This window comes from Sulfitobacter pontiacus (assembly GCF_040790665.1).
Taxonomy (GTDB): Bacteria; Pseudomonadota; Alphaproteobacteria; order Rhodobacterales; family Rhodobacteraceae; genus Sulfitobacter; species Sulfitobacter pontiacus.
Window position 1 is genome coordinate 1,249,670 of the sequence record NZ_CP160849.1, and the last position, 56,280, is coordinate 1,305,949.

Below are 56,280 nucleotides of genomic sequence, written 5' to 3' on the forward strand. Positions count from 1 at the left end.
GGAGGGGGAGTTTGCCCTTCTGTGTAATCTCGAGATAGTCGATGATCGCGCCCATGGCCGAGAAATCGGCGCGTTCAAAGCTGCCGAAGGCGTCGAGCGACCCGATGCCGAACAGATCGCAGACCCGTTTTTCAGCGCTGCTGCTGTCAAAGGCAGAGCGTGCGATAGGGGTCAGCGCGATGTCGAAATCAGAGACTAATTCACGTAAATCAGCCTCTTTCGCTTCTGACACGATCAGCTCTGACGGGGACAGACGGGCCAGTTCGGGGCCAAGGCGCGACAGGGTCAGGGGCATCACGTGAAACGCACCGGTCGAAATATCGACCCAGGCCAGCGCATGACCATCGCGGACCTCTGCAAATGCGGCCAGATAGTTGTGGCGCCGCGCTTCGAGCAGGGATTCCTCGGTCAATGTGCCGGGAGTTACAAGCCGCACGACATCGCGTTTGACCACGGATTTATAGCCGCGTTTCTTCGCCTCCGCCGGGCTTTCCATCTGTTCGCAGACCGCCACGCGGAAGCCTTTGCGGATCAGCGTCAGCAAATACCCTTCGGCGGCATGCACCGGAACGCCGCACATGGGGATGTCTTCGCCCCCGTGTTTGCCCCGTTTGGTCAGCGCGATATCCAGTGCTTCAGCCGCGGCGACGGCATCGTCAAAGAACATCTCGTAAAAATCGCCCATGCGGTAGAACAGCAGCGCTTCGGCGTACTGGGATTTAAGCTCTAGATATTGCGCCATCATTGGCGTGATTTTTTCTTCGGTCACCCTGCGCCCCCGGTTCGAGTTAACGTTGTGTACAAAACCGTGCCTCCGGACGAAAGGGCGGACCGGCGTTGCACGCGCGGCGTCGCCGCGACGTCGTGCAAACGGTGAGCGCCATCATGATTGTGTGAGGGGCCGATCGGCGATATCAAGCGGGAAACCATGAGGAAAGCCGTTCTAGTGACCAAAAACCGCATCACGTCCGAAGAGGCGCTCGCCTTTCACCTTGAACCCACGCCGGGCAAGTTCGAAATCACCGCAACCGTCCCGATGACGACCCAGCGGGATCTGAGCCTCGCCTATTCCCCCGGTGTTGCCGTTCCCTGTGAAGCGATCGCCGAAAATCCCGAGCTGGCATATGACTATACCAACAAGGGCAATATGGTTGCGGTGATTTCTAACGGCACTGCTGTTTTGGGCTTGGGCAACCTTGGTGCGCTGGCGTCGAAACCGGTGATGGAGGGCAAGTCGGTGCTGTTCAAACGGTTCGCCGACGTGAATTCGATCGACGTCGAGCTGGACACCGAAGACCCCGAGGCATTCATCAACGCGGTCAAGCTGATGGGGCCGACGTTCGGCGGGATCAACCTTGAGGATATCAAGGCGCCGGAATGTTTCATCATCGAACAGCGTCTGAAAGAAGAGATGGATATTCCCGTCTTTCACGACGACCAGCACGGCACCGCGGTGATCTGTGCTGCCGGTTTGCTGAACGCCTTGCGCATTTCGGGCAAGAAGATCGAAGATGTGCAGATTGTGTTGAACGGTGCGGGGGCGGCGGGGATCGCCTGTCTTGAACTGCTCAAGGCGATGGGGGCCAAGCACAACAACTGTATCATGTGCGATACAAAAGGTGTGATCTATCAGGGCCGTACCGAGGGCATGAACCAGTGGAAGTCGGCCCATGCCGCGCAGACCGAGCTGCGCACGCTGGAAGAGGCGATGAAGAACGCGGATGTGTTCCTGGGTGTGTCGGTCAAAGGGGCGGTGACGCCCGCGATGGTCGCCAGCATGGCGGATAATCCGGTGATCTTCGCGATGGCGAACCCCGATCCTGAAATCACGCCGGAGGAAGCGCACGAGGTACGCCCCGATGCGATTGTCGCCACGGGCCGCAGCGATTACCCCAATCAGGTAAACAACGTTTTGGGCTTTCCTTACCTGTTCCGCGGGGCGCTGGATATCCACGCCCGCGCCATCAACGACGAGATGAAAATCGCCTGCGCCCACGCTTTGGCCGATCTGGCACGCGAGGATGTGCCGGACGAAGTGGCGCTGGCCTATGGCAAGAACCTGAGCTTTGGTCGGGATTATATCATCCCGACGCCGTTCGATCCGCGTCTGATCCATCGTATTCCGCCTGCTGTTGCACGTGCAGGTATGGACACCGGTGCCGCGCGGCGCCCGATCATCGATATGGACGCCTACGAGCTGAGCCTGAAGTCGCGGATGGACCCGACGGCGAATATCCTGCGCGGGATCAACGCCCGTGCGCGGGCCAATCAGGCGCGGATGATCTTTGCCGAAGGGGATGACCCCAAGGTTCTGCGGGCTGCGGTGATGTATCAACGCTCCGGTCTGGGCAAGGCGCTGGTGGTCGGACGCGCTGACGACGTAAAGGCCAAGCTGACGGCGGCGGGGATGGAGGATGCCTACCGCGAGCTTGAGGTCGTGAATGCGGCCAATACCCAGCACCTGGAGACGTATAAGTCCTTCCTTTACAATCGCTTGCAGCGCAAAGGGTCGGACAGCAAGGATATCCACCGTCTGGCCGCCCGTGACCGCCACGTTTTTGCCGCGCTGATGTTGGCGCATGGGCATGGCGATGGTCTGGTGACCGGTGCAACCCGCAAATCCGCCCATGTTCTTGAACGGCTGAACCACGTATTCGATGCCAATGCGAAACACGGCGCCGTCGGGATCACTGCGCTGCTGCACAAGGGGCGGATTGTGTTCATCGGCGATACGCTGGTGCATGAATGGCCGAACGAAGAAGACCTTGCGAATATTGCTGAAAAAGGGGCCAAGGTCGCCCGCCACATGGGGCTTGAGCCGCGTGTTGCCTTCGTCAGCTTCTCGACCTTTGGCTATCCGGTTTCCGAGCGAGCAGAAAAGATGCAACGTGCCCCCGATGTGCTGGACGCACGCGGGGTCGATTTCGAATACGAAGGCGAAATGACCGTTGATGTGGCGCTGAATGCGGAAAGCCAGAAGAACTATCCGTTCTCGCGGCTGACAGGGCCTGCGAATATCCTCGTCGTGCCAGCGCGGCATTCGGCCAGTATCTCGGTCAAATTGATGCAGGAAATGGCGGGCGCCACGGTAATCGGCCCGATCCTGACGGGGTTGGATAAGTCGATCCAGATCTGTTCGACCACATCCACCGCGAATGACATCCTGAACATGGCTATTCTGGCGGCCTGCAAGGTTGGCGAATGATCTGGAACCTCGGCTCTATCAACGCGGATAATTTCTACTATCTGCGGCATCTGCCGGCGCCGGGGGAAACGATTGCCGCGCATGATTTCCGGCAAGGTTTGGGCGGGAAGGGGGCCAATATGTCGGTCGCCGCCGCCCGCGCCGGAACGCGCGTTATGCATATCGGCGCCGTGGGGCCGGACGGTAAATGGACCGTGGATCGCTTGCTGGAATACGGCGTCGAAACGCAGCATATCAGCATGATCGACACGGCCACCGGTCACGCGAATATCTGCGTGGCCGAGGATGGCGAAAACTCTATCGTGTTGTTTTCAGGGGCCAATCACCAGATCACCACCCAGATGATCGGGGCCGCCCTGGCAGAGGCATCGCCCGGTGATTTTCTGCTGATACAGAACGAAACCCTGGGCCAACGCTTTGCCGCGCAGACCGCGCATACTTTGGGCCTGCGCGTCGCTTATGCCGCCGCGCCCTTTGATGCTGAAATCGTGGCGCAGGTTCTGCCCGACATCGATCTGCTGGTGTTGAACGAGGTCGAGGCAGAGGCGCTTGAAAAAACCACAGGAGCCCGCATCGACGCGCTGCCGATCGACGATATTATCGTGACCTTGGGCGCTGAGGGGTGCAAATGGGTCTCTAACAAGGCGAAAACGGTGCAAAGCTTTCCGGCCTATCCGGTCAAAGCCATTGATACCACGGGGGCGGGGGACACGTTTACCGGCTATCTGATCGCTGCCTTGGACCGCAAACTGTCGATGCCGGATGCGATTGCGCTGGCGATGCAAGCTGGCGCCTTGATGGTCATGCGGCAAGGGACAGCGGATGTGATCCCGGACCTCAAAGACATCCAGGATCACGGTTTTGACGAAGATTAACGCTCGCGATTAACGCGGGGTTAACGTTATTTCGCAAAAGGCGCAGCGCTGCCCCAAAGTTGTTTCACGCGCTGGTCGCGCCCACAGCCGTTGCGATAGCGCTTGTAGGCGACGGATTTCTTCACGCCCAAGCCGACGCTGGTAAAGGCCAGACGTTCATCGCTTTTGTAGTAATCCTGATGGTAGGCATCGGCGGGGTAGAACGCGGCTTTGCCCAAGATCGGGGTTACGACGTTCTTGCCCAAAGCGGCCTGCGCATCGGCCTTGGCCTTTTCTGCAGCGGCCTTCTGCCCGTTACCGTCGGCAAAAATCGCGGTGCGGTAGCTATCGCCGCGGTCGCAGAATTGCCCGCCCGCGTCCGTTGGATCAACCGACCGGAAGAACATCGACAGCAACTGGTCCGCAGACACAACTGCTGGATCATACTGGATCTGCGCCGCTTCATAGTGCCCGGTGCCGCCGGCGACGACCTGTTTATAGGTAGGGTTTTTGACGCTTCCGCCCGCAAAACCCGATACGACCTCTTTCACGCCTTTCACGCTTTCAAAATCCGCTTCAACGCACCAAAAGCAGCCGCCCGCGACCAAAAGCGTCTCTGTTCCGGCGGCTTTTGCGGTTGTCGCCTGTGCTGCAAGGCCCAGACCAATGGCAGCGCTTAACGCGATCATGCGCATATTTGTGGCAAATCCCATGGAATACTCTCCTTTGTTTTGCCTGACGGTGACCGCAATGCCTGCGCGACGCAACTCAGGTGCCCGTGATGTCACGGCCAAGTGATGTCGGTTTCACCCTTGGCCCCGCGGCGCGAAGTTCTTAGCGTCAGCCCCAAAGAAGGAGCAATTTGATGCAAACCCACGTCACCACGCACCAAGCCGAAGAAGATGCCCGCAATGAAGACATTTTGATCTATTTAAACGGTCAGATTGTCCCCAAGGCACAGGCCGTGGTCAGCGTCTATGACAGCGGTTTCATGCTTGGCGACGGCATCTGGGAAGGGCTGCGGCTGTATGATGGTACGTGGGCTTTTCTGGAAGATCATTTTGACCGCCTGTTCGAGGCGTCCAAAGCCATTGACCTTGACATCGGGATGACGCGCGACGCCCTGATTTCAGCCTTGTTAGAGACGCAAAAAGCCAATGGTATGACCACTGATGCCCACGCGCGTCTGATGATCACACGGGGGCCGAAAACGCGGCCCTTCCAGCACCCGTCGCTGTCGCAATCGGGCCCCACCATCACGATCATTATGGAACACTCGCGCCCGAATATGCCGCGCCCGATCCGGCTGGCCACAGTACCGCATCTGCGCGGGCTGCCGATGACGCAGGACCCAAAGCTAAATAGTCATTCCAAATTGAACTGTATTCTTGCGTGTATTGCCGCGGAAAAAGCGGGTGCCGACGAAGGGCTGATGCTCGATATTAACGGTTTCGTGAATACAACAAACGCCTGTAACTTTTTCATCGTCCGCAAAGGGGAGGTTTGGACCAGCACCGGCGATTACTGCATGAATGGAATCACCCGTCAGAAGGTGATCGACTTGTGTCGCGCCAATGATATCCCGTGTTTCGAAAGGAATTATTCATTGGTCGACACCTATGGTGCTGAAGAGGCCTTCTTGACCGGCACATTCGGTGCGCAAACGCCTGTCGCGACGATCGACGGCCGCCAGATTGGCACGGGCGACATGGGGCCGGTGACCGAAAAGCTGCGCGGTTTGTACAAAGACCTGATCGCAAAGGAATGTTCCTGATGCGTATCGCAATGTGGTCCGGCCCGCGCAATTTGAGCACGGCGATGATGTATAGTTTCGGAAACCGCGCCGATTTCACCGCGATGGATGAACCGTTCTATGCGCCGTATCTTAAAGCCACCGGCGCCGATCATCCGATGAAAGATGAAATTGTCGCGGGCCATGAATGCGACCCCTTGAACGTCGCGGCGCACTGCGCAGAGCCGGGCACGCCGCATCGCTACATGAAACACATGCCCCATCATATGATTGACGGGTTTCCGATGGATTGGGCAGAGGGCTGCGTGCATGTCCACCTGATACGCCACCCCGCCCGCGTGATTGCCAGCTATACCGCGAAACGGGAAGCGCCGAATTTTAATGATATCGGCTATGGCCAACAGACCGCGCTGTACGATCAAATCGGTGGGCTGGTCATCGATTCCGCTGATATTCGCGCGGACCCCGAAGGCATGTTGCGTAAACTCTGTGATGCCATCAACCTGCCCTTCGATCCGGCAATGCTATCCTGGGCGGCGGGCCCACGTGCCGAAGATGGCATCTGGGCATCACATTGGTATGGTGCCGTGCACAAAAGCACCGGTTTCGCAGGGGCGGAGGGGCCGTTGCCCAGGCTTGAACCTGCCGCAGAAGCGCTGTGTGCCAAAGCCCTTCCACATTATCAAAAGCTTTATGATCAACGGCTTAGGTGATTTCGGGTAAAAATATCCGATTTATCGAAACTAAATCATCTCATGTTGCGTGAATTATCAGGAAGAACCACGCAACATGGAGATTTAACATGAAGATGTTTACAGCAACCGCTCTGGCTCTCACGCTTGCCACGGGTACAGCCTTCGCCGCCGCACACAGCAACGCGATGGTCGAAGCGATGGATCAAGATGTATCCAACGGTGTGGTCAGCGCTGATAAGGTGATGGCAACTGAAAACGGCTGGATGGTCGTTCACCGCACAGATGCCGAGATGAAACCCGGCCCCGTTGTCGGCTACGCGCCTCTGCGTGCCGGTGAAAACGTCGACGTTGCCGCCATTCTGCAAGAAGAAGTGAAATCCGGCGATATGTTGATGCTCATGGTCCACTCCGAAGAGGGCGGCATGAAAACCGGCGGCTTTGAATACACATTGGGCGCCAAAGAAGACGGCCCGATCAAGCCAGACGGTAAATTGGTGATGACGGTTATTACTGCAGAGTAAACCGTTCTAACCCAAAAGAAGGCCCGGACAGAATATCCCCCTGTCCGGGCCTTTTCTGTTTACCCTTTGAGGCGCTTATCGCGTGCGGCCAAGAGCTTGAGACGCAACGCGTTCAGCTGAATAAAGCCCGCCGCGTCTTTTTGATCATAGGCACCAGCGTCATCTTCAAATGTCACGTGAGCTTCGGAATACAGCGAATGATCCGACCAGCGGCCGACGGTACGCACGTGGCCTTTGTACAATTTCAGTCGAACTGTACCGGTTACATGGGTTTGCGAAGCATCAATCGCCGCTTGCAGCATGGTGCGCTCGGGGCTGTACCAGAAACCGTTATAGATCAGCTCCGCATAGCGCGGCATCAGCTCGTCTTTCAGGTGCATCGCCCCACGGTCGAGGGTGATCGATTCGATCCCGCGGTGTGCTTCAAGCAGCAAGGTGCCGCCCGGCGTTTCGTAAATACCGCGGGATTTCATCCCGACAAAACGACCCTCGACAAGGTCAAGGCGCCCGCAGCCATGTTTGCCGCCAAGTTCGTTCAATTTAGCCAGAAGTGTCGCGGGCGACATGGCCTCGCCGTTGATGCTTACCGCATCGCCACGTTCAAACCCGATCTCTACATACTCGGGCGTATCTGGTGCTTGCTCTGGCGAGACGGTGCGCTGGTACACATAGTCGGGCGCGTCCACGGCCGGATCCTCTAGCACTTTGCCTTCCGAAGAGGTGTGCAGCAGGTTCGCGTCCACGCTAAACGGCGCTTCACCACGTTTGTCCTTCGCCACAGGGATCTGATGTTTTTCGGCAAATTCGATCAATTTAGTCCGGCTGGACAGGTCCCATTCCCGCCACGGCGCGATCACCTTGATGTCGGGGTTCAACGCATAGGCCGCCAATTCGAAGCGAACCTGATCGTTGCCCTTGCCTGTCGCGCCGTGCGCAACGGCGTCGGCACCGGTTTCGGCGGCGATTTCAACAAGGCGCTTGGAAATCAGAGGGCGCGCGATGGAGGTGCCCAACAGGTATAGGCCTTCATAGACCGCATTGGCGCGGAACATGGGGAAGACGAAATCGCGCACGAATTCTTCACGCACGTCTTCCACGTAAATCTCGGATGCGCCCATCATTTCAGCTTTGGCGCGGGCGGGCTCAAGCTCTTCGCCTTGGCCGAGGTCAGCGGTAAAGGTAACCACCTCGCAGCCATATTCGGTTTGCAGCCATTTCAGGATGATCGAGGTATCAAGCCCACCAGAATAGGCGAGCACAACTTTTTTGGGCGCGGACATGATGTTTCCTTTTCGGTTTGCACCGCGAAGTACCTGTTTTTCAAGGCGTGAGCAAGATTGAAGGCTGCGTTGACCGCGTCACCTGGGAATCGTATCGACAAGTATTCAACGGGAAGGTCGATGAGATGACAGATATGTTTAAATCTGCAGCACGCAGCGCAGCGCAACAGATGCGAGAGGTGTTTCCCGCCACCCCCTTGATGCGCAACGAACATCTGTCAGAAAAATATGACGCTGACATATGGTTGAAACGCGAAGACCTAAGCCCCGTTAGATCATATAAGTTGCGCGGAGCGTTCAACGCGATGCGCAAAGTGATCCCCGAGAAGTCTGTTTTCGTTTGTGCAAGTGCGGGCAACCACGCCCAAGGTGTTGCATTTATGTGCAGTCATTTCGGTGTGAAAGGTGTGATTTTCATGCCCGTCACGACGCCTCAACAGAAAATTCAGAAAACCAAGATGTTCGGTGGGCTTCAGGTCGAGGTTCGCTTGATCGGCGATTACTTTGACAAAACGCTCGCCGCGGCGCAGCAGTATTGCGTGGAAGAGGGCGCGCATTTTCTGTCTCCTTTCGATGATGAAGATGTCATTGAGGGGCAAGCCTCCGTTGCGGTTGAAATAGAGGAGCAGTTAGGGCGCGTGCCCGACCATATTCTGCTTCCCGTTGGTGGCGGCGGTCTTTCGTCCGGCGTTTACAGCTATTTTCAAAATGCGTGCCGGTATAGCTTTGTTGAACCTGAAGGGGCCCCTAGTTTGGCCAAAGCTTTGGCCGCGGGTGCACCGGTGGATGTGTCTCCTATCAATAGTTTCGTCGATGGGGCCGCGGTCGCAAAAATTGGCCAACGTAACTTTTCACGGTTGGAGCGTGTCGCAGAGAGTGATGTGATCCATCTGGCCGAGGACCGCATCTGCGTCACGATCATCGAAATGCTGAATGTTGAAGGCATCGTATTAGAACCTGCTGGTGCCCTTTCTATTGAGGCGCTGGGCGAAGTAGCTGACCAGATCAAGGGCAAGACCATTGTATGCGTAGCATCCGGCGGAAACTTCGATTTTGAGCGTCTGCCAGAGGTGAAAGAGCGGGCGCAGCGGTACTCCGGCGTCAAAAAATATTTTATTCTGAGGATGCCGCAGCGCCCTGGTGCGCTGAAAGAATTCTTGAGCATTCTCGGCCCGGACGATGACATCTGTCGGTTTGAATACCTGAAGAAGTCTGCGCGAAACTTCGGCTCTGTCCTGATCGGAATTGAAACACGCAGCCCTGACAGTTTTGGGCCGTTCTTGGCGCAACTTAAAGACGCAGGATTTACCTATACGGACATCACGAATGACGAAACCTTGGCTCAATTTGTTCTATAGGCGCACTGCAGGTCTCCGTGTTCGATAGGAAATGTTCTTTCGATTTTTCATAGCTGGTAAGGATCTCCTTCCAAATAGATGTGATTTGATGGCTGCCGGCAAAATTGCCTTCGGCCTGCGCGCATTGTTCTGATAATTCGACAAACCCCACGCTTAATGCGCTGCCCTTCACAAAGTGAAGTATATCGCGAAACTGATCGGTCGTTACGCCCATCGTTAGCTGAGCATTGGCTTCTTCCACCTCCTTAAAAAACACGCACATAATTGTGCTGAAGTCGTCGCGCCCAACAGCGGTTTGCAAGGTCGCGACCTGTTCCCAGTCAATCACTGATTCGCCCTCTTTCTCCGGCCAATGTGGGGCAAAATTCTTAACAAAGCGTGCAGGGCGATCATCACTTAAAAACTTTTGGGCTTCACCGAATCTTAATCTGTCGTTGGCTAGGCTCGGGGTGAAGTTGTCGAAAGCTTGTGTATGTTGCAGAACAAGATTGAAAAAATTGCCCGACCAAAGACGCCGCAGCGGTTTCGCGCGATCAAAACAGCTATGGTTGTCGACGATAGCGCGCTGCAACGGCGAATCTTGATGGCGACACTGTCGCGATGGGGATTCGACGTACAGGGAGCGGCCTCTGCTGAAGAGGCATTGGCGGTCTGCGAACAAAATCTACCGGATCTGATCATCAGCGATTGGATTATGCCGGGTATGTCGGGGCTGCAATTTTGCGAGGCGTTTCGCAAACTTTCGAAGGGCAGCTACGGGTACTTCATTTTACTGACGGCAAAATCTGATAAATCCGAGGTGGTTAAAGGGTTGGACAGCGGTGCGGACGATTTTGTCAGCAAGCCAGTCAACGTTGACGAGCTACGCGCGCGAATTATGGCCGGCGAACGCATTTTGACGATGCAGCGTGAATTATCGTCGAAAAACTGTGTCATTACTGAAGCTCTGGACGCGTTGCAAAACGTACATGACGCATTGGATCGGGACCTAGACGAGGCGCGAAAGTTTCAGAAATCCCTTTTGCAGGAACCGTTTTGCGCCTTCGATGCGGGTGCCGTGTCTTTGATGCTCAGGTCTAGCGGGCATGTAGGGGGCGATCTGGTGGGATATTTCACAGCGGGAAATAGCATCGGGATCTACGGGCTAGATGTGTCCGGTCACGGGGTGAGCTCGGCTCTGATGGCCGCCCGATTGGCCGGTATATTTTCCGCCGTTGCACCTGAGCAAAACCTGGCATTGGCACGCCAATCTGACGGGACGTATAAAATGCGCCCGCCCGACCAAGTAATCGCCGAGCTGAACAGCCTAGTGCTCTCTGACATGGAATCGGAGCAGTATTTCACACTTTTCTTGGCGGAAATTGAACTTGATACCGGCAGGATCAGGGCAACCCAGGCCGGCCACCCGCACCCTTTCATTCAGAGACGCAACAGCAGGTTGGAAAACTTTGGGAGAGGCGGGCTCCCCGTAGGGCTGATTGCCGATGCGCAATATGAAACAGTCGCGAGCCAGCTTTACCCTGGCGACCGCCTGATCGTGCTTTCCGACGGGGTGACGGAATGTCCTGACCCGATTGGGCAAATGCTGGACGATAATGGTTTAAATCAGGTTCTACATGATCTGCACCCCATCAGGGGGCCGCTTTTCTTTGACGCGCTCACGTCGCGCCTAGAAGATCATGCGGGGACGGCTGACTTTCCTGATGATGTTTCCGGCATCTGCTTCGAATTTCAGGACCTTGCCGCCAGAAACCGTTCAAGAAAGTGCCGATCCCCATCGTTGCCTAGCACCGAAACGGCCTCTTCCCCCGACAGAACAACTGTTGCGTGGTCAGGCTCTATCGGGGGGGCAATATGACGGACGGGATGGGCGACATAGACATGGCAAATTTTCTCGGCCCAGATGTCATACTCCGGCATATAGGCGTATCGCCGGAATGCCCCCAACCGCCGAGGGCGCGCAATGGTCCAGCCAATCTCTTCCATCACCTCGCGGTGGAGCGTTTGGAGAGGCGATTCACCGGGGTCAATGCCACCGCCTGGCAACTGAATATCAACATGTGGCCTAAGCTGGGCGGTCATCAAAAAGCGGCCCTTGAGGGGCAAAATCGCATAGGCTCCGGGACGCGACGTGTATGTTTTTCCCGGAATGGGCGGTTCCCCAACGCGTCGCATCATATGACTCCCCCTTTTCGCACGGCTTGTTGCCCTTATATAGACGCGGTATGCCAACCGTCTGCCGGTAAGGAAAGTCAAATGACCCAAGGAAACAAAATCGCGTGGGACGACACCGTTCTACCCTTTCAACTCGATGCCTCTGATATTCGGGGGCGCGTCGCGCGTCTGGATGGCGTGCTGGAAGGGATTTTGCGTCAGCATGACTATCCCGAAAAGGTAGAAGCGTTGGTCGCCGAAATGGCCTTGCTCACGGCGCTGATCGGGCAAACCATTAAGCTGCGCTGGAAATTGCAGCTGCAGGTCCAATCCAAAGGTCCCGTGCGCATGATTGCGACAGACTACTACGGGCCTACGGATGATGGTGAACCCGCTCGCATCCGCGCCTACGCCAGCTATGATGCCGACCGGATCACCGATGGGCCGGCCTTTGATCAGGTGGGCGAGGGGTATTTCGCCATTATGATCGATCAGGGCAACGGGATGACCCCCTATCAGGGGATTACGCCGCTTACCGGTAAATCGCTGTCCGAATGTGCAGAGGCGTATTTCGCGCAGTCCGAACAGCTGCCCACACGGTTTGAGCTGAGCTTTGGCAAATCCACCTCCCCGGGGGAGGATGAACATTGGCGCGCGGGCGGTGTTATGCTGCAACATATGCCAAAAGCCTCGCCCTTTGCCGCGCAAGGGGAAGGCAGCGGCGAGGTGCTGCAAGCCACTGATCTGGTCGACGGTGAAGAGGGGGATAACTGGCGCCGCGTCAACGTCTTGCTGGATACGGTAGACGAGCTTGAACTGATTGGGCCGAGCTTGCCGCCGACAGATCTTTTGAAACGTCTGTTTCACGAGGAGATGCCGCGCGTATTCGACGCGCAGGCGGTCCGCTTTGGCTGCACTTGCTCCGAAGATCGTGTGCGGCAAAGCCTGTCGATCTATTCGGCGGGGGATATCGAAACGATGACGACAGACGACGGCCGCGTCACGGCCGACTGCCAGTTCTGTGGCGCGCATTATGATCTGGACCCGAAAACAGTCGGGTTCGAGGCAGAAGACAACAGTGGCAGCTGATCAGCTCGCCCATTTTCGGAAGGCGCTGGCGCAAACTGGTGTCACGTCTTCCGATTTTGACCTTAACAAAGGGTCTACGCCACCGGCGAATCGGACATTGCGGCCAGCTGGCGTTTTGGCCCCGATCGTTGAACGGGGCGGGCGGTTGGAACTTATCCTGACCAAACGGTCGTCCGCGCTAAAGCACCATCCGGGGCAAATCGCCTTCCCTGGGGGCAAGCAGGATGGCGGTGATGCGGATGTTGTTGCCGCAGCTCTACGCGAGGCGCGGGAAGAAATCGGCCTGCCCTCGGATCTGGTCGACGTCTTGGGTACGCTGCCCGCACATGAGACAGTTACCAACTTTCTGGTGACGCCCGTCATTGCCTTCGTGAAAAAAGACTTCGAAATTATCCCCGAGCCCGGCGAGGTTGAGGAAGTCTTTACCGTTCCGCTTGATCATGTGCTCAACGCTGAAAATTACGTGGTCCAGTCGCGCCGGTGGCAGGGGCAGCGACGGTATTATTACACGGTTCCTTATGGTCCCTATTACATTTGGGGGGCAACCGCGCGTATGTTGCGGGCATGGACAGAACGTATGATGTGACCCTTCCTGCCAGTACGCGCTGGCTTTCCGACCCCGATGCCCAAGCCGTATGCGATGCGGTGACGGACGGCGGGCATGCGATCTATTTTGTCGGGGGCTGTGTGCGGAACGCGCTTTTGGGCGTGGCGGATAGCGATGTCGACATGTCGACCAATGCATTGCCCGAGCGTGTCATGGCTCTTGCCGCGCGCGCTGGGCTGAAAGCCGTACCGACGGGCGTGGAACATGGAACTGTCACTGTGGTCAGCGGTGGTAAGGGGTTCGAGGTGACGACCTTCCGCCGGGATGTGGAAACGGACGGGCGACGCGCGGTTGTCGCTTTTTCGGACAGTATCCTCGACGATGCGTTGCGCCGTGATTTTACGATGAACGCGCTTTACGCGGATGCGCAGGGGCGGGTGATCGACCCGCTTGAAGGTCTTGTTGATTTGCGCGCGCGGCGGGTGAGGTTTATCGAGGATGCCGCCCAACGTATCCGCGAAGATTACCTGCGCATCTTGCGCTATTTCCGGTTTTGCGCGTGGTATGCGGACCCGGTCGAGGGCTTCGATCCGGAGGCTTTGGCCGCGATTGCAGCGCATACCGACGGGTTGGAAAGCCTGTCGGCGGAGCGGATCGGAGCAGAGCTTACGAAGCTGTTAACCGCGCCGGACCCTGCGCCAGCGGTCGCGGCGATGCGCCAAACCGGCGTTTTGGGGACCATTCTGCCGGGGAGCGATGACCGCTGGCTCGGGATGGTCGTGCATTTCGAACAGCTGTTGCAGATGTCTGTGGACTGGCGCACGCGGCTGGCCGCGCTTGGCGGTGAGGATATCGACCAGCGCCTGAGGTTGAGCAAGGCAGACGCGAAACACCTGCATCGGCTGAAAGAGGCGGCATATGGCGCAGAGACAGTGGCCGCGATTGCCCATATCGACGGCGGCGATATGGCGCGCGCGGTTGTTGTGCTGCGCGCCTGCCTGTCTGAAACGCCACCCGATGCGGCTGTGCTTGATCGTATCGCGCAGGCAGAAGCTGCCGTATTTCCCGTGCAAGCCGCTGATTTGATGCCGGAATACACCGGCCCTGCTTTGGGCAGGCGGCTGGCCGCGCTTAGGGCGCTCTGGATCGCTTCGGGGTTTGCGGCGACGCGGGACAGTTTGTTGGACACGCCAGAAAGCTGACGCAACCTGTGGTCTTTTCGGCGCGGCTCTTTCTATAGTGGCGGCGAACACGCGCCCTACAGGTGAATTATGTTTCGATTTTTCGAAAATCTTGTCGATCCCTATGCGGACTACGCCGAGCAAGACACGCCGCCCACGCGGCTGTGGCCCTTTTTCCGCAACTACAGCGCGCCGTTCAAAACGGTGTTCTGGGTCACGGGTGTGCTTTCCGTTGTGGTCGCGGCGGTTGAGATCGGGCTGATCTACTATATGGGCCGTCTTGTCGATCTGATGGACGGCAGCCCGGCCGAGGTATGGCGCAACTATGGGGCGGAGTTTATCGTCGTCGCGCTGCTTATCCTGATCGCGCGTCCCGCTGTGCAGGCGGTTCATGTGTTACTGCTGAACAACGCTGTGTTGCCAAATTACGGCACACTTTTCCGGTGGCGCGGACACCGTCAGGTGCTGCGGCAATCGGTCGGCTGGTTCGAGGATGACTTTGCCGGGCGCATCGCCAACCGCATCATGCAAACGCCCCCCGCTGCGGGAGAGGTCGTGTTTCAGGTTTTTGACGCGATTTCCTATGCGCTGGCCTATCTCATCGGCGCAGCGATTTTGTTAACCACGTCGGACTGGCAGCTGCTGATCCCCTTGGTCGCGTGGTTCGCGCTTTATGCTGTGCTGACCCAATGGACGATCAAGCGTGTGGCGGTTGCGTCGCAGGCGGCGTCGGATGCGCGGTCAGAGGTGACAGGCCGCGTGGTCGACAGTTACAGCAACATTCATTCGGTCAAGATGTTTGCCCACCATGACCGCGAGATTGAATATGCCAAGGGCGCTATCGAGAATGCGCGCGTCACTTTTCAAAAGGAAATGCGGATATTCACCATCATGGATATCTGTCTGGTCAGCTTGAACGGTTTGTTAATCGTCGGTGTCGTAGGCTGGGCGTTCTATCTGTGGTCAACCGGCAACGCGACGGTGGGCGTGGTGACGGCTGCGACGGCGCTGACGCTGCGGTTGAACTCCATGACCGCCTGGATCATGTGGGCGCTTTCGACGTTCTTCCAGCAGCTTGGCGTCGTGGCCGAGGGGCTTGAAACGATTGCGCAGCCAATCACCTTGGTTGACGACAGCGATGCCAAGCCGCTGGCCCTGACCGACGGGCGGGTGGAGATGCGCGGGCTGACCCATCATTATGGCCGTGGTTCGGGCGGGTTGGATCAGGTGGATATCACCGTGCAGCCGGGGGAAAAGATCGGCCTGATCGGGCGGTCGGGCGCGGGCAAATCGACCTTGGTCAAGCTGCTGCTGCGGTTTTACGACCCCGAAGGCGGACGCATTCTGATTGACGGGCAGGATATCACCACCGTCCGGCAGGACAGCTTGCGGCAGGCGATCGGGATGGTGCAGCAGGACAATGCCTTGCTGCATCGGTCGATCCGCGAAAATATCCTTTACGGTCGTCCCACCGCGACGGAGGCAGAGGTGATTGCCGCAGCGAAACAGGCCCAAGCACATGATTTTATTCAGGAGTTGAACGATCAGGGCGGGCGGTCCGGCTATGACGCGCAGGTTGGCGAGCGGGGCGTGAAACTGTCGGGAGGGCAGCGGCAACGCATCGCGCTGGCGCGGGTCATCCTCAAGAACGCGCCGATCCTTTTGCTGGACGAAGCGACGAGCGCGCTTGACAGCGAGGTAGAAGCCGCGATCCAGCAGACCCTGTACGGCATGATGGAGGGCAAGACCGTCATCGCCATCGCGCATCGCCTATCCACCATCGCTGAAATGGACCGTATTCTGGTCATGGACGGGGGCCGTATCGTCGAAGAGGGCACGCATGAGGTGCTTTTGGGACAAGGCGGGCTATATGCAGATTTCTGGAACCGGCAATCCGGCGGGTTCCTTCGCACAGAAGAGCCGACATCGTAATGCCTTTGACATGGATCGACCCGTTTTCCCCCGCCACGACAGAGCCGCCGCGCCGTCTGGCGGCCTTTTTTCGTTGGGCGTTGAAGGGCAGCGGCCCTGCACTTGGGGTTGCCGGGGTGCTGTCGATTTTCGCCGGCGTGATAGAGGTGATGGCCGCCTTGGTTCTTGGGTGGGTCGTGGATGCGGCGCTTGCCGCCGAGGCGGGGGCCGTATTCTCGGATCATACGGGGCTGCTCTTGGCGGGACTGGCGTTCTTTTTGCTGCTGCGTCCGGCGCTGTTCGGCGTCAGTTCGTATATGCAGTCGATCGTGGTCGCGCCGAATGTGTTCAACCTCGTGCTGTCGCGCTTGCATCGCTACACGCTGGGGCAGGCGGTCACGTTTTTCGACAATGATTTCGCGGGCCGGATCTCGCAGAAGGAAATGCAGACCAGCCGCGCGCTGACCGATGTCGTGACCGAGGTGCTGCATACGGTGCTCTTCGCCGCCGCGTCCTTTGTCGGCGCGGTGATGCTGCTTGGCACGGTAGACTGGCGCATCGCTGCGGGGCTGGTGCTTTGGATGGTCGGCTATGTCTTCCTGATCCGCCACTTCATGCCGCGGGTCCGCAAACATTCCAAAGCGCGGGCAGGGGCGCGCGCGATGGTGACGGGACAGGTGGTCGATACGATCACCAACATCAAGACCGTCAAGCTCTTCGCCCATGCCGATCACGAGGACCGCGCCGCCTTGGGGGCGATGCGCAAGTTTCTGGACACGAGCCTCGATTTCGGGCGGGTGAGCGTCTCTTTCCGGTTCTGGCTGATGACGATTGCGGGATTTTTGCCGGTGCTGCTGGTGGGGGGTGCGCTTTGGTATTGGTCGCTAGGTCTGGTGACGGCGGGCGATATTGCGGCGACGGGGGCGGTGTCGCTTCGGCTGGCGCAGATGACGGGCTGGGTCAGTTTCACGCTGATGGCGCTTTATGCGAATGTGGGCGAGGTCGAAGACGGGATGCGCACGCTGGCCGCGCCGCAGCAGCTGCGCGATGCAGACAACGCGGCAGAGCTGGAGGTGCGCGAAGGGGCGATCCGCTTTGACGGGCTGCGCTTTACCTATGGCCGCGATACGGGCGGTATCGAAGAGCTCAGCCTATCGATCAAACCGGGAGAAAAGCTGGGCATCGTCGGCGCGTCCGGTGCGGGTAAATCGACGTTGGTTTCGCTTTTGCTGCGGCTCTATACGGCGGAACAGGGTCACATTTCGATTGATGGGCAGGATGTCTCGGGTGTGACCAAGCAAAGCTTGCGGCGTCAGATCGGGATGGTCACTCAGGAGACGGCGATGTTCAACCGGTCGGCGTTCGACAACATCCGCTATGGCAAGCCCGACGCGACAGAGGCAGAGGTCATCGCCGCCGCACGCAAGGCCGAGGCGCATGAGTTCATCGAGAAGATGCAGGACCACACGGGCCGCAGCGGCTATGACGCGCATCTGGGGGAACGGGGGGTGAAGCTTTCGGGCGGGCAACGTCAGCGCATTGCGCTGGCCCGCGCGATCCTCAAGGACGCGCCGATCCTGATATTGGACGAAGCGACAAGCGCGCTGGATAGCGAGGTCGAAGCCGCGATCCAAAGCGCGCTGACCCGCGTGATGGAGGGCAAGACCGTGATGGCCATCGCCCACCGTCTGTCGACCCTGACCGAGATGGACCGCATTGCCGTGATGGACGCGGGCCGGATCGTAGAGATCGGCACCCATGAGGCGCTGCTTGCCAAAGACGGGCTTTATGCCCGCTACTGGCGGCGGCAGTCGGGCGGGTTTTTGGATATGAAGGCCGCAGAATAAGGCTTTTGCTGCGCCCGGCTTCGCGGTAAGCCCTGCGCATGACAGAATATACAATCCAGCGACTTGGCCACCTGGGCGACGGCATTGCGCCCGGCCCTTTATTTGCCCCGATGACCCTGCCGGGCGAGGTGGTGACAGGCACGCCTGACGGTCAGACCCTGACCGACATCCGTATCGTCACCCCGTCGGAGAACCGGGTGTCGGCGCCGTGTCGCCACTTCAAGGCCTGTGGCGGCTGCCAGTTGCAGCATGCGTCGGATGATTACGTCGCGGATTTCAAGCTGGGCGTGGTCAAGGCGTCGCTGGATGCCCACGGGATAGAGACTGTATTCAAGCCGCTGCAAACCTCGCCTGCGCAATCGCGCCGTCGGGCCACCTTTGCGGCGAAACGCACCAAAAAGGGCGCGATGGCCGGCTTCCACGGGCGCGGTTCTGATGTGGTGATCGAAATTCCCGGGTGTCAGTTGCTGGACCCTGCGGTGATGGGCGCGCTGCCGATTGCCGAAAAGCTTGCCGTGATCGGCACCAGCCGCAAGGCCGCACTGGCTGTGACGGTGACCGCGTCGCGCGGGGGGATCGATATCTCCGTCCAGAACGGGAAAGAGCTGGACGGCCCCTTGCGGCAAGAACTGGCGCATCTGTGCGACAGTCTGGGGCTGGCGCGGCTGACCTGGGACGGCGAGGTGATCGCGATGCGGACGCCGCCCGTGCAGCGTTTCGGTGCGGCCAAGGTGACACCTCCGCCCGGTGCCTTCCTGCAAGCCACCCCGCACGGAGAGGCGGCGCTGGTCACCGCCGTGCGCGAGGCTGTCGGTGAGGCGCGCCATGTGATTGACCTGTTTGCCGGCTGCGGCACGTTCAGCCTGCCCCTGGCCGATCAGGCAGAGGTACACGCCGTCGAAGGTGACGCCGCCATGACCGCCGCGCTGGATCACGGGTGGCGCATGTCGACGGGGCTTAAACCCGTCACGACAGAGGCGCGTGACCTGTTCCGCCGACCCTTGCTGCCGGACGAGCTGGCCAAGACCGACGCGGTGGTCATCGACCCGCCGCGCGCGGGGGCCGAGGCCCAGATCGCAGAGATCGTCAAAGCGATGCCGCCGGTGCTGGCCTATGTGTCGTGTAACCCCGTCACCTTCGCGCGGGACGCCGCCGTGCTGATTGCCGCCGGTTATACGTTGAATTGGGTGCAAGTCGTTGATCAATTCCGCTGGTCCTCCCATGTGGAGCTGGCAGCGCAGTTCACTGCGCCGGAAGTACAACGCAAACGTAAGTAACGCAGATCTATGGTGGGCACGGTAAACATGCGGGAACGTCTGGGAAGATGGGTCGAAGGGCGGGCCGTCAGCAATTTCATCATCGGTGTGATCGTGTTCAACGCCGCCTTGTTGGGGATGGAGACAGCCCCCGCCCTGATGGAGAAATACGGCACGCTGATCCTGTTTCTTGATCGCGTCTGCCTGTTCATTTTCATCGCCGAGATCACGCTCAAGATCATTGCGCGAGGGGTCGGGTTCTTCCGCAACGGGTGGAACGTCTTTGACTTTACGGTCGTTGCCATCGCGCTGGTGCCTGCGGTGCAGGGGCTGTCTGTCTTGCGGGCGCTGCGTATCCTGCGGGTTTTGCGTGTGCTGTCCGTCGCCCCGCGTCTGCGCCGCGTTGTCGAAGGGTTTATCACCGCGTTGCCCGGTATGGGGTCGGTGTTCCTGCTGATGACGATCATCTTTTACATCGGGTCCGTCATTGCGACCAAATTGTTCAGCGACCAGTTCCCCGAATGGTTCGGGTCATTGCCCGCCAGCGCCTATAGCCTGTTCCAGATCATGACGCTGGAAAGCTGGTCGATGGGGATCGTCCGCCCGGTGATGGAGGTCTATCCCTATGCGTGGGTCTTCTTCGTGCCGTTTATTCTGGTCACGACCTTTGCTGTGGTGAACTTGCTGGTGGGTCTGATCGTGAACTCGATGCAGGACGCGCATAACGAGGAAGAGACCGTGCGCACCGATGCCTACCGGCTTGAGGTGATGGAAAAGCTGGAAGCGATCGAAAAGAAGCTGGCAGAGCATAGCCGACAGTAACGGCTTTTTGACCGCATCTATATTTGCTACATGATAGGGCATCCACATAAGGCCGAAAAGGTCGCGGGAACGAGGCATAGTGAACATGAAACGCAGAAACCTGATTCTGGGTGGCACCGCGCTGGTCGCGCTTGGGGCCTGCAGCAGCAGTAAATTCAAACGGTACAACGGGCCGCAGGTCACCTATGTGATCGTCAACAAGGGCGACCGCCGGATGTATCTGATGCACCACGACAAGGTGCTGGAATCATACGATATCAAACTGGGGTTCGCGCCTGTGGGCCACAAGGTGTACGAAGGTGACGGGCGCACGCCCGAAGGGATCTATATGATCGACCGGCGCAATCCGAACAGCCGCTTCCACCTGTCGATCGGCATCAACTACCCCAATGAAATGGACCGCGCCCGCGCGGAAGCTTTGGGCAAAAGCCCCGGTGGCGATATCTTTATCCACGGTCAAAAGACCGCCAAGGACAAGAATCGCACCGATTGGACGTGGGGGTGTATCTCTGTCTCGAACGACGAGATGGAGGAGATCTATGCGATGGTCGGGGATAACACCCCCATCGCACTGAACCCCTGATATCTAGTTAAAAGCGGGGGTGACCTTGGCGGTCACTTCCCCATCACCATGGTCCACCAGATCTTGCCGTTGTTTTCCTGATGCCAGGAAAAGCCCATGTTCAAAGCGTCCTTCGACATGATGATGCGGCGGGTGTCCGGTTTCTCCATCCACGCGGCAAGTGTTTCGAGCTCGGTCTCGTAGGTTTCCGAGATGACTTCGCCGACCAGCGCGCCGGTATATCCTACGCGTTGGATACGATCGACAGGGGACGACCCGTCAGACCCGAAGTGCCAGGGGCGGTTCTGCACCGCCATATCCCGCGAATGGGTCGCGGCGGCGGCGTTCAGTTGTGCGTCCAGTTGAACGGGTGCCAGACCGGAGGCACCGCGCAGCGCGTTCACGGAATCAAGCATGCGGAATTGCAGCTTGCCGGTATCGTTGCGCCCGATCTTATAGACGGTAGGGCCGGGGCGACCGTCGGACGCAAGCGGGGTTGGTGCAGGGGTACAGGCCGCCAGCGCCACGGTCAGGGAAATAAGGATTGAAAACAGACGGATCATGGCGCAGCTCCACGCAGTTGGGTTTGTCGTGCCATACAGCTTGATGCGTTGCAGATCAAACGCACATGAGCGTGAGCGCGCCTGTTAACGCTTGTTTGATTTGAAACTGCGACTTTCGAGCCATATACGACAGTATTATACTAGGTTGTAACTACCTTCAGGAGACATCTGATGTCTGATAAGAAATTTACCCTTTCGTCGCGCCGTGCTTTCCTTGCTGGCAGCGCCGCGATGCTGGCAACGCCCGCGCTGGCGCAAAGCAGCGTCAACAGCGAAGCGACCACGGAGACGGAGCGTGATCTGACCGAGACCGTGCGTCGCAACACCTCCAGCTTCCGCACGCTGGATTGGCAGCCTTACTTCAGCGACACCAAGAACGGGGCGATTCTTGTCGATATCGACAGCCGCGCGGTGCATTACTGGTCCGAGGATCAGTCGATCTACAAACTATACCCCTCAAGCGTACCGCTGACCGAGGAACTGACCCGCCGTGGGCGTACCAGCGTGATCCAGAAGGTCGTCGGGCCCACATGGCGTCCGACCCCGTCGATGCTGGAACGCAACCCAGAGTGGCCAGCGGTGATCGGGCCGGGCCCTGACAACCCCTTGGGCACCCACGCGCTGTACCTGAGCTGGACGTACTACCGTATCCATGGCACGCATGACACACGCAAGATCGGGCGTCGTTCGTCGAATGGCTGCATTGGCCTGTACAATGAACATATTGCTGAACTTTTTGGCATGGCGAACGTCGGCACCCAAGTGTTGCTTATTTGACAACTTTTTAGCGATTGTGGTGCTCAAAAGCTGAATCCGGGTTTGCAATTACCCGCTGATGCTGTTTAGAAAGTTTTACGAGGTAAGTCTTGGGCGCGTGCTATCACACTGTGAAGTACGCCTTTTCTGGAGGTTATGTTATGAAGAAACTCGTTCTCGCCGCTGCTCTGACAGCTGCTGCATCGAATGCATTTGCTGGTTCGCTGGCAGAGCCAATCATCGAAGCACCCGTCATCGTTGAAGAGTCCACCTCTTCTTCCTCGGGCATCCTGATTCCTCTGCTGCTGCTGGCCGTTGTTGCTGCTGCAGTTGCTTCCGACTAATTCGGTCGAAGTTTCAGTTAGAAAAAGGCGGTGTTCTACACCGCCTTTTTTTATGTCTGCCGTTTAGCGTCAGATGACAAGCAGACAAAAGAAAAGCGCCTGTAACGACAGGCGCTTTCTTTGTTTTCAGGTCCGACCCGTGCGGGGGATTAGTCGATCCAGCCTTGCAGGTTTTCCTCAATCACATTGGACAGCGCCTTGATGTGCAAGTCGTCGTCATTGAGGCAGGGGATATAGTGAAACTCCTCCCCGCCCGCGTGTTCAAAGCTTTCCTTGATCTCTTCGTTGATCTCTTCCAGCGTTTCGATGCAATCGGCTGAAAAGGCAGGGGCGCAGACCGCGATCTTTTTGTTACCGGCTTCGGCCTGCCGCGCGACCTCTTCCACGGTATAGGGCTGCAACCATTCTTCGGGGCCGAATTTCGACTGGAAGGTCGTCATGATCTGGGTGTCGTCCCACCCCAGCCGTTCCTTCAGCAGGCGCGTCGTTTTCTGGCATTGGCAGTGGTAGGGATCGCCCTCCATCAAATAGCGCAGCGGGACACCGTGATAGGAACACAGCAGCTTGTCGGGCTTTGTCTCCATCTTGGCGTATGCCTTCTCGATCGAGGTGGCGAGCGCTTCGATATAATCGGGGCGGTCGAAATAGGGTTCAACCGTGCGGGCGGCGGGCTGCCATTTCTCTTTGGCGAGCGCCGCGAAAAACGCGTCATTCGCGGTGGCAGAGGTGGCACCGGCGTATTGCGGATACAGCGGGAAGAACAGGATCTTCTGGCAGCCCGCAGCGGTCATCGCCGCCACCTTGGATTGGGTCGACGGGTTGCCGTAGCGCATGCAGTAATCGACCATGACTGCGTCACCATACCGCGCCTGCATCGCGTCTTTTATCTTCGCGGTTTGCTGTTTGGTGATGGTCATCAGCGGGCTTTCCCCGGCCTCGTGGTTCCAGATCGACTTATACGCGGCACCGCTGGTGAAGGGGCGTTTCGACAGGATCACCAGCTGAAGCAGCGGTTGCCATTTCCACGGGCTGTAGTCGATCACGCGGCGATCCGACAGAAATTCCGATAGATAACGGCGCATTGACCAGTAATCATAGTTGTCCGGCGTGCCGAGGTTCGCCAGCAGGATACCCACCTTGGGGGCGGGCACGGTGGGGTGGTCAGGTTGTGCATGGGCTGGGCGCTGCTGCGTCATCTGGCATTCCTTTTCTGCGTTTAGCGCTGAGATAAACGGTTATGGTCGCGCGTCAATCGCGCAGCGGCGTTTCCGCCGTGGCCAGCGCATCGGCCAAGCGCTGCTGCGCAGAGCCGGGTCGCAGGGGTTTGGGCTGGCTGTCCGCCGGTGCCCAGCCCGCCAGAAAGACCAGTTCAAAGCTTGCTTTGATGCGCCCCTCTGGCGCGGCGTAGTGGTCGCGGTAAAGCTGCCCCGCCGCGTCAAAGATCGCGCGGCCACTGGGGCGGCGCAGGCGGCTGGTCAGGGCGTTGGCCTCTCCCATGGCGCGCAGGTCGCGCATCAGGTGCCAGATATCGCTGTATTCGGTCGTCAGCGTCACGGAATCCGCCACCGGCAGCGCAAGCCCCGCCCGTTGCAGCAGCCCGCCGATATCGCGCAACTCGGCCATAGGGGCGATCCGCGGCGACAGCCCGCCGGTGATCGACGCCTCGGCCTGACCCAGACAGGCGCGCAGCTCGTGCAGGGTCTGCCCGCCGAAACCAACGCTTAAAAACAGCCCGTCGGGTTGCAGGGCACGGCGTGACTGGATGATCTGACCGACGGGATCATTCGCCCAATGCATCCCCATCGCATGGACCACCAGATCATGCGCGCCCTGGGTCAGCGCAAGCGTATCGGTGTCCTCCACCAGCGTCGCGGAGGGGTGCAGCGCGCCCCAGACCTGCGGGAAGCCGGTGACAATCGCTGCGGACGTAAAGGTTCTGTTAACCAGCGACAGCCGATCATCGACCTCTTCAAGCGCGGCGCGGTGCAGGAACAGGGCGTCATCGGTGGCGCGGCGGCGGTTGCGGGTCAGCGCCGCGCGATCGGTCAGGGTGTGTGAAGCGTTCATGAAAGGATAATAAGATCATGCGAGACCAGTTACAAACCGCTGTTGCGCTGATTTATCCGCCGTCCTGTCTGGCGTGCGGGGCGTGGGTGGCTGCACATGGGGGGCTGTGCGGCCCGTGCTGGCGCGACACGGGGTTCATTGAAGGTGTGGTCTGCGAGACCTGCGGTATTCCCTTGCTGGGCGATGTGTCCGAGATAGACGTGCGCTGCGACGCGTGCCTTGCCGCGCCGCCGCCGTGGGACCACGGGCGCGCAGCCCTTTTGTACCGAGATACCGGCCGCCGACTGGTGCTGGCGCTGAAACACGGCGACCGTCAGGACATCGCCAAACCCGCAGGGCACTGGATGGCGCGGGTGATCGCGCCCTTCGTCACGCCTGAAACTTTGGTGGTGCCTGTGCCGCTGCATTACGCGCGGCTGTGGAAGCGGCGGTTCAACCAATCGGCCTTGCTGGCCCGTGCGCTTGCACGCGAACACAAGCTTGGGTGGTGCCCCGACGCGCTGCGCCGGACCCGACGCACCGCCGCGCTAGAGGGGAAGGGACGTCGCGAACGCTTCGCCCATCTGGATGGCGCGATCACCGCCCATCCCTGCCGCGCCGACCTGCTGCGTGACCGTCCGGTGCTGCTGGTGGATGACGTGATGACATCGGGCGCGACATTACATGCGTCGGCGCGGGCCTGTCTGGACGCACGCGCAGGGCCAATCTGCGTTGTGACACTGGCAAGAGTGGCAAAAGATACTTAAGTCTTGATCCAACCCATTTGTTGAAAGGACATCAACATGCAACCTGTTGAGATCTATACCTCCCCGCTGTGCGGCTTTTGCCATGCCGCCAAACGTCTGCTGAATGAAAAAGGCGTGAGCTTTGCCGAGGTCGACGTGCTTGCCCAGCCAGAGCGTAAGTCCGAGATGATCGAACGTGCCAATGGCGGGCGCACTGTGCCGCAGATCTTTATCGGCGACACCCATGTCGGCGGCTGTGATGACCTTTACGCGCTTGAGCGTGCGGGCAAGCTGGACGCTTTGTTGGCCTCCTGATGCAGGCGGCGCTGATCCAGCTGAACGTCAGCGATACACCGGCCCGCAATCTGGCGGGCACGGTAGAGATGGTGCGCGATGCCGCGGCGCAGGGGGCGGCGTTTGTCCTCACGCCAGAGGTCACCAACTGCGTCTCGACCAGCCGCGACCACCAGCGCAGCGTGTTGCAGCACGAAGACGATGACATCACCCTCGCCGCCTTGCGGGATGTGGCGCGAGAGGCGGGCATCTGGCTGCTGATCGGGTCGCTTGGGCTGAAAACGCGGGATGCGGACGGGCGCTTTGCCAACCGGTCGTTCCTGATTGATCCGCAGGGGCAGATCAAAGCCCGCTACGACAAGATCCATATGTTCGACGTGGATATCGACGCGGGCGAAAGCTACCGCGAATCGGCGGGCTACCGCCCCGGCGATCAGGCGGTTGTGGCGCAGACGCCTTTCGCCAAAATCGGGATGAGCATCTGCTATGACATGCGTTTTCCCAAGCTCTATCAGGCGCTGGCGGATGCGGGGGCGACGATCCTGACCATGCCCGCCGCGTTTTCGCCCGTGACCGGAGCCGCGCATTGGCACATGCTGCTGCGGGCCCGTGCGATCGAGACAGGGTGTTTCGTGTTAGCCCCCGCGCAGACCGGCACCCATGCCAGCGACAGCCACAAGACCCGCGACACCTACGGCCATTCGCTGGTTGTTGCCCCGTGGGGCGAGGTGCTGCTGGATGCGGGCACCGCGCCGGGCATTTATCCGTTCACGCTGGACATGGCGCGTGTACAAGAGGCACGTACCCGCGTACCCAGTCTTGCCAACCGGCGGGATTTCAAGGCACCTTAGTAACGGCTTATGACGGAAAATCGAAACTCACTTGCGATCACGTTGATCAGCGAATTGCTGTCGGCTGATCAACGGATGCGCAACCGGCTGACCCGGGCGCTGCCCAAAGGCATGGAGATTTCGCATTTTTCGGTGCTGAACAATCTGGCCTGGCATGACGGCGAAAAGACCCCCGCGCAGCTGGCCGAGACGTTCAATGTCACCCGTGGCGCGATGACGAACACGCTGAATAAACTGGTCTGGGCGGGCTATGTTCATATCCGCCCCGATTGGGACGATGCGCGGCGCAAGATGGTGGCGATCAGCCCCGCAGGCCGCAATGCGCGGGATCATGCGATCCGGCAAATCTCGCCGTTGATCAATGATGTGGCCGATGATCTGGGCGAGGCGCAGGTGCGTGCCACGCTCGATACCCTGCGCGCCCTGCGGCGCCAGCTGGAAGGCTGACGCCGGTTTGGGTCACTCTGGCTTCAGGCTGGCGGTGACATAGTTCACGCTCAGGTCACGATCGGACAGACGCCACGACCATGTGATCGGGTTAAACACGAAGCCTTTGCGATCCACCGCCGTCAGGCCCGCCTTGTGCAGCAGGTCAAAGAGTTCATCCGGCGTGATGAATTTCGACCATTCATGGGTGCCCTTGGGCAGCCAGCGCATCACGTGCTCTGCCCCGACAATCGCCATCATAAAAGACTTGGGGTTGCGGTTCAGCGTCGAACAGATGTGCAGCCCGCCGGGTTTCAGCAGGGTGCGGCAGGCGATCAGATAATCGATGGGAGAGGCGACATGTTCGACCACCTCCATGTTCAGCACCACGTCGAATTGTTCCCCCGCTTCGGCGAGCGCCTCGGCTGTGGTGTGACGATAGTCGATGTCGAGCCCCGATTGCTGCGCATGGACCTGCGCGACGGGGATGTTGCCTGCTGCGGCATCGGCACCGACCACGGTCGCACCCAACCGCGCCATCGGTTCCGACAGCAGCCCGCCGCCGCAGCCGATGTCCAGAATCCGCAGCCCGCGAAACGGTTCGGGCGATTTCAGGTCACGGTCGAACTCTCCGGCGATTTGGGAGGTGATGTAATCGAGCCGGCAGGGGTTGAGCATATGCAGCGGCTTGAACTTGCCGTTCTCGTCCCACCATTCGGCGGCCATGGCCTGAAACTTTTCGATCTCGGCGGGGTCAACAGTGCTTTGAGGCGCTTGCATTCTGATCTCTCTGTGCTCTTTTGGGTCCAATGACTATATAGGGCTGTAATGGACAAAATCCCGGACCAAAAGCGCGCAGTGCAATATCTTCACCCGCCGATCGACCCGTTCGATCAGCGGATGATGGATGTGGGCGATGGTCATTCGATCTATGTCGAACAATGCGGCAACCCCGATGGCATTCCCGTCGTGGTCCTGCATGGCGGCCCCGGCGGCGGGTGCAGCCCGTCGATGCGGCGCTATTTCGATCCGGCAAAATATCACGTGATCCTGTTTGACCAGCGCGGGTGCGGGCGGTCCAAGCCATTTGCCTCGGTCATCAATAACACCACATGGGATCTGGTCGCGGATATCGAACGCATCCGCAAAGCGCTTGGCATCGAGAAATGGATCGCTTTTGGTGGCAGCTGGGGCGCGACGCTGGCGTTGATCTATGCCGAAACCCACCCCGAGAGGGTGCGCAACATCATCCTGCGCGGCGTTTTCATGATGACGCAGGCGGAGCTTGACTGGTTCTATGGCGGCGGCGCGGGCAAGTTTTGGCCCGATCTTTGGGCGCGGTTTACCGGCCTGATCCCCGAAGCCGAGCACGGCGATCTGATCGCGGCCTACCACCGCCGGCTGTTCTGTGGCGACCGCATGACCGAGGTGAAATACGGCAAGGCCTGGGCCGCGTGGGAAAACGCGCTGGCCTCGATCCATGCGTCGGGCGGGTCGTATGAGGGCCCGGGGGAATATTCGCGCACCTTCGCCCGGCTTGAGAATCACTATTTCACCAATGCCGGATTTCTTGAGTTTGATGGCCAGATCCTTGCGCATGTGGACCGCATTGCCCATATCCCCGGCGTGATTGTGCAAGGCCGCTACGATATGATTTGCCCCCCTTCAAGCGCGTATGAACTGGCGCAGGCTTGGCCCAACGCCGAGCTGAAGATGGTGCGCAATGCCGGTCACGCGCTGTCTGAACCCGGCATCAGCGCCGAACTGGTGCGCACGATGGACAGGATTGCCGCGCAATGACCCGCTCTTTGATGGATCGCCGTGCTTTATTTGCTTCGGGTGCTGCGGCGGCCTTGCTGGCGGCGACAGGTGTGTCGGCGGCATCCATGCCCAAAGCGGGCGGGCGGTTGCGGATGGCGCTGTCGGGGGCGGCGCGCAGCGATAATTGGGGGCAGGGCGATGGCCTGTTCATGCAGGTGGCGCGGCAGGGGCTGATCTTTGATACGCTGACAGAAATCGCCGCTGACGGCACCCTGCGCGGAGAGCTGGCAACAGCCTGGCAGGGCAGCGCCGACGGACGCGTCTGGCTGGTCGATCTGCGCAAGGATGTGCTGTTTCACGATCAACGTCCCATGACCGCGCGCGATGTTGTCGCGTCCCTCGCGCTGGACGGTGTGGTAGAGGCGACGGGCCCCCATCAGCTGCGCATCACGATGGATGCGCCCGCGATGGACTTGCCCTTTACGCTGGCGGACCCGCGTCATGTGATCCGCGCCGCCCACGCGATGGACGACGGCATCGGCACCGGCCTGTACCGTCTGCGACGATTTACGCCGGGTCAGCAGGTTTTGGCCGAACGTGTGGCAGATCACTACAAAGGGCGCAGCGCCGGCTGGTTCGATACGGTTGAACTGGTGTCCATTCCCGCGCAGCAGGTTCGTGCGCAGGCGATGGCTGAATATCTGGTCGAAGCGGCAGACCTGAATGATGGCGAAGCCCTTCAATCCTATGATGATATTGCCTTGCTGCCCCATGCACGCGGGGTGACCCATGCGGTGTCACGCAGCATCGCCATGCCCCTGCGCACCGGCCAGCATCGCCCGCTGGACAACCTGCGCGCCGCCGAACGCTGGTGGCTGGCCTAAGCCGGGCAGGCACACGGGGCTTGCAGTTTCACATATACGGGCGTATATGACGTCTCAACAGCGGCGCATCGGGGTCCACACCTGAGGCTCCACCGATCTTGAACACGGGCCGCGCGCCCGTTTTTTTGTGCCTGCTCGAAACTGCAGGATGATAGTGAGATTATGAACAACGACCTGATTGCAAAAGCAGCCATTGATCGCCGCATGGCCGAGATCATCACACCGGTGATCGAGGATATGGGGTTTGAACTGGTGCGCGTTCGCCTGATGTCGGGCAAGTCGACGACGTTGCAGGTGATGGCAGACCGTCCCGATGGCGGTATCGAGGTGGACGAGCTGGCCCTGATCAGCCAATCCATCAGCGCTGTCATGGATGTCGAGGATCCGATCCTTGATGAATACACCCTTGAAGTGTCGAGCCCCGGCATCGACCGCCCGCTGACGCGGCTCAAGGATTTCGAGATGTTTGAGGGCTATGAGGCCAAGATCGAAACCGGCGAACTGATCGACGGCCGCCGCCGCTTTAAGGGCGAGCTGGCAGGCGTCGAGGATGACGAGGTGCTGATCAACGTCGAGGAAGGCACCATCGGGCTCAAGTTCGATTGGCTGACCGACGCCAAACTGGTTCTGACCGACGATCTGATCAAAGAAATGCTGCGCCAGCGCAAAGCGTCCGGTGCGATTGACGAAACCAAATTCGATGACATCGAGACCGAAGGGTCCACCGAGGGAGACGACTAAATGGCCATTACATCTGCCAACCAGCTGGAACTGCTGCAAACCGCCGAGGCTGTGGCCCGCGAAAAGATGATCGACCCCAATCTCGTGGTTGAAGCGATGGAAGAATCGCTCGCTCGGGCGGCGAAGTCGCGCTACGGCGCTGAGATGGACATTCGCGTTTCCATCGACCGCAAGACCGGTCGCGCGACCTTTACCCGTGTGCGTACGGTTGTGGCCGATGACGAGCTTGAGAACTATCAGGCGGAGTTCACGGTAGAGCAGGCCAAGCAGTATATGGCCAACCCCGAAGTCGGTCAGGAATTCAGCGAAGAAGTCCCACCGGTTGAAATGGGCCGTATCGCCGCACAATCCGCCAAGCAGGTGATCTTGCAGAAGGTCCGCGAAGCCGAGCGTGACCGCCAGTACGAAGAATTCAAGGACCGCGCCGGCACGATCATCAACGGTCTGGTCAAGCGCGAGGAATATGGCAACGTTATCGTCGATGTGGGCGCTGGCGAAGCGATCCTGCGTCGCAACGAGAAAATCGGCCGCGAAAGCTATCGCCCGAACGACCGTATCCGCGTGTACATCAAGGATGTGCGCCGCGAACAGCGTGGCCCGCAGATCTTCCTGAGTCGCACAGCGCCCGAGTTCATGGCCGAGCTGTTCAAGATGGAAGTGCCTGAAATCTATGACGGCATCATCGAGATCAAAGCCGTTGCCCGTGACCCCGGTTCGCGCGCGAAAATCGCTGTCATCTCTTATGATGGCTCCATCGACCCTGTGGGGGCCTGCGTTGGTATGCGCGGCAGCCGCGTTCAGGCCGTTGTGAACGAGCTTCAGGGCGAAAAGATCGATATTATCCCGTGGAACGAAGACCAGCCGACGTTCCTTGTGAACGCGCTTCAACCTGCTGAAGTCTCCAAGGTTGTTCTGGACGAGGAAGCCGGCAAGATCGAAGTCGTCGTTCCCGAAGAACAACTGTCGTTGGCGATTGGCCGTCGTGGTCAGAACGTGCGTCTGGCATCGCAGCTGACCGGTCTGGACATCGACATCATGACCGAAGAGCAAGAGAGCCAGCGCCGTCAGGCCGAGTTCGAACTGCGCACCAAGCTGTTCATGGACAATCTGGATCTGGACGAATTCTTTGCCCAGCTTCTGGTCTCCGAAGGGTTCACCAACCTCGAAGAAGTCGCCTATGTCGAAGTGGACGAGCTGCTGGTCATCGACGGTGTTGACGAAGACACCGCAAGCGAACTGCAAGCCCGCGCCCGTGACGTGATCGAAGCGCAGAACAAAGCGGCGCTTGATGCGGCGCGCGCCTTGGGTGTGGACGACACGCTTATTGAATTCGACGGTCTGACACCCCAAATGATTGAGGCACTGGCCAAAGACGACGTTAAAACGCTCGAAGATTTCGCGACTTGCGCGGATTGGGAGCTGGCCGGCGGCTGGACTACCGTGAATGGCGAACGCACCAAGGATGAAGGGACACTTGAACCTTTCGATCTGTCGCTGGAAGATGCGCAAAAGCTGATCATGACCGCGCGCGTCCTGCTGGGCTGGGTCGATCCTGCCGAGCTTGAAGCGGATGATGTCGACGAAGAGTTCGATGCCGACATCGAGACGGACGAGGAGGCCGAGGCCTGATCGCGGGGCCTTGGGGAACGATATGACACGTGGTGGCGTTTCTAAAGACCGGCAAGACGGTCCCGAACGAAAGTGTATCGCCACTGGCGAGGCGCAGCCCAAAAACGGGCTGATCCGCTTTGTCATTGGTCCCGACATGCATGTTTTCCCGGATATTATGGGGAAACTGCCCGGTCGGGGGATGTATGTGTCAGCGGATCGGGCCGCGTTGGAAAAAGCGGCCAAGAAGGGTCTGTTCGCCCGCTCGGCCAAGCAACCTGTCAAGGTTGCTGATGATTTGGTGGATGAAGTTGAAAAGCAACTTGTACGCCGTGTGGTTGACCTGATTTCGTTGCAACGCAAGGCGGGCAAGGCCGTTGCGGGCTACGAAAAAGTCAAAGGTTGGCTGCAAATGGAAGAAGCCGAAGTGTTGATCCAGGCAGTAGATGGATCGGGCCGCGGCAAATCGAAACTAAGCACGCCGCATTACGGCCATTACATTGGCTGGCTGACGGCAGACGAATTGGGTTTGGCTTTCGGACGCCAAACTGTGATACATGGGGCGCTCGCCTCTGGTGGTCTTACCTCTCGTGTTGTAGAGGAGGCTCAGCGGTTAAAAGGCGTGCGCATAAACGAGGGTGGCAACGGTCACCCGAAAGGATAGACGAGCTTCATGAGCGATAGTGACGGCAAAAAGACATTGGGCCTGCGGGGAGCGTCTTCGCGTCCCGGCAACGTAAAGCAAAGCTTTAGCCACGGGCGGACGAAAAACGTCGTGGTCGAGACCAAGCGCAAGCGCGTTGTGGTGCCCAAACCTGCTGGCGCAAAAGCCGGCGGCGGTAGTAATCCATCGCTCGGGGATCCCTCCAAGCGTCCGGCAGGGATCACCGATTCCGAAATGGAACGCCGGCTGAAGGCGGTTCAGGCTGCCCGCGCCCGCGAGGCGGAAGAAGCCGAAGCACGCGCAGCCGAGGAAAAGGCCCGCGCGGAAGACCGCGAGCGTCGTCGTGCCGAGATCGAGGCGAAAGAAGCCGAAGAGCGTGAGCGCGAGGAAAGCCTGAAGGCGAAAGCCGAAGAGGACGAGCGCCGCAAGAAAGAAGCGGAAGCCGCAGCAGCCGCTGCCGCAGCCCCCGCAGCGGCCCCTGCCGCGCCGCGTTCGCCGAACATCAAATCCGGCGCACCGACCCCTGCGGCCCGCAAGAAAGAAGGCGACCGCGAAGAAACCAACAAGCGCAACAAGGGTGGCGACGATAGCCGTCGTTCCGGCAAACTGACGCTGAACCAGGCTTTGTCCGGTGGCGAAGGTGGCCGTCAACGGTCCATGGCGCAGATGAAACGCAAGCAGGAACGCCAGCGCCAGAAGGCAATGGGCGGTTCGGTCGAGCGTGAAAAGGTCGTGCGCAACGTCAACCTGCCTCCGGCGATCGTGGTTTCCGAACTGGCGAACCGGATGGCTGAACGCGTTGGCGCTGTCGTCAAAGCATTGATGACAAACGGCATGATGGTCACGCAGAACGAAACCATCGACGCTGACACAGCCGAGCTGATCATCGAGGAATTCGGCCACAAAGTGGTGCGCGTTTCCGACGCTGACGTTGAAGACGTGATCAAGGAAGCCGAAGACGATCCGAAAGATCTGGTCTCGCGTCCCCCGGTCATCACGATCATGGGCCACGTTGACCACGGTAAGACATCGCTGCTTGACGCGATCCGCAAAGCCAAGGTTCAGTCCGGCGAAGCGGGCGGTATCACGCAGCACATCGGTGCCTATCAGGTCACAACCGACAACGGTCAGGTTCTGAGCTTCCTCGATACACCGGGCCACGCGGCCTTTACCTCGATGCGGTCGCGCGGTGCGCAGGTCACCGACATCGTTGTTCTGGTGGTCGCGGCGGATGATGCTGTGATGCCTCAGACGATCGAAGCGATTAACCACGCGAAAGCGGCCAAGGTGCCAATGATCGTGGCGATCAACAAGATCGACAAATACGAAGCCAACCCTGACAAAGTCCGTACAGACCTGCTGCAGCACGAGGTCATCGTTGAAAAGATGTCCGGTGAAACACAGGACGTCGAAGTATCGGCCACCACGGGTCAAGGTCTGGACGAACTGCTGGAAGCCATCGCGCTGCAAGCGGAACTGCTGGAACTGAAAGCGAACCCGAACCGCGCCGCGGTCGGTGCCGTGATCGAAGCGCAGCTTGACGTGGGCCGCGGCCCCGTTGCGACTGTTCTTGTTCAGAACGGTACGCTGCGTCAGGGCGACATCTTTGTTGTGGGCGAGCAGTACGGTAAGGTCCGTGCGCTGATCAACGATCAGGGCGAGCGCGTGAAAGAAGCAGGCCCATCCGTGCCGGTAGAGGTGCTTGGCCTGAACGGGACACCGGGTGCGGGCGACGTTCTGAACGTTACCGACACCGAAGCGCAGGCGCGCGAGATTGCGGAATACCGCGAAAAAGCCGCCAAAGACAAACGCGCTGCGGCTGGTGCTGCGACGACGCTGGAACAGCTGATGGCGAACGCCAAGGTGAACGAAACCATTAGCGAGCTGCCTTTGTTGATCAAAGCAGACGTTCAGGGTTCTGCCGAAGCGATCGTTCAAGCGATGGAGAAAATCGGCAACGACGAAGTCCGCGTGCGCGTCCTTCACTCGGGCGTAGGTGCGATCACCGACACCGACGTTGGTCTTGCCGAAGCCTCCAACGCGCCGATCATCGGTTTCAACGTCCGTGCAAACGCCTCGGCCCGTGCCTCGGCCAACCAGAAGGGTGTCGAGATCCGGTATTACTCGGTCATCTATGACATGGTTGATGATGTGAAAGCTGCGGCAAGTGGCCTGCTGAGCAACGAGATCCGCGAACACTTCATCGGCTATGCGTCGATCAAAGAGGTGTTCAAAGTGACCGGCGTTGGCAAGGTTGCCGGCTGTCTGGTGACCGAAGGCAAAGCAAGCCGCGCCGCTGGTGTGCGCCTGCTGCGCGACGATGTCGTGATCCACGAAGGCACGCTGAAAACGCTCAAGCGCTTCAAGGACGAAGTTGCCGAAGTACCGTCAGGCCAGGAATGTGGTATGGCGTTCGAGAACTACGAAGACATCCGTCCGGGCGACGTTATCGAAATCTTCACACGTGAAGAAGTCGTGCGCACGCTGGACTAAGTTACACTTCGTCCGATATCTGATGATCAGAAGCCCGGTTAAATGTCCGGGCTTCTGTCGTTTCAAAGACCCGTTTATCTTCGTTAAAGCTCAGCCGGTCGACACAGACCTGATCGTCCGAGATCTTCACAAGGTTGAAATCATTCGGCTCTCCGCGCACGCGCGACGACAGGCTGGTCCCCGCATGCAACTGGATCGCTGTGGTGCCGCCGGATTCGACGGTAAAATTCTCTGCGTGCCACGTGTGAAGGTGCCCCGACAGGATCAGGTTCGCCCCGCAAGACAGCAGCTTTTCCAGCGCGATTTCCGCACCGGGTATGGGCTTTTTCTTGGTATGATTGGGATGCTCTAGCGGGTGATGTACCACTAACACGCGGGCTTTGCGCGCGGCGGTGTCGTCCATCGCCTTGCAGGCATGCGCGATACGCCCTGCCGTGAGCTTCCCCGTCTGCCACGAAAAGCGATCGACCGAGTTGATGCCGATGACGACCATATCGTTATCTTCATACCGCGGCGTCAGATCGGCGTTGATCCATTTGCGATACCTGCGCCATGGCATGAAAAACCGCTGAAACGGGCGGTCAAGCAGGACATCGTGGTTCCCCGGCACACCCAAGACAGGCGCGTTGATCCGCTGGATAAAATTATGCGCTTCCTCGAACTGGCTCCGCCGCGCGCGCTGCGTGAAATCGCCGGATATGGCGACGATATCGGGGTTCAGTTCGTTCACACAAGAGAGCAGCGGTTCCAGCAGGTCGGGGCGATCCTTGCCAAAGTGTAAATCTGAGAGATGCACCAATGTGCTCATCTGACGGCCTCGTTGAATTCGGCAGGAACGATCAGCTGCAGGGCCTCGCGCTGCATGTGCAGTTTGAACGGGCCTTTCATGCGGCTTAGCTCTCCGTCGCGGGCGACAGGGCGTGATTTATGCGGCATCTCAAGCGTGATCTCGTTCCCGCAGTGCATTTGATAGTCGGTTTCACGTTTCGCGACCCCAAGGGCCAGCGCGGCGGCGTGTTTGAACAGCCCCCAGCGGTTGGTATCGGGGGCAACCAGCAGCACCATGCCGCCCTTGGCGATACAGTCTTCGCCGCTCAGCCCCATTTGGTTCAGCTGAAAGGCGTTGCTGATCGCAAAGACCAGCGGTGTCCTATGTTTAAAGGATTTGCCATCAATCGTCACCGTCAGCCTGAGCGGCGCGCGGAGTGTTGCCAGCGCTTTGACCACCGACCAATAGGCCGCGACACGGCTGCGGCCCCAGCGGTCATAGATGCCTTCGCGGGTTTTCAGAATGGCGGCATAGGCCCCGATGCTGGCGTTGTTCAGAAACGCGTTGCCATTGATCTTGGCGATGTCCGTGGGGCGCAGAACGCCCTTGGCGATGACATCCACGGCTTCGTCAACCGTTTCGGGCAGGTTCAGCGAACGGGCGAAATAGTTAAAGGTGCCTGCGGGGATAATCCCCATCTGGTTGGGCACATGCGCCAGCCCCGAGGCGACGCCGCTGATCGTTCCGTCGCCGCCTGACGCGACGATGGTGGCCTCGGGGTTCGCCTCGGCAGTGGATTGCGCCACCTCCCCCAAATCCGCGCCATTGGGCGAGAATTCAACGAAGCTGACGGGAATGTCGTGGTGTTGAAACCTGTCTGAAATCCGGGACTTACGCTCTGTCCCGTCTTGGCGGCCGGAGCCTTTGTTCAGAATAACGATAACACGTTGAGGCTTCATGATTGATCCATCCTTGATGACCTAAGCAAACGCTTGGGGCAGGGGGATGGTTCAGATGTTTTGTGTGTGCCTGATCAGTTCCGGCGCTGGATTGGCTTGCCGGTATAGATCGCGTCATCAACCTTAACCGATACGCGGCCGTCGGGCATGTCGCGGACGAAAATACCCTGGACGGATACGGTGGAACCGATGGTGATTGTGCGAAGCATTGCTTCCTCCCAGAAGAACCTGAAGTTGCATCTTTATAAGCGACAATTTGCCTAAGTCTAGCAACAAAAAAGTCAAGGAAGCAGTATTCACGCGCGTAAAGAAACAGCTGCGAGGTCGCGCTGGCCCTAAAGCCAGTCGCGCAGGATCGGAATCAGGGGAATGTCCGCTGGGGGCATTGGATAATCTTTCAGCGCATTGGCACGGACCCATTTCAGGGTCTGCCCCTCGCGCGCTTGCGGTGTGCCATTCCATTTGCGGCAGGCAAACAGCGGCATCAGCAGGTGGAAATCATCGTAGGCATGGCTGGCAAAGGTCAGCGGGGCAAGGCAGGACGCCCATGTGTCGATGCCCAGTTCTTCTTGCAGCTCGCGGATCAGGGCGGCTTCGGGGGTTTCGCCGGCTTCGACCTTGCCGCCCGGAAACTCCCACAAACCGGCCATGGATTTGCCGGGCGGGCGCTGTGCCAAAAGCACGCGCCCGTCCACGTCGATCAGGGCTACCGCCGAGACAAGGATAACCTTCACGAACGATAGTCCGCGTTGATCTCGATATAGCCGTGGGTCAGGTCGCAGGTCCAAACCGTTGCTTTGCCGTCGCCAAGGCCCAGATCAACGCCGATGGTGATGTTCTGGCCCTTCATATGCGCCGCCGCTGCCTCTTCCGAGTAGTCGGGGCTGCGCCAGCCGTCTTTGGCTACCTCGATATCGCCAAAGCGGATCGACAGGCGATCCCGATCAGCAGCGGCCCCGGATTTACCGACGGCCATCACCACGCGGCCCCAGTTCGGGTCCTCGCCCGCGATGGCGGTCTTGATCAGGGGGGAATTCGCGATTGCCATGCCGTGGGTCTTGGCATCATCATCCGTAGCGGCACCGGTCACGGCGATCTCGACGAATTTGGTCGCCCCTTCGCCGTCTTGCACAACCTGATGCGCGAGGTTCAGCATGACGCCGTGCAGCGCTTCCGAGAACGCATCGCTTTCGCTGGCATCCACGCCCGACGCGCCAGTTGCGGCCAGGATCAAACTGTCGGAGGTCGATGTGTCGCTATCCACCGTGATGCAGTTAAAGGTGCTATCGGTATGGGTCGACAGCATCTTTTGCAGCGCCGGTTGGCTCACAACCGCATCGGTGAAGATATAGACCAGCATCGTCGCCATATCTGGCGCGATCATGCCCGATCCCTTCGCAATCCCCGCGATAGAGACTGTTTTACCGTCAATCTCGACCTCGGCACGGGCCCCTTTGGGGAAGGTGTCGGTGGTCATGATCGCCTTGGCCGCATCGGAAATGCCCTTGTCGGACAACGCGCCCTTAAGGTCCGCCAGAACAGCCGTGATCCGGTCGTGGGGCAGCGGTTCGCCGATCACACCGGTCGATGAGGTGAAAACACGCGATTGGGGAATGTTGCAGACATCAGCAACCGCAGCGGTAATTGCTTCGACCGCGGTGACGCCGCCCTTGCCGGTGAAGGCATTGGCGTTGCCCGAGTTGACCAGGATCGCGGCACCGGTGTCTGATGTCGCGCCGATCTTGGCCTGACAATCCAGAACCGGCGCGGCGCGGGTGGCAGAGCGTGTAAACGCCCCCGCCACCGTCGAGCCCGGGGCCAATTCGGCCAGCATCACATCGGTGCGGCCTTGATACCGTACCCCCGCCGCGATGGTGGCGAAACGCACACCATCGATGACAGGAAGATCAGGGAAGTGATCGGGTGCCAGCGGGGATACAGCGGTGATTTTGCCCATTTGTTACTCCAGCAGGCCGAGGTTGGTCAGAACCGAAGGGTCGATCGAGTCAGCCGCCGAGCGGTCAACATCTGCGGCTTCGGTGGTCTTTTCGATCAGGGTCTGTGCCTTGACCTGACGGACCTGGGTTTCCAGCTCGTCCTTCACGTCTTCGAGCTTGGGTGCTTCTTTCTGGCGCTTGTCGTCCAGTTTGATCACGTGCCAGCCGAACTGGGTTTCAACGGGTTCCGACACAGCGCCGACTTCAAGCTCGGCAACGGCGGTTTCAAACGCGGGCACCATCATGCCGGGCCCGAACCACCCCAAAGTGCCGCCCGCAGGACCGGAAGGACCGGTGGACTTTTCTTTCGCCAGCTCGGCAAAATCCGCGCCTTCATCCAGCTCTTTCTTGACGGCTTGGGCTTCTTCTTCTGTTTCTACCAGAATATGCGACGCGCTGAATTCCTCGGTCGGTTCCGCATCGGCGTAGGCTTCGTCATAGGCGGCTTGCAGCTCTTCCTCGGTGACGTCCTGGGCCATTGCTCTCTCGATCACTTCGCCCGCGATCAGCTGGCGACGTTCGTTTTCAAGCGCCATCTCGATCCGCTTTGGCACTTCGCCGTCAAAGTCTTGCGACAAGGCGGTTTGCTGCACAAGCTGATCCAGAATGCCTTTGAACAGGACTTCGGGGGGAAGCTGTTGATATTGCTCGGGCAGAGTGGCGCGGGCAATGATCATGCTGCCAATCGTGATGTCGGTGCCATTGACCGTGGCAACCACGGTTTCAGCGGTGACGTCTGTCTGCGCATCCGTGTTTTCGGCAGTGTCGTCCTGTGCAACAGCGGGCAGGGCGAGTGAAGCTGCCACCACGAATGGTGCCAGAAAAGTGAGAGGTTTTTGCATGTATCTGTCCTTGGTTTGGCAGCCACAAGGGGCTGCTACATTGACACGGTTTAGTGCGGCCCTTACATCGCCCTATGGGCGCGGCCTTGGCGCACGTTCAGTCTTGTATCTAGGGGCTGTCCGGCGGCTCGGCAAGCAGATGGACGCCTTTGAACATAACTTCGGCAGGAGATTGCATGCTGGGCATCGGAACACTCGCCAAAAAAGTCTTTGGGACCCCAAACGACCGTAAAATCAAGGCGACCCGCCCGCTGGTTGAAAAGATCAACGCGCTGGAAGAAGAATTCTTGGCTTTGACCGACGACGGTCTGAAGCAAAAAACGGAAGAGCTGCGCAAGCGGGCGATTGATGGCGAAAGCCTTGATGATCTGCTGCCGGTAGCTTTTGCGAACTGCCGTGAAGGCGCACGCCGGACCTTGGGTCTGCGCGCCTTTGACACGCAGTTGATGTCGGCGATTTTCCTGCATCAGGGCAACATATCCGAGCAGAAAACCGGCGAGGGTAAAACCCTGACCGCGACGCTGGCCGCTTACCTCAATGCGCTGACCGGCAAGGGCGTGCATGTGGTCACGGTGAACGAATACCTCGTGAAACGGGACGCCGACTGGATGGGCAAGGTCTTTGCCTCGCTGGGGCTGACCACGGGTGCTGCGGTGTCCGGCATGACCGAGGAAGACAAGCGCGCCGCCTATGATTGCGACGTGACCTACGCCACGAACAACGAGCTGGGCTTTGATTATCTGCGCGATAACATGAAGTCTGAGCTGAGCCAGATTTTCCAGAAACAGCACAACTTTGCCATCGTGGATGAAGTCGATAGCATTCTGATCGACGAGGCGCGGACGCCGCTGATTATTTCTGGCCCGTCGCAAGACCGCTCCGAGATGTATAAAATCGTCGACGATGTGATCCCGCTGCTGCAGGAAAGCCACTACGAGCTGGACGAGAAAACCCGTAACGTGACCTTTACCGACGAAGGGAACGAGTTCCTCGAGCAAGAGCTGCACAGCCGCGGCCTGCTGGAAGAAGGGTTAACGATGTATGACCCCGAAAGCACCACCATCGTGCACCATGTGAACCAAGGTTTGCGGGCGCATAAGCTGTTCCAGCGCGACAAGGATTACATTGTGCGCGACGGCGAGGTGATGCTGATCGACGAATTCACCGGGCGTATGATGTCCGGTCGTCGTCTGTCCGACGGGTTGCATCAGGCGATCGAAGCGAAGGAAGGCTGCCAGATCCAGCCCGAGAACGTGACACTGGCCTCGGTCACCTTCCAAAACTACTTCCGGCTTTATGACAAGCTGGCGGGCATGACGGGTACTGCCGAAACCGAAGCCGAAGAATTTGCCGAGATTTACGGGCTGGGTGTTGTCGTTGTCCCGACCAACGTGCCGGTTGCGCGTGTGGACGAAGACGATCAGGTCTATCGTTCGGCGCTGGAAAAATATCAGGCGATGATCGAAAAGGTCAGAGAAGCCAATGCGATAGGCCAGCCGGTTCTGGTGGGTACCACCTCTATCGAGAAATCCGAAATGCTGAGCCAGATGCTGACCGAAGCGGGCATCAAGCATAACGTTCTGAACGCGCGCCAGCACGAGCAGGAAGCGCAGATCGTGGCGGATGCGGGCAAGTTCGGCGCGGTGACCATCGCGACAAACATGGCCGGTCGCGGCACCGACATTCAGCTGGGCGGCAACGTCGAGCTGAAGGTGATTGAAGCGCTGGACGCTGATCCTGATGCCGATCCCGTTGCGATCCGTGAAAAGATTGAAGCGGAACACGCTGACGAGAAGAAAAAAGTGCTCGACGCAGGGGGGCTGTATGTTCTGGCGTCCGAGCGTCACGAAAGCCGCCGGATCGATAACCAGCTGCGCGGCCGTTCGGGCCGTCAGGGTGACCCCGGCCGATCGTCCTTCTACCTGTCTCTCGAAGACGATCTGATGCGTATTTTCGGCTCTGAACGGCTTGAGAAAGTGTTGACGACGCTGGGTCTGAAAGAGGGCGAAGCGATTGTACACCCTTGGGTCAACAAGTCGCTGGAGCGCGCGCAGGCCAAGGTCGAAGGGCGCAACTTTGACATTCGTAAACAGCTGTTGAAGTTCGACGATGTGATGAACGACCAGCGGAAAGTCATCTTTGGCCAGCGCCGCGACATCATGGAAGCTGCCGATCTGCAAGAGATCACCGCCGACATGCGCGAGCAGGTGATCGACGATCTGATCGACCAGTTCATGCCGCCAAAAACCTATGCAGATCAGTGGGATACTCAAGGTTTCCAAGCCTCGGTTGCGGATCAGCTGAACCTTGATGTGCCCGTTGCAGCATGGTGTGAGGAAGAAGGCGTCGACGATGAGGTCATCCGCGAACGTCTTGTCGAAGCCAGCGAAAACATGATGGCCCAGAAGGCTGAACAATTCGGCTCCGAGAACATGCGCAACATCGAAAAGCAGGTGTTGTTGCAGGCGATTGACGGCAAGTGGCGTGATCACCTTCTGACGCTGGAACATCTGCGGTCGGTCGTCGGTTTCCGCGGCTATGCGCAGCGTGATCCGTTGAACGAATACAAGAACGAATCCTTCCAACTGTTTGAAAGCATGCTGGACAGCCTGCGGACCGAAGTGACCCAGAAGCTGGGTCAGATCCGTCCGATGACAGAGGAAGAGCAGCAGCAAATTCTGTCGCAAATGCAGGAACGTCAGGCCGCGGCACAGGTTAACGCCGCGCAGGCGGCGGCAGAGAACAGCGAAGCGCCAGCTTCGACCGCCGCAGCCGCGTCCGGCTCTACCGCTGTGGCGGGGTTCGACGAGAATGATCCAAGCACGTGGGGCACCCCTGCGCGCAATGATGAATGCCCCTGCGGGTCGGGCAAAAAGTTCAAGCATTGCCACGGCAAGCTTGCGTGAATGATCTTCCCCAAGGCTGGTTGCCGGCCTTGGGGGTGCTCCGCACGGTGGGGTAAGATTTAGGTAGGGTCGGTAGACCAAGCTGCGCTTTTCAGCAAACGGAGAGCGACATGCCAATTACCGACAATTTCAATGACTATACCGCAGGATTGACCGGCCCTATTTGCGGGGCCTTTGATATTGTGCCCGACGATACCGCCAACCTGCCGCAGATCACCCGTGGCTTTATGGTCGGTGGGGCCGGTGATGTCGCGGTGACGCTGAAAAGCGGGGATGCAATCACGCTGCCCGGTTTGATGGCGGGGGTCGTCTATCCGTTTCGCATCTCAAAAGTGCGCGACAGTGGCACCACCGCAACGGGGATCAAAGGCCTAGTCTAGCGCCTGTCACCGCGTTAACTGTTGTTGCGCCCTGTCAGTATCCGGTGGGGCGCAGCAGGACGGGCAGAGTGCGCGCGATGATCTTGAGATCGCCCATGAAGCTTGGCTGGCGGGCATAGCGTTCATCAAGCGAGGCGCGTTCGGCAAACAGCAAGATGCCGCGCCCCGACACCTGCCAAAGCCCTGTGACCCCCGGGCGCACCCGTTGGTAAGCGTGGCGGGCATCGCCGTAGCTGTGCAGCTCCGCTCGGGTGACGGGGCGCGGCCCGACCAAAGACATATCGCCGCGCAGTACGTTCCAGATTTGAGGCAGTTCATCAAGGCCGGTGCGGCGCAGGAAATGGCCGCCGGGGATCACGCGCGGATCTTTGGTCAGCTTTTGGTACAACGCCCATTCCAGCGCGCGATCAGGTCGCGCCAATAGAATCGCCGGCAGCGCGGCCTGTGCATCAGGGACCATCGTTCTGATTTTCCAACAGCGGAAAACCTTGCCGGCGCGCCCAATCCTCGGGTGGGCATAAAGACCGCCCTGACCCGTGGATGCCACCAGACAGTATAAAACGATAATCACGGGCAGGATCAGCGGCAGCAGCGCGAGGCTGAGGGCAAGATCGAACACCCGTTTCCCGCCGCCTTCGTATAGCGGCGCCCGACGTGCATGGACATCACTGCCCTGCCGTATCCCGATATCGATAAACGCCATCGTCACCTCTTACCCATAGCAACCAAACACCGGCGCATGTGCCGGTGCGTCAGCTAAAGCAGAGGTATCCTAAGGTGTGGTTAAAATCGGGATGCCGTCAGATCAGAGGTAGTTAAATTCGACCTCGCCATTGTGGATCGTCGCGGCAGTGAGCTTGTCCGTCGCGTAGGCCCCGGTGTCGATCGACACCACGCCGCCCTTGATCATCGGCGTGTCGACGATTGTGTGCCCGTGTACGACCCAGATGCCGTCACGGCGGCGTTTGCGCCCGAAATCCTCATGCCCCCAAAGCAACGTCCGGCTTTCCTGATCCTTGATAGGGATCAGTGGGTTAGCAGCGGCGTGCACAAAGGCGACATTGCCCGACACCCACGAGGTTGGAAGGTTGATCACCCAGTCGAGCAAGGCCTCGCCCATAGCGTCTTGCAGGGCGTCGCGGGCGCGTTCAAGATCGTCACCAGAGGAGGTTTGCGACACGCCCGAGACGCCAAAGCTCGACAAAGTCTGGAGCCCGCCGTACCGGAGCCAGCGCGGACCATTCTCTTTCGGATTGTCGATAAACTTTAGCATCATCTGTTCGTGGTTGCCCATAAGCGTGATGATATCGGGCTGTTCGTGCAGCGCCCGCAGAACCTGCGCGCTTTGTTCGCCGCGGTCGACAAGGTCGCCGACGCAGATCACCTGTGTGCCGTCCGGAGGTTCGGGCAGTCTTTCAAGCAGATCAAAACGCCCGTGAATATCTCCGATCGCAATCACGGGCACATCCGGTGTGATCGGATCGAAATGAGGTTCGGGCTCGGGGTCAGGTTGACGGCGTTTAAACCAACGGTTCAGCATAGGTCTTGGCGTATCCTCTGTGTTGCAAAACTGGCGCAACGAAATGGTAAATCCGTTGATTGGACGGCACACAAAGTGTAGTCCTTCCTAAACTTCTCTACGGTCCCGGTATTCGCAACAATTAATTAATAGGTAGGTTAGCAGATGCAAGGGCGCTCGAGGAAACTAGCTTGTTCGATGCTAGCCGGGGCGTTTTGCGTCACTAGTCTTGCCGAAGGTTCAGCGCAATCTTTATCGACCTACGGCACACCCGGATTGGTTGAAATGCCGACGGCCCGCGTGTTGAAGGACGGCGATCTGGCCTTCACGGCAAGCACGTTTGGCCCCAACTACCGGTATTCAGCGACGTTCCAGGTTCTGCCGCGTCTCTATGGGACATTCCGGTATTCGCAGATTAAGAATATCAGTACCAATGCGTTCCTTGATGGCGATACCTTCGACCGCAGCTTTGATGTGCATTACCAGATTTGGGATGAAACCGACCTACGCCCTGCTTTCGCCGTGGGTTTGCGTGACTTTTTAGGCACCGGTATCCTGAGCAGTGAATATTTTGTGGCCACCAAAAGCTTCGGGTCGAAGCTGGAGGTCACCGGCGGTCTGGGCTGGGGGCGGCTTGCGGGGCGGAACTCATTCTCGAATCCGTTCAGTATTTTGTCAGACCGGTTTGACACACGGACGCGCGACGCCAACAGGGGCGGCCAGCTAGAGACAGGAAACTGGTTCCGCGGGCCGACGTCGGTCTTCGCGGGCGTGCAGTGGAATGTGTCGGACCAGATGACGCTATTCGCCGAATACTCCCCCGATGAATACACGCGGGAATCGGTGAACACGGGCATCGACGTGTCTTCGCCCCTCAACGTGGGGTTGGAGTATCGTTTCAACAACGGTGTGCACCTCAAGGGGTTTGTCGTCGGGGGGCATGAGGTCGGCGCGCAGTTGAGCTATGTCATCAACCCCAAGAAACCGTCCGTACCCGGCGGGTTGGAGCAGGCCCCGCGCACCATCGGCGCGCGCAACCGGTTGGCGATTGCGGAGTGGAACAACTCTGCTGCCGGGGGCGGGCGTGATGCGGTCGAGGCCGTGTTGCAGCGTGTGCTGGCGGAAGACGGGCTGGAGCTGCAAGGCTTCACCATGTCGGGCAACCGCGCGACCGTCCGCGTGGAAAACACCCGTTTCGACAATGAGGCCCAAGCGGCAGGGCGCACGGCGCGGGCCATGGCGGTGACGCTACCCCCCGCAATCGAAGAGTTCACGGTCGTGTTTCTGGAGCGCGGCGTGCCGCTGAACCAGATCGTGACGCAAAGATCCGATCTGGAAGAGCTGCAGTTTGATTACGATGGTGCCTGGCGCAGTCTGGCGCGGGCGCGTCTTGAAGACGGGCACGATCAGGGCCGCGAAGGCGAGTTGGCGGATATCTACCCGGTCTTTGACACGTCGATCGGCCCATATCTCGCCACATCCTTTTTCGACCCTAACAGCCCGATTAGGGCCGATTTCGGCGTCCAGCTCAAGATGGATTACCGGCCGCGCCCGGGGCTGACCTTTGCGGGTCGTTTCCGCTATCCGCTGGTGGGCAATATCGACAAATCGTTCCGCGTGTCGGATTCCGTGATCGAGCCGGTCCGCTCTAATGCTGTGCGCTACGCGAAGGAATCTGAGCTTGAGGTGAACAGCCTCACGGCCGAATATTTGTTCCGGCCAGGGAAAGACCTGTTTGGTCGTGTTTCTGCAGGGTATCTGGAAGGGATGTTTGGCGGGGTGTCGACCGAGGTGCTTTGGTATCCGATGGATAGCCGGCTCGCACTTGGGGCAGAGTTGAACTATGTCAAACAACGTGATTTCGACATGCTGTTCGGGTTTCAGGACTATGACGTCGTGACCGGCCATGCCTCGGCCTATTACGATCTGGGCAATGGGTTCTTCGGGCAGTTAGACGTGGGTCGCTACCTTGCGGGTGACTATGGCGCGACGTTCTCTTTGGATCGTGAGTTTAACAACGGGTTCAAGGTTGGCGGGTATTTCACGCTCACGGATGTGTCCTTTGATGATTTTGGTGAAGGGTCTTTCGACAAGGGCCTGCGGTTCGAAGTGCCGCTTTCGTGGCTGACCGGACGCCCGTCGCGGACGAAAGTCCAGCAAACAATCAAGCCGATTACACGCGACGGCGGGGCGCGTCTTGCTGTCGCCAACCGTTTGCACGGGGTCGTGCGCGACTATCGCGGCAAAGAGCTGCGGGACAGCTGGGGGAGATACCTGCGATGATCTTACGTGCGTTGACCCTTGGTCTGTGTCTGGCGGGCCTCACAGCCTGTAGCGCCAGCCAGAACCTTCTGGCGCGTGGTGTTGCCGTTGCTGTGGACGACGATTCAGTCGTGCCCAAAACCGCGCAAGGGTTTCCGCCGCGTTTTGCCGCGCTGGTGCAGGATACCGCCACCCCCGCCTTGCTGCTGACCGTCGAGAACCGTGCACAAACCGGCCGCATGCTGCGCGAGGCGCGTGTGAACGGTGTCGATACATGGCTGAGTTCGGATTTAACGGCGCTGATGCTGGAAGACGGGATGCTGCAAGGGACACGCGGCCTTGGGTCTGAACTCTTCGCCGCTGATGTGTCGGAGCCCAAGGCGCTGATCCTGTCCGGGCGGCGCGGTTATTCAGACCGGTTGCACAGCAATCTGACGGGACTGGATGAGATTTCTACCCGCGCGTATCGCTGTCTGGTGGAGCCGCAGGGCAGCGCGACGCTCGCGCTTGAGATCGGCACCGTGCCGACGCGGGTTGTAACCGAGGATTGTAAAAGTCTGGACCAGTCGTTTCGGAATACGTATTGGGTCAGTGTAAAGAGCGGTGCCATTGTACAGGCGCGGCAATGGGCGGGCGACGAGGTCGGGTATTTGATGACCAAGGCCGCCGCCCGTTAAGGTTAACAGGGGCCGAACCTGTCTGGGGGCGAGGTGTCACATGATGAATGGGAGTATTAAAGTGCGATACCTATTGGTAGCTGTTTTGGGCCTGACCCTTGCAAGCTGTGGTACGGTTTACCGAACACCTGAAGTTGTAGAGGGCGTCGCTGGCGGCACCAATGTACGGGTGATGAACCTCACTGCTGAATCCGTCATTCAGGCGAATAGATCCGCCTATGCGCCGCGGAGCCTGCCCGATGTGTTTTCCCGCACCGCAGGCTCTGGCTCGGGGCTGCGTGGAACCGGGGCGCTGCCATCGCCCACGCTCGACGTTCAGACCCGCCCTAACGCGCTTGAGCTGCGCCTGCCGCCCCCGGTTGATCCCGGTCCCTACGAGATTGGTATCGGTGATGTGGTGCTGCTGGCCACACCGCGTGCCGGCGGATCGGTTGAACAGTTGACCGGGCTGCTGGCCGCACAAAACGCGCGCCAAGGCTATACGGTGCAGGATGACGGATCGATCAACATTCCCGATGTGGGCCGTGTGCGTATTGCCGGTTTGACCATTGAAGACGCCGAAGCGGCCTTGTTCCAGCGTCTGGTCGAGAACCAGATTGACCCGACTTTCAGCCTCGAGATTTCCGAGTTCAACTCGCGCCGTGTGTCCATCGGGGGCGCCGTGTCGCAGCCGACCGTTGTGCCGGTAACGCTGACGCCGCTCTATCTGGAAGAAGCCTTGGCTGCGGCTGGCGGGATCACGGTCGAGGATCAGGACTATGCCTCGATCCGTTTGTACCGTGATGGTACGCTGTATCAGATCCCGCTGTCGCAGCTTTATTCCCGCGCGAGCCTGACCAAGACCCGCCTGCTGCCCGGCGATGCGATCTTTGTGGATACGGAATATGAACTGGCGCGTGCGCAGGAATATTTCGCGCAGCAGATCACTCTGGTTCAGGCGCGTCAGGCGGCACGTGCCTCGGCATTGCAAGAGCTGCAGCTTGAGGTGTCCCTTCGTCGTGCGAGCTTGGATGAGGCCCGTGACAACTATAAAGCACGCCGTGATCTAGGTGCCGATGATCGCGACTATGTCTATCTGGCGGGGGAAGTCGGGACGCAGTCGCGCTTTGCCTTGCCGTACGAGCGTAAGGCAAGTCTGGCAGATGCCTTGTATGATGCGGGTGGTGTGGCGTCCTCGACCGGCGATGTGTCGCAGGTCTATGTGTTGCGCGCATCCTCTGACCCGCGCGAACTGGGGGCTATTACCGCGTGGCATCTGGATGCCCGCAACGCCGCGAATTTCGCGTTGGCCCCGCGGTTCGAACTGCGCCCTGATGACATCATCTTTATCGCGCAGCAGCCCGTCACTAAATGGAGCCGCGCTGTTTCGCAGATCCTGCCGCAGATCCTGAGTGTGGGGAACGCGGTCAGCAATTGATCTGACCGCCATTGATGATCAAAGGCCGGGCAGAACTGTCCGGCCTTTTACGTTTCAAAGGGTCTGTCTAACGGCCAGAGGTTTCGCAAATTGAACCTATCGGTGCCCTATTTCAGCCACATCGCCTCATTACCCCTGAACGGGTCAATTATTCAGGCGGTGTGATATGTATCTTTCTGTTGTGATCCCTTGCATGAACGAAGAAGCCTCGATCCCGGGGCTGGTATCGCGGCTGACGCAGGCGATCGCGCCGTGGAAAGATCGGGCCGAGATTATTCTGGTGGATGATGGATCTACCGATGCCACGTGGAAAGCGATCGAGGCCGCGCAAGCCGGCTGTGCGCAACTGGTGGGTATCAAGCTTTCGGCCAATCGCGGGCATCAAATCGCGCTGACCGCCGGGCTTGAGGCGGCACAGGGCGAACGTATTTTTATGCTGGATGCCGATTTGCAAGATCCGCCGGAATTGCTGGTCGATATGATGTTCATGATGGATCGCGGGTTTGACGTGGTTTACGGGCGTCGTAGCGAGCGCCAGGGCGAGACCATGTTCAAGAAGGCCACGGCGCATCTGTTCTACCGCTTCCTCAATGCCATGTCCGATGTCCCGATCCCGCAGGACACGGGCGACTTCCGTTTGGTCAACCGCCGCTCGCTGGATGCGGTGCTGGCGATGCCGGAAAAGGCCCGTTTTATTCGGGGGATGTTCGCTTGGGCAGGCTTTAAACAGGTGGGTATTGAATATATCCGCGCACCACGCGCCTTGGGCGAAACCAAATACCCCTTCCGCGCCATGATGCGCTTTGCCATCGACGCGATGACCGCCTTTTCGACGAAGCCGTTGAAACTTGCGACGCGCCTGTCTTTTGTCAGCTTGTTCATGGCGGCGTTGATGGCCGTTTATGTGATCTATTCGCTGGTCGTGTATCAGACGGCACCGGGTTGGGCGTCGGTGGTGCTCGCGGTTAGCTTCTTCTCGGGGGCGCAGCTTTTGACGCTGGGTATTCTGGGGGAGTATATCGGTCGACTTTATGTCGAGGCCAAGGATCGCCCGCTTTATTTCGTGAGCGATGATACGCGCGATATGGTCCCCGATGTGAAACGGTTGCGTGCCTGATGCGTTTTTTTGACTATAAGTGCGCCCGCTTTGGGGTTGTCGGCATTATGACGGCATTATCCTACGTGGCGATGTATCCGGCGTTTCTGGCGGCGGGGGTGCCACAACCGGCGGCTAATGCGCTGGCGTTTTTTCTGGCGATCGTGCTGCAATACATCGGTCATGCCCTGTTCACCTTTGAACGGCGGCTGATCAATCGCAGCCAGATCACTAAATTCGCCATTATGGTCGGCTGCGGCTTTGGCATGTCGATGCTTGTCACGGGCCCTCTGGCCGTGGCCTTGGGGATGCCGGCCTGGGCGGCGGCGCTGGCCGTTGCGCTGTATCTGCCGGTGCAGAACTATATTTTGATGACCCTATGGGTGTTCGCCTTGCCGCACCCCAAGACGGAGTACATGTCATGAGCCATATCTACAGTGATACATTTTTCGACTACATCAACCAAAGTGCGCGCGCATCGGCAAAACCGTTTGTGTCATTGCTGTTTCCTTTGCTGAAGCCCACGACGGTGATCGATCTGGGCAGTGGGCGCGGTGTTTGGATGGATGAATGGCGCAAAGGTGGCGCGGAGGACGTGCTGGCCGTAGACGGGGATTATGTAGACCGGGCGCAACTGGCAGTCGCGCCAGAGCAGTTCATGGCCGCCGATCTGACACAGCCGGTAAAGACGGGCCGCCGCTTTGATCTGGCGCAGAGCCTTGAGGTCGGGGAGCATCTGCCCACCGAAGCCTCGGAGGTTCTGGTCGATAGTCTCACGCGGGCATCTGATCGTGTGTTGTTTTCCGCTGCGGTCACCGGACAGGGGGGCGAGTTTCACGTGAATGAACAGCCCTTGTCCTTCTGGCAGGATATTTTCGCGGCCAAGGGTTATGTCGCCTATGATTGCGTGCGCCCTGCATTGAAGGACAACAAGGATATCGCGCCCTGGTATCGTTACAACGCGATCCTTTATGTGAATGAGGCCGGGCGCGCGGGTTTGCCGAAAGAGATCCTCGCGACCCAAGTGCCTGCGGGGCAAAAGCTGCGCAACGCGGGTAGCCTTGGCTGGCGGTTGCGTTTGGCTGTGGTCAAGACCCTGCCACGCGGCGTTGTCACAGCCATTGCGCAAGCGCGGGCGATGGTGCTTGCCTTGCGGGCGCGCCGTGCCAAGACCCTGGGTCGCGCGGCTGTATGACGGCGGCGGTTGGGCGGCAGTTGGCGATGCGGGCCGAATCTGAACGGCTGCAGCTGGCACCGGTGTTTCTGATCACACTGGTGGCGGCGTTCTTGCTGACGGGGCAAAATCTGCTGGATCCGATGATCCGCCATGATGACTACCCCGCCTTTTTCGCGGATGCGCCCGCCTTTTGGAACAAGACCCTGCACGAGGGGCGGTGGTTGAACTACATCTGGCACCTGCGCGAGGTGGTAACGCCTGCCTGGCTGAACTTTGCCCTGTATCAGAGCCTATGGGCGGCGTTTGTCGCTGCGTTTGCCGTTGCGGCGATGGGGCCCGGTGCGCAGCGCTGGTTTACTGTCGTGCTGGCCCTGCTGCTGGTGGTTTGCCCGTCCGAGATGCTGATCTCGCTCTGGTTCAATACGCTCATTCCCGGGTTGGCTGTTGTGGCGCTGTTTGCGGTGCTGGCCTGTTACCTGTCCAGCGCGCAGTTGCGCTGGCTGTTGCCGATTTTCGTGATCGTCAGCTTTATGGCCTATACGACCTATCCGCTGCTGCTGTTGGCGATTTGCATTGCGCGTACGCGGGACCGGTCAATCCGCGATCTGGCGGGGCTGATGGCGCTGTTTTGCGCAAGCTTCGTTGTCGCGGTGCTGACGGTCTATACGTTGAACTGGCAGGTTCATGGTGTATTTGGCGTGCCTGTGGCCGATTGGCGTGATCCGACCGCGGGGGACGGGATTGGCGGGATGATCGCCAGCCTGCCGAAGCTGGGGGAAACATTTACGCTGTTCCTCAACCGGACCGGCATCGGGTATCCGCCGCTGATCGGGCTTATTCCGTTTGTCTATATCCTTGCCCTGAATGTGCTGCGCAAGCGCGCGCCGCTAGAGGCTTTGTATCTTGCGACTGGTATGGCGATCGGGCTTGCGCTGACGGTGGTTCAGGCGCTGAAACTGGGTGTGATCGTTCCGCCGCGCGCGTTTATCTTCTTTTGGGTTTTCTTTGCGCTGACCGCGGTGCGTGCGGTCCAGATATTGAGCGAGGATGAGGGTCTATACGGCCGTTTAGGGCGCAATCTATTGCTGTTGATCATCGGTGTGTGGTTCATCCAGCTGTTTCTGGCCTATGGGCAGTCCAATGATTGGCGTAGCGATACCAAGCTCTGGGCGCAGGAGGTGCGGGCGACAGAGGGGCCGGTCTATGTCTATGGCGATTCGTCGAAAATTGCCGCTGGGCTAAAGGCCGGCATACAATCTTATAAAGCGCTGCCGTTCCGGCTGAAACAGTTGACCGGAAAGACGGCGGTGGCCTGTGATGAGGTGCCTGATACCTGCCCGTCCCGACCAGATATGACTGCCAGTGATGCCGAGGTGCATTTGCTGCGCGAAGGGAATGCGCTGTTCATGTTGTTTACGCCAAAACCAGGGGACGAGACTGAGGATTAAGCGGTAAAGATGCTGTCCATGTGTTCGGCCAGATAGATGCGCAGCCAGGGGGTAAAACGCTCTGGCGTGGTCTGGGTCTGGCGGGCGAGGTCGGAGAGGTCGACCCAGGCGGTGTCCATCACTTCGGCGGGGTTCGGGGTCACATCGGTGAGCGCGACGGCTTCGGCGACGTAAATCTCTACCAGCTCATGTTCGGTCAGGCCGCCGCCCACATCGGCGCGGTATTCGACCTGGTCGCGATGGTCGAGCCTTAGGCCGCTGATCCCCAGCTCTTCGTCCAGTCGCCGTTTGGCGCAGGTGAGCGCGGGTTCCTCCCAGAACGGATGGGTACAGCAGGCGTTCGCCCAGAGACCGGGGGTGTGATATTTGCCAAGCGCCCGCCGCTGGATCAGGGTTTCGCGTCCGCGCATGACGAAAACCGAGATAGCCTTGTGGCGCAGACCGCGCTGGTGGACTTCAAGCTTTTCGACGGGGGTAAGCTTGCCGTTGACCCAGGCGGGGATCATCGTGGTCATGTGGCTGCCCCGTTCGGGTGGCGTTGTGGCGATGTCATATCCGGCTGCCCCGCTCCTTGCGGCCCGCTGGCCCCTCTGCGCTAGACGGTCTTGTAGCGGGTCGGTTTTGGATTGTCAGCCGCTGGTTGCGAAATGAAGGATAAGAGCGGTTACGCAATACCGCCTGCGTTAAGGTTGGTGGCGATGCGATCTGTGTCATAGCCAAAGTCGGCGAGGATAGTGCGGGTATCGGTTTGACCGTCAGGCATCCGTGGCGGCGTGGTTTTATGGGTCGAATATCGCGGCGCTGGCGCAGGCTGTAGCACGTTCCCTGCGGTGACGAATGTATCGCGTGCGGTGTTGTGAGGGTGGGTAGGTGCCTCTGCCAATGACAGAACGGGGGTATAGCAGGCACCGTGGCCGATCATGATCTCGTCCCATTCGGCGCGGGTCTTGGTTTCAATCAAGCGGGCAAGCTTGTCGCGCATGGCGTCCCATTGGCGTTGGTCGTTTTGGATCTGCATGACGGGATCGTTTGACAGACCGCAGAGGTGCAGTAGTTGAGCGTAGAATTGCGGCTCTATCGCGCCAATAGAGACGAATTTTCCATCCGCTGTCTTGTAGGCATCATAGAAATGCGCCCCTGTATCAAGCATGTTCACACCCCGGTCATCGTGTCACCAGCCTTGACCGTGAAACGCATAGATCATCGACATCGACAGGGCCGATCCATCGGTCATGGCAGCGTCGATCACAGTACCTTTACCACCGCGCTGTTCGTCCAAAAGGGCAGAGATCATGCCAAATGCAAGCATCATGGCACCGCCCCCGAAATCGCCGACCATATTGGCGGGGGGCGTGCGGTGGTGCAGGCTCGCGTTAACCTGTCTGCGGCAGGGTGGGCCCTGATCAACATCCACTGAACAGGAGCCACCATATGACCGATACATCCCCCGTTCTCGCCCTTCCGTATATTCAACCGTCGCAAGCGCAAAAGCATGTGACCCATAACGAGGCGCTGCGGCTTTTGGATGCGATTGTGCAACTGTCGGTCCTGTCTTTCACCGAAACTACGCCGCCCGCGACCGCAGCCGAGGGGGATCGGTATCTGGTGGCCTCAAACGCTGTGGGGGATTGGGCGGGGCATGACCATGCGGTGGCAGTGTTCGTGGATGGGGCGTGGCAGTTTATCGCGCCGATGCCGGGCTGGGTGGCATCTGTGGCCCCCGGCCAAACCCAAGTGGTTTACGACGGCGCGCGCTGGGCGGTGCCGGCGTTGCAAGATGTGCCTCGGCTTGGTGTCGGAGCGGCGCCGGATGCGTATAACCGGTTGGTTGTGGCGTCGGATGCGGTGCTGTTCAACAATGACGGGGCGGGGCATCAGGTTAAGATCAACAAGGCAGCCGAAGGGGACACGGCCAGTCTGCTGTTCCAGACCGCCTTTGGAGGGCGGGCCGAGATGGGGACCTCGGGGAGCGATGATTTCGCCATCAAGGTCAGCGCAGACGGCGCAAATTGGGCGGAAGCTTTGCGCATTGAAGCGGCGAGCGGGCGTGTGACCGCCCCAGTCTCGGGTTGGCGAGAGCGGCTGACTGCCCCCCGCGTTTACTATGTGAACCCGCTTGAGGGTGGCGACGGGCAAAGTGGGCGGGGCACGGGGGCGGCTGCCTTTGCGTCGCTAGGCCGTGCGATGGAGGAAGTCGTCCGTTTGGACAGCGCAGGCCACGCCGTTACGGTTCAATTGGCGGATGGCAGCTATGATCTGGGCGCTTCGCCAGTCGCGGCAAGAGCGGCATTGGGGGGAGGTCTGGTTGAGCTTGTCGGGAATACCGGCGACCCCGACGCGGTCACGATGACGGCTACAGGGTCGGTGATCGAACTGGTTTCGGGGCGTCTGAGATTGCGGGGTATGACGATAGAGACCACCGGTGCCGACCCGGCGATCCGGGTGTTGCCGGAAGCGGTGTTAGAGGTTGATGAGGTCGTCTTTGGCACGGCGGGGGGACATCTGGATATTGTCGGCGGGCGCGTCGAGGGTGCGGGTTCGTATGTTATCGACGGCGATGCCGCGTATCATCTGCGTCTGTCGCAGGGGGCTGTGCTGGCGCGGGGGATGCAGACGGTGACGCTGGCGAATACGCCCGACTTTGCCACTGCGTTTGTGAGCTGCGAGATGGCCGGGCAGGCGGATTTCAGCGGGCATGGTTTCACCGGCACAGCCACGGGCAAACGTTTTGACGTGAGCAGCAACTCTGTTGTGCAAAGTGGCGGGACAGTGCTGCCGGGCGATATCGCGGGCACGACGCAAAGCGGTGGCCTATACCTCTGATCTGCGAAAACCTGACAATTGTATGAAAGGGCCACATTGCCGCCTTAAAAGCTGAAGCTGCCGTTAAGGAATTCAGCCCATCTTTATCCCCGGAACATGTAGGGGAATAAACCGATGGAGCTTGAGCATAAAACCACATTGTCGCCGCGGGAGGATATGGCGCTGACCGGGGTGACGGATATGGCGGTTGTCCAATCCTCTGGCGGGGCGGTGCTGTACACGACCTCGCGCTTTGGTGGCGGTGACTTGCTGGCCTATCGCATTGATGCGGAAGGGGGGCTTCGGTTTTTGGACAGTCGGGCCATCGCCGGGGACACGCGGGCCGGGGTCACCAACAGGCTGGAGGTTGTAGACGGTGCGCTATTGCTCACGGGGGCGGATAACGCCGCGCTCACCCGCGTTGCGTTAACGAATGATGGGCGCTTTGGTAATGTTTCTGCCGTGACCGGTGGTGCCGTGCCTGCCCAGTTACTGGCCGTCGAGACGCTGGATTTAGGCGGGCAGAGCTATCTGTACGGGCTGGTGCGGGGGGCGGATAGCATCGGGTCGTGGCGCATGGGCGACGATGGGGCGCTGACGCGCATATCGGGCGACAGTGGCGTCGCGTCAGAGGCAGGTCTGACCGGCCTGAGCGTCGGGTACGTCGGAAGCACGCCGTATCTGCTGGCGTCCTCGGCGCGGGACGACGCATTTATTTCGTTCAAATTGGATGGGAATGGTATCCCGCGAGAAGTCTCTCGTATCGCGGCGGAGGATGGCGTGGGGATCGGCAGGCCAAGCGCGACAGCCTTTGTAG

55 protein-coding genes and 2 pseudogenes (2 of these 57 only partly in view) are annotated in these 56,280 nt (G+C 59.3%); 38 read left to right on the forward strand and 19 right to left on the reverse strand.

Annotation, left to right across the window (positions count from 1 at the left end; all coding sequences use genetic code 11):
• Positions 1-745, reverse strand: partial view of a DNA mismatch repair protein MutS gene (mutS, locus tag AB1495_RS06120; RefSeq protein ID WP_074636767.1) — the 5' end (the start) only. 1,877 nt of this gene lie to the left of the window's left edge; 745 of the gene's 2,622 nt are visible here — the first part of the coding sequence; its start codon is at positions 743-745; the stop codon falls past the left edge of the window.
• Positions 746-946: 201 nt separating this feature from the next.
• Between mutS and AB1495_RS06125 the strand changes: the two genes are divergently transcribed.
• The gene (locus AB1495_RS06125; RefSeq protein WP_005850791.1) at positions 947-3,205 is read left to right on the forward strand and encodes an NADP-dependent malic enzyme; all 2,259 of its coding nucleotides are present in this window, start codon (positions 947-949) and stop codon (positions 3,203-3,205) included.
• Positions 3,202-4,080, forward strand: a complete 879-nt coding sequence (locus tag AB1495_RS06130) for a ribokinase (protein ID WP_074636673.1) — start codon at positions 3,202-3,204, stop codon at positions 4,078-4,080. The genes AB1495_RS06125 and AB1495_RS06130 overlap by 4 nt, the downstream gene beginning before the upstream one ends.
• 26 nt (positions 4,081-4,106) lie before the next feature.
• Here the strand turns inward: AB1495_RS06130 and msrA are convergent, their stop codons facing one another.
• Positions 4,107-4,772: a peptide-methionine (S)-S-oxide reductase MsrA gene (gene msrA, locus AB1495_RS06135; RefSeq protein WP_074636675.1), complete on the reverse strand. Its 666-nt coding sequence runs from the start codon at positions 4,770-4,772 to the stop codon at positions 4,107-4,109.
• Positions 4,773-4,924: 152 nt separating this feature from the next.
• Here msrA and AB1495_RS06140 point away from each other — a divergent pair, with 152 nt between their 5' ends.
• From AB1495_RS06140 to AB1495_RS06150, 3 genes are all read left to right on the forward strand, one after another.
• Complete coding sequence (locus AB1495_RS06140) at positions 4,925-5,833, forward strand: D-amino acid aminotransferase (RefSeq protein ID WP_074636677.1); 909 nt, start codon at positions 4,925-4,927, stop codon at positions 5,831-5,833.
• On the forward strand, positions 5,833-6,525 hold the full coding sequence (locus tag AB1495_RS06145) for a sulfotransferase family protein (RefSeq protein ID WP_074636679.1): 693 nt from the start codon (positions 5,833-5,835) through the stop codon (positions 6,523-6,525). Before AB1495_RS06140 ends, AB1495_RS06145 begins: the two co-directional genes overlap by 1 nt.
• Positions 6,526-6,614: 89 nt before the next feature.
• Positions 6,615-7,028: a hypothetical protein gene (locus AB1495_RS06150; RefSeq protein ID WP_005850801.1), complete on the forward strand. Its 414-nt coding sequence runs from the start codon at positions 6,615-6,617 to the stop codon at positions 7,026-7,028.
• Between the two features lie 59 nt (positions 7,029-7,087).
• Here AB1495_RS06150 and AB1495_RS06155 read toward each other — a convergent pair whose 3' ends face one another.
• Positions 7,088-8,308, reverse strand: coding sequence for an argininosuccinate synthase (locus AB1495_RS06155; RefSeq protein ID WP_005850804.1), 1,221 nt, complete (start codon positions 8,306-8,308; stop codon positions 7,088-7,090).
• A gap of 125 nt (positions 8,309-8,433) precedes the next feature.
• Between AB1495_RS06155 and ilvA the strand changes: the two genes are divergently transcribed.
• Positions 8,434-9,666: a threonine ammonia-lyase IlvA gene (gene ilvA, locus AB1495_RS06160; protein ID WP_074636769.1), complete on the forward strand. Its 1,233-nt coding sequence runs from the start codon at positions 8,434-8,436 to the stop codon at positions 9,664-9,666.
• Here ilvA and AB1495_RS06165 read toward each other — a convergent pair.
• Positions 9,629-10,237 (reverse strand): Hpt domain-containing protein, encoded by a 609-nt coding sequence (locus AB1495_RS06165; protein WP_244268966.1) that lies wholly within the window; start codon positions 10,235-10,237, stop codon positions 9,629-9,631. The genes ilvA and AB1495_RS06165 overlap by 38 nt on opposite strands.
• A 12-nt stretch (positions 10,238-10,249) precedes the next feature.
• Here AB1495_RS06165 and AB1495_RS06170 point away from each other — a divergent pair.
• Positions 10,250-11,386: pseudogene (locus AB1495_RS06170) on the forward strand (SpoIIE family protein phosphatase); the annotation flags it as partial.
• An 11-nt stretch (positions 11,387-11,397) separates the two neighbouring features.
• Here AB1495_RS06170 and AB1495_RS06175 read toward each other — a convergent pair.
• Positions 11,398-11,844 (reverse strand): NUDIX hydrolase, encoded by a 447-nt coding sequence (locus AB1495_RS06175; RefSeq protein ID WP_074636683.1) that lies wholly within the window; start codon positions 11,842-11,844, stop codon positions 11,398-11,400.
• 78 nt (positions 11,845-11,922) lie between these two features.
• Here AB1495_RS06175 and AB1495_RS06180 point away from each other — a divergent pair, with 78 nt between their 5' ends.
• The 8 genes from AB1495_RS06180 to AB1495_RS06215 all read left to right on the forward strand — a co-directional run bounded on the left by AB1495_RS06180 (position 11,923) and on the right by AB1495_RS06215 (position 21,056).
• A complete protein-coding gene (locus tag AB1495_RS06180) occupies positions 11,923-12,909 on the forward strand; it encodes an Hsp33 family molecular chaperone HslO (protein WP_037965734.1) in 987 nt (328 codons plus the stop codon).
• Positions 12,854-13,495, forward strand: a complete 642-nt coding sequence (locus AB1495_RS06185; protein ID WP_244268968.1) for a CoA pyrophosphatase — start codon at positions 12,854-12,856, stop codon at positions 13,493-13,495. Before AB1495_RS06180 ends, AB1495_RS06185 begins: the two co-directional genes overlap by 56 nt.
• Complete coding sequence (locus AB1495_RS06190) at positions 13,474-14,658, forward strand: CCA tRNA nucleotidyltransferase (protein ID WP_074636685.1); 1,185 nt, start codon at positions 13,474-13,476, stop codon at positions 14,656-14,658. The genes AB1495_RS06185 and AB1495_RS06190 overlap by 22 nt, the downstream gene beginning before the upstream one ends.
• 69 nt (positions 14,659-14,727) lie before the next feature.
• A complete protein-coding gene (locus AB1495_RS06195) occupies positions 14,728-16,569 on the forward strand; it encodes an ABC transporter ATP-binding protein (RefSeq protein WP_074636686.1) in 1,842 nt (613 codons plus the stop codon).
• On the forward strand, positions 16,569-18,395 hold the full coding sequence (locus tag AB1495_RS06200; RefSeq protein WP_074636688.1) for an ABC transporter ATP-binding protein: 1,827 nt from the start codon (positions 16,569-16,571) through the stop codon (positions 18,393-18,395). The genes AB1495_RS06195 and AB1495_RS06200 overlap by 1 nt, the downstream gene beginning before the upstream one ends.
• 38 nt (positions 18,396-18,433) lie before the next feature.
• Entirely contained in the window at positions 18,434-19,672 is a 1,239-nt protein-coding gene (locus tag AB1495_RS06205) for a class I SAM-dependent RNA methyltransferase (protein ID WP_074636689.1), read from the forward strand.
• Positions 19,673-19,681: 9 nt separating this feature from the next.
• Entirely contained in the window at positions 19,682-20,473 is a 792-nt protein-coding gene (locus AB1495_RS06210) for an ion transporter (RefSeq protein WP_005850824.1), read from the forward strand.
• A gap of 85 nt (positions 20,474-20,558) precedes the next feature.
• Positions 20,559-21,056, forward strand: coding sequence for a murein L,D-transpeptidase family protein (locus tag AB1495_RS06215; RefSeq protein WP_005850826.1), 498 nt, complete (start codon positions 20,559-20,561; stop codon positions 21,054-21,056).
• 32 nt (positions 21,057-21,088) lie between these two features.
• Here AB1495_RS06215 and AB1495_RS06220 read toward each other — a convergent pair whose 3' ends face one another.
• Complete coding sequence (locus AB1495_RS06220; RefSeq protein WP_005850828.1) at positions 21,089-21,598, reverse strand: CAP domain-containing protein; 510 nt, start codon at positions 21,596-21,598, stop codon at positions 21,089-21,091.
• 171 nt (positions 21,599-21,769) lie between these two features.
• On the opposite strand from AB1495_RS06220, the gene AB1495_RS06225 reads away from it, so the two are divergent.
• Complete coding sequence (locus AB1495_RS06225; protein ID WP_037942384.1) at positions 21,770-22,375, forward strand: L,D-transpeptidase; 606 nt, start codon at positions 21,770-21,772, stop codon at positions 22,373-22,375.
• 140 nt (positions 22,376-22,515) lie between these two features.
• The gene (locus tag AB1495_RS06230; protein WP_005850832.1) at positions 22,516-22,698 is read left to right on the forward strand and encodes a hypothetical protein; all 183 of its coding nucleotides are present in this window, start codon (positions 22,516-22,518) and stop codon (positions 22,696-22,698) included.
• Between the two features lie 149 nt (positions 22,699-22,847).
• On the opposite strand, the gene hemH is transcribed toward AB1495_RS06230, so the two are convergent.
• Both hemH and AB1495_RS06240 read right to left on the reverse strand, forming a co-directional pair.
• Entirely contained in the window at positions 22,848-23,894 is a 1,047-nt protein-coding gene (gene hemH, locus AB1495_RS06235; RefSeq protein ID WP_009825741.1) for a ferrochelatase, read from the reverse strand.
• Between the two features lie 52 nt (positions 23,895-23,946).
• The gene (locus AB1495_RS06240) at positions 23,947-24,765 is read right to left on the reverse strand and encodes an SAM-dependent methyltransferase (RefSeq protein WP_074636691.1); all 819 of its coding nucleotides are present in this window, start codon (positions 24,763-24,765) and stop codon (positions 23,947-23,949) included.
• 17 nt (positions 24,766-24,782) lie between these two features.
• Between AB1495_RS06240 and AB1495_RS06245 the strand changes: the two genes are divergently transcribed.
• Genes AB1495_RS06245 through AB1495_RS06260 form a run of 4 tightly spaced genes read left to right on the forward strand, consistent with a single transcriptional unit; the run spans position 24,783 to position 27,082 of the window.
• Positions 24,783-25,511 carry a ComF family protein gene (locus tag AB1495_RS06245; RefSeq protein WP_074636693.1) on the forward strand — a complete coding sequence of 243 codons (729 nt, stop codon included), beginning with the start codon at positions 24,783-24,785 and terminating at the stop codon, positions 25,509-25,511.
• 36 nt (positions 25,512-25,547) lie between these two features.
• Complete coding sequence (gene grxC, locus AB1495_RS06250) at positions 25,548-25,805, forward strand: glutaredoxin 3 (RefSeq protein ID WP_005850844.1); 258 nt, start codon at positions 25,548-25,550, stop codon at positions 25,803-25,805.
• Positions 25,805-26,635, forward strand: coding sequence for a carbon-nitrogen hydrolase family protein (locus tag AB1495_RS06255; RefSeq protein WP_074636695.1), 831 nt, complete (start codon positions 25,805-25,807; stop codon positions 26,633-26,635). Before grxC ends, AB1495_RS06255 begins: the two co-directional genes overlap by 1 nt.
• 9 nt (positions 26,636-26,644) lie before the next feature.
• Positions 26,645-27,082, forward strand: a complete 438-nt coding sequence (locus AB1495_RS06260) for a MarR family winged helix-turn-helix transcriptional regulator (protein ID WP_005850847.1) — start codon at positions 26,645-26,647, stop codon at positions 27,080-27,082.
• Positions 27,083-27,094: 12 nt separating this feature from the next.
• On the opposite strand, the gene ubiG is transcribed toward AB1495_RS06260, so the two are convergent.
• On the reverse strand, positions 27,095-27,841 hold the full coding sequence (gene ubiG, locus AB1495_RS06265; RefSeq protein ID WP_064217204.1) for a bifunctional 2-polyprenyl-6-hydroxyphenol methylase/3-demethylubiquinol 3-O-methyltransferase UbiG: 747 nt from the start codon (positions 27,839-27,841) through the stop codon (positions 27,095-27,097).
• A gap of 48 nt (positions 27,842-27,889) precedes the next feature.
• Here ubiG and pip point away from each other — a divergent pair, with 48 nt between their 5' ends.
• The 6 genes from pip (at position 27,890) to infB (ending at position 35,212) form a co-directional block, all read left to right on the forward strand.
• Positions 27,890-28,861 (forward strand): prolyl aminopeptidase, encoded by a 972-nt coding sequence (pip, locus tag AB1495_RS06270; RefSeq protein ID WP_074636697.1) that lies wholly within the window; start codon positions 27,890-27,892, stop codon positions 28,859-28,861.
• Positions 28,858-29,706 carry an ABC transporter substrate-binding protein gene (locus AB1495_RS06275; RefSeq protein WP_074636698.1) on the forward strand — a complete coding sequence of 283 codons (849 nt, stop codon included), beginning with the start codon at positions 28,858-28,860 and terminating at the stop codon, positions 29,704-29,706. Before pip ends, AB1495_RS06275 begins: the two co-directional genes overlap by 4 nt.
• A 162-nt stretch (positions 29,707-29,868) precedes the next feature.
• Entirely contained in the window at positions 29,869-30,447 is a 579-nt protein-coding gene (rimP, locus tag AB1495_RS06280) for a ribosome maturation factor RimP (protein WP_005850854.1), read from the forward strand.
• Positions 30,448-32,076, forward strand: coding sequence for a transcription termination factor NusA (gene nusA / locus AB1495_RS06285; RefSeq protein WP_074636700.1), 1,629 nt, complete (start codon positions 30,448-30,450; stop codon positions 32,074-32,076).
• Between the two features lie 22 nt (positions 32,077-32,098).
• Positions 32,099-32,719 carry an RNA-binding protein gene (locus tag AB1495_RS06290; RefSeq protein ID WP_005850857.1) on the forward strand — a complete coding sequence of 207 codons (621 nt, stop codon included), beginning with the start codon at positions 32,099-32,101 and terminating at the stop codon, positions 32,717-32,719.
• 9 nt (positions 32,720-32,728) lie between these two features.
• Positions 32,729-35,212 carry a translation initiation factor IF-2 gene (gene infB / locus AB1495_RS06295; protein ID WP_005850858.1) on the forward strand — a complete coding sequence of 828 codons (2,484 nt, stop codon included), beginning with the start codon at positions 32,729-32,731 and terminating at the stop codon, positions 35,210-35,212.
• A gap of 1 nt (position 35,213) precedes the next feature.
• Here the strand turns inward: infB and AB1495_RS06300 are convergent, their stop codons facing one another.
• From AB1495_RS06300 to AB1495_RS06325, 6 genes are all read right to left on the reverse strand, one after another.
• Positions 35,214-36,020 (reverse strand): metallophosphoesterase, encoded by an 807-nt coding sequence (locus tag AB1495_RS06300; RefSeq protein ID WP_074636701.1) that lies wholly within the window; start codon positions 36,018-36,020, stop codon positions 35,214-35,216.
• Positions 36,017-36,940 (reverse strand): diacylglycerol kinase family protein, encoded by a 924-nt coding sequence (locus AB1495_RS06305; RefSeq protein ID WP_074636703.1) that lies wholly within the window; start codon positions 36,938-36,940, stop codon positions 36,017-36,019. The genes AB1495_RS06300 and AB1495_RS06305 overlap by 4 nt, the downstream gene beginning before the upstream one ends.
• Positions 36,941-37,014: 74 nt before the next feature.
• The gene (locus AB1495_RS06310; protein ID WP_005850863.1) at positions 37,015-37,149 is read right to left on the reverse strand and encodes a hypothetical protein; all 135 of its coding nucleotides are present in this window, start codon (positions 37,147-37,149) and stop codon (positions 37,015-37,017) included.
• Positions 37,150-37,275: 126 nt separating this feature from the next.
• Positions 37,276-37,674, reverse strand: a complete 399-nt coding sequence (gene mutT / locus AB1495_RS06315) for an 8-oxo-dGTP diphosphatase MutT (RefSeq protein ID WP_005850865.1) — start codon at positions 37,672-37,674, stop codon at positions 37,276-37,278.
• Positions 37,671-38,897: a bifunctional glutamate N-acetyltransferase/amino-acid acetyltransferase ArgJ gene (argJ, locus tag AB1495_RS06320; RefSeq protein ID WP_005850867.1), complete on the reverse strand. Its 1,227-nt coding sequence runs from the start codon at positions 38,895-38,897 to the stop codon at positions 37,671-37,673. The genes mutT and argJ overlap by 4 nt, the downstream gene beginning before the upstream one ends.
• A 3-nt stretch (positions 38,898-38,900) precedes the next feature.
• Entirely contained in the window at positions 38,901-39,779 is an 879-nt protein-coding gene (locus AB1495_RS06325; protein ID WP_074636704.1) for a peptidylprolyl isomerase, read from the reverse strand.
• Between the two features lie 176 nt (positions 39,780-39,955).
• Here AB1495_RS06325 and secA point away from each other — a divergent pair, with 176 nt between their 5' ends.
• Both secA and AB1495_RS06335 read left to right on the forward strand, forming a co-directional pair.
• Positions 39,956-42,685, forward strand: a complete 2,730-nt coding sequence (gene secA / locus AB1495_RS06330) for a preprotein translocase subunit SecA (RefSeq protein ID WP_074636706.1) — start codon at positions 39,956-39,958, stop codon at positions 42,683-42,685.
• 110 nt (positions 42,686-42,795) lie between these two features.
• Complete coding sequence (locus AB1495_RS06335; protein WP_074636708.1) at positions 42,796-43,065, forward strand: hypothetical protein; 270 nt, start codon at positions 42,796-42,798, stop codon at positions 43,063-43,065.
• Between the two features lie 34 nt (positions 43,066-43,099).
• Here the strand turns inward: AB1495_RS06335 and AB1495_RS06340 are convergent, their stop codons facing one another.
• Both AB1495_RS06340 and AB1495_RS06345 read right to left on the reverse strand, forming a co-directional pair.
• The gene (locus AB1495_RS06340; RefSeq protein ID WP_074636709.1) at positions 43,100-43,768 is read right to left on the reverse strand and encodes a sugar transferase; all 669 of its coding nucleotides are present in this window, start codon (positions 43,766-43,768) and stop codon (positions 43,100-43,102) included.
• Between the two features lie 102 nt (positions 43,769-43,870).
• Positions 43,871-44,605 carry a metallophosphoesterase gene (locus AB1495_RS06345; RefSeq protein ID WP_074636711.1) on the reverse strand — a complete coding sequence of 245 codons (735 nt, stop codon included), beginning with the start codon at positions 44,603-44,605 and terminating at the stop codon, positions 43,871-43,873.
• Positions 44,606-44,782: 177 nt separating this feature from the next.
• Here AB1495_RS06345 and AB1495_RS06350 point away from each other — a divergent pair, with 177 nt between their 5' ends.
• The 7 genes from AB1495_RS06350 (at position 44,783) to AB1495_RS06380 (ending at position 52,661) form a co-directional block, all read left to right on the forward strand.
• On the forward strand, positions 44,783-46,867 hold the full coding sequence (locus AB1495_RS06350) for a YjbH domain-containing protein (protein ID WP_280137090.1): 2,085 nt from the start codon (positions 44,783-44,785) through the stop codon (positions 46,865-46,867).
• The gene (locus AB1495_RS06355) at positions 46,864-47,523 is read left to right on the forward strand and encodes a YjbF family lipoprotein (RefSeq protein WP_037965785.1); all 660 of its coding nucleotides are present in this window, start codon (positions 46,864-46,866) and stop codon (positions 47,521-47,523) included. The genes AB1495_RS06350 and AB1495_RS06355 overlap by 4 nt, the downstream gene beginning before the upstream one ends.
• 172 nt (positions 47,524-47,695) lie before the next feature.
• Positions 47,696-48,940 (forward strand): polysaccharide biosynthesis/export family protein, encoded by a 1,245-nt coding sequence (locus tag AB1495_RS06360; RefSeq protein WP_074636714.1) that lies wholly within the window; start codon positions 47,696-47,698, stop codon positions 48,938-48,940.
• Between the two features lie 166 nt (positions 48,941-49,106).
• Positions 49,107-50,057 (forward strand): glycosyltransferase family 2 protein, encoded by a 951-nt coding sequence (locus AB1495_RS06365; RefSeq protein WP_037965791.1) that lies wholly within the window; start codon positions 49,107-49,109, stop codon positions 50,055-50,057.
• Positions 50,057-50,461, forward strand: a complete 405-nt coding sequence (locus tag AB1495_RS06370) for a GtrA family protein (protein WP_074636715.1) — start codon at positions 50,057-50,059, stop codon at positions 50,459-50,461. Before AB1495_RS06365 ends, AB1495_RS06370 begins: the two co-directional genes overlap by 1 nt.
• A complete protein-coding gene (locus AB1495_RS06375; protein WP_037942343.1) occupies positions 50,458-51,231 on the forward strand; it encodes a methyltransferase domain-containing protein in 774 nt (257 codons plus the stop codon). Before AB1495_RS06370 ends, AB1495_RS06375 begins: the two co-directional genes overlap by 4 nt.
• Before the next feature lie 26 nt (positions 51,232-51,257).
• Positions 51,258-52,661: a hypothetical protein gene (locus AB1495_RS06380; RefSeq protein WP_244268973.1), complete on the forward strand. Its 1,404-nt coding sequence runs from the start codon at positions 51,258-51,260 to the stop codon at positions 52,659-52,661.
• Here the strand turns inward: AB1495_RS06380 and idi are convergent.
• Positions 52,658-53,176 carry an isopentenyl-diphosphate Delta-isomerase gene (gene idi, locus AB1495_RS06385; protein ID WP_074636718.1) on the reverse strand — a complete coding sequence of 173 codons (519 nt, stop codon included), beginning with the start codon at positions 53,174-53,176 and terminating at the stop codon, positions 52,658-52,660. The two genes, AB1495_RS06380 and idi, sit on opposite strands and share 4 nt — an antisense overlap.
• A 149-nt stretch (positions 53,177-53,325) precedes the next feature.
• Positions 53,326-54,105: pseudogene (locus AB1495_RS06390) on the reverse strand (CoA transferase).
• Between AB1495_RS06390 and AB1495_RS06395 the strand changes: the two are divergent.
• Both AB1495_RS06395 and AB1495_RS06400 read left to right on the forward strand, forming a co-directional pair.
• Positions 54,093-55,484: a DUF2793 domain-containing protein gene (locus tag AB1495_RS06395; protein ID WP_074636721.1), complete on the forward strand. Its 1,392-nt coding sequence runs from the start codon at positions 54,093-54,095 to the stop codon at positions 55,482-55,484. The pseudogene AB1495_RS06390 and the gene AB1495_RS06395 sit on opposite strands and share 13 nt — an antisense overlap.
• 114 nt (positions 55,485-55,598) lie before the next feature.
• Positions 55,599-56,280, forward strand: the start of a protein-coding gene (locus AB1495_RS06400) for a calcium-binding protein (protein WP_074636723.1). It continues 1,808 nt past the right edge of the window; only the first 682 of its 2,490 coding nucleotides appear in the window; the start codon lies at positions 55,599-55,601; the stop codon falls past the right edge of the window.

Coding starts and splice junctions, on each gene's coding strand:
- AB1495_RS06130 (WP_074636673.1), top strand. CDS start 3,202: ATGATCTGGAACCTCGGCTCTATCAACGCGGATAATTTCTACTATCTG.
- msrA (WP_074636675.1), bottom strand. CDS start 4,772: ATGGGATTTGCCACAAATATGCGCATGATCGCGTTAAGCGCTGCCATT.
- AB1495_RS06140 (WP_074636677.1), top strand. CDS start 4,925: ATGCAAACCCACGTCACCACGCACCAAGCCGAAGAAGATGCCCGCAAT.
- AB1495_RS06145 (WP_074636679.1), top strand. CDS start 5,833: ATGCGTATCGCAATGTGGTCCGGCCCGCGCAATTTGAGCACGGCGATG.
- AB1495_RS06150 (WP_005850801.1), top strand. CDS start 6,615: ATGAAGATGTTTACAGCAACCGCTCTGGCTCTCACGCTTGCCACGGGT.
- AB1495_RS06155 (WP_005850804.1), bottom strand. CDS start 8,308: ATGTCCGCGCCCAAAAAAGTTGTGCTCGCCTATTCTGGTGGGCTTGAT.
- ilvA (WP_074636769.1), top strand. CDS start 8,434: ATGACAGATATGTTTAAATCTGCAGCACGCAGCGCAGCGCAACAGATG.
- AB1495_RS06175 (WP_074636683.1), bottom strand. CDS start 11,844: ATGATGCGACGCGTTGGGGAACCGCCCATTCCGGGAAAAACATACACG.
- AB1495_RS06180 (WP_037965734.1), top strand. CDS start 11,923: ATGACCCAAGGAAACAAAATCGCGTGGGACGACACCGTTCTACCCTTT.
- AB1495_RS06185 (WP_244268968.1), top strand. CDS start 12,854: ATGATCTGGACCCGAAAACAGTCGGGTTCGAGGCAGAAGACAACAGTG.
- AB1495_RS06190 (WP_074636685.1), top strand. CDS start 13,474: ATGGACAGAACGTATGATGTGACCCTTCCTGCCAGTACGCGCTGGCTT.
- AB1495_RS06195 (WP_074636686.1), top strand. CDS start 14,728: ATGTTTCGATTTTTCGAAAATCTTGTCGATCCCTATGCGGACTACGCC.
- AB1495_RS06200 (WP_074636688.1), top strand. CDS start 16,569: ATGCCTTTGACATGGATCGACCCGTTTTCCCCCGCCACGACAGAGCCG.
- AB1495_RS06205 (WP_074636689.1), top strand. CDS start 18,434: ATGACAGAATATACAATCCAGCGACTTGGCCACCTGGGCGACGGCATT.
- AB1495_RS06210 (WP_005850824.1), top strand. CDS start 19,682: ATGGTGGGCACGGTAAACATGCGGGAACGTCTGGGAAGATGGGTCGAA.
- AB1495_RS06215 (WP_005850826.1), top strand. CDS start 20,559: ATGAAACGCAGAAACCTGATTCTGGGTGGCACCGCGCTGGTCGCGCTT.
- AB1495_RS06220 (WP_005850828.1), bottom strand. CDS start 21,598: ATGATCCGTCTGTTTTCAATCCTTATTTCCCTGACCGTGGCGCTGGCG.
- AB1495_RS06225 (WP_037942384.1), top strand. CDS start 21,770: ATGTCTGATAAGAAATTTACCCTTTCGTCGCGCCGTGCTTTCCTTGCT.
- AB1495_RS06230 (WP_005850832.1), top strand. CDS start 22,516: ATGAAGAAACTCGTTCTCGCCGCTGCTCTGACAGCTGCTGCATCGAAT.
- hemH (WP_009825741.1), bottom strand. CDS start 23,894: ATGACGCAGCAGCGCCCAGCCCATGCACAACCTGACCACCCCACCGTG.
- AB1495_RS06240 (WP_074636691.1), bottom strand. CDS start 24,765: ATGAACGCTTCACACACCCTGACCGATCGCGCGGCGCTGACCCGCAAC.
- AB1495_RS06245 (WP_074636693.1), top strand. CDS start 24,783: ATGCGAGACCAGTTACAAACCGCTGTTGCGCTGATTTATCCGCCGTCC.
- grxC (WP_005850844.1), top strand. CDS start 25,548: ATGCAACCTGTTGAGATCTATACCTCCCCGCTGTGCGGCTTTTGCCAT.
- AB1495_RS06255 (WP_074636695.1), top strand. CDS start 25,805: ATGCAGGCGGCGCTGATCCAGCTGAACGTCAGCGATACACCGGCCCGC.
- AB1495_RS06260 (WP_005850847.1), top strand. CDS start 26,645: ATGACGGAAAATCGAAACTCACTTGCGATCACGTTGATCAGCGAATTG.
- ubiG (WP_064217204.1), bottom strand. CDS start 27,841: ATGCAAGCGCCTCAAAGCACTGTTGACCCCGCCGAGATCGAAAAGTTT.
- pip (WP_074636697.1), top strand. CDS start 27,890: ATGGACAAAATCCCGGACCAAAAGCGCGCAGTGCAATATCTTCACCCG.
- AB1495_RS06275 (WP_074636698.1), top strand. CDS start 28,858: ATGACCCGCTCTTTGATGGATCGCCGTGCTTTATTTGCTTCGGGTGCT.
- rimP (WP_005850854.1), top strand. CDS start 29,869: ATGAACAACGACCTGATTGCAAAAGCAGCCATTGATCGCCGCATGGCC.
- nusA (WP_074636700.1), top strand. CDS start 30,448: ATGGCCATTACATCTGCCAACCAGCTGGAACTGCTGCAAACCGCCGAG.
- AB1495_RS06290 (WP_005850857.1), top strand. CDS start 32,099: ATGACACGTGGTGGCGTTTCTAAAGACCGGCAAGACGGTCCCGAACGA.
- infB (WP_005850858.1), top strand. CDS start 32,729: ATGAGCGATAGTGACGGCAAAAAGACATTGGGCCTGCGGGGAGCGTCT.
- AB1495_RS06300 (WP_074636701.1), bottom strand. CDS start 36,020: ATGAGCACATTGGTGCATCTCTCAGATTTACACTTTGGCAAGGATCGC.
- AB1495_RS06305 (WP_074636703.1), bottom strand. CDS start 36,940: ATGAAGCCTCAACGTGTTATCGTTATTCTGAACAAAGGCTCCGGCCGC.
- AB1495_RS06310 (WP_005850863.1), bottom strand. CDS start 37,149: ATGCTTCGCACAATCACCATCGGTTCCACCGTATCCGTCCAGGGTATT.
- argJ (WP_005850867.1), bottom strand. CDS start 38,897: ATGGGCAAAATCACCGCTGTATCCCCGCTGGCACCCGATCACTTCCCT.
- AB1495_RS06325 (WP_074636704.1), bottom strand. CDS start 39,779: ATGCAAAAACCTCTCACTTTTCTGGCACCATTCGTGGTGGCAGCTTCA.
- secA (WP_074636706.1), top strand. CDS start 39,956: ATGCTGGGCATCGGAACACTCGCCAAAAAAGTCTTTGGGACCCCAAAC.
- AB1495_RS06335 (WP_074636708.1), top strand. CDS start 42,796: ATGCCAATTACCGACAATTTCAATGACTATACCGCAGGATTGACCGGC.
- AB1495_RS06340 (WP_074636709.1), bottom strand. CDS start 43,768: ATGGCGTTTATCGATATCGGGATACGGCAGGGCAGTGATGTCCATGCA.
- AB1495_RS06345 (WP_074636711.1), bottom strand. CDS start 44,605: ATGCTGAACCGTTGGTTTAAACGCCGTCAACCTGACCCCGAGCCCGAA.
- AB1495_RS06350 (WP_280137090.1), top strand. CDS start 44,783: ATGCTAGCCGGGGCGTTTTGCGTCACTAGTCTTGCCGAAGGTTCAGCG.
- AB1495_RS06355 (WP_037965785.1), top strand. CDS start 46,864: ATGATCTTACGTGCGTTGACCCTTGGTCTGTGTCTGGCGGGCCTCACA.
- AB1495_RS06360 (WP_074636714.1), top strand. CDS start 47,696: ATGAACCTCACTGCTGAATCCGTCATTCAGGCGAATAGATCCGCCTAT.
- AB1495_RS06365 (WP_037965791.1), top strand. CDS start 49,107: ATGTATCTTTCTGTTGTGATCCCTTGCATGAACGAAGAAGCCTCGATC.
- AB1495_RS06370 (WP_074636715.1), top strand. CDS start 50,057: ATGCGTTTTTTTGACTATAAGTGCGCCCGCTTTGGGGTTGTCGGCATT.
- AB1495_RS06375 (WP_037942343.1), top strand. CDS start 50,458: ATGAGCCATATCTACAGTGATACATTTTTCGACTACATCAACCAAAGT.
- AB1495_RS06380 (WP_244268973.1), top strand. CDS start 51,258: ATGCGGGCCGAATCTGAACGGCTGCAGCTGGCACCGGTGTTTCTGATC.
- idi (WP_074636718.1), bottom strand. CDS start 53,176: ATGACCACGATGATCCCCGCCTGGGTCAACGGCAAGCTTACCCCCGTC.
- AB1495_RS06395 (WP_074636721.1), top strand. CDS start 54,093: ATGACCGATACATCCCCCGTTCTCGCCCTTCCGTATATTCAACCGTCG.